Consider the following 55966-nt stretch of genomic DNA (forward strand, 5'->3'; position numbering starts at 1 on the left):
GGGTTCATGGGTCAGGTCCACGGGAGGTCGGCGCTGGTCTCCGGCGCGACCGTCGTGGGCGCGGTCGGATCGTCGCCCGCGAAGGCTGCGGCGGCCGCTGAGGCGACCGGGGCCGAGCGCGGCTTCGCGACTCTCGACGAACTGCTGGCGGCGGACGTCGACGTCGTTCACGTCTGTACGCCGAACAACACGCACCGCGAGGTGACGCTCAAGGCGCTCGAGGCGGGCAAGCACGTCGTCTGCGAGAAGCCGCTCGCCACCTCCGTGCAGGACGCCGGCGGACTGCAGGCCGCGGCGGCGGACGCGGGCCTCGTCGGCGCCGTGCCGTTCGTGTACCGGTACCACCCGATGGTCCGGGAGCTGCGCACGCGGATCGCCGCGGGCGAGGCGGGTGTGATCACCAGCCTGCACGGCTCGTACCTGCAGGACTGGCTGGCCGGCGCCGACGACCAGAACTGGCGTGTGGACGACACCACCGGCGGACCGTCGCGGACGTTCGCGGACATCGGCTCGCACTGGTGCGACCTGACCGAGTTCGTCACCGGCGACCGGATCGCCGCGATCAGCGCCCAGCTCCGGACGGTACGGGCGCAGCGCGGCGGCGTCGACGTACGCACCGAGGACCTCGCGACCGCGCAGTTCCGGACCGAGGCCGGTGTGGTCGGCACGATCGTGGTCAGCCAGGTCGCCGCCGGCCGGAAGAACCGCCTGTACCTGGAGGTGTCGGGCACCGAGTCGAGCTTCGGGTTCGACCAGGAGGACCCGGACCGGCTGTGGGTCGGCCACCGCGCCGGGTCGCAGCTGCTCACGCGCGACCCCGAGACGCTCGGCCCGGACGCGGCGCGGGTGAACCGGCTGCCGGCCGGGCACGCGCAGGGGTACCAGGACGCGTTCGACTCGTTCGTCGCCGACAGCTATGCCGCCGTCCTGGGGGAGACCCCGGACGGCCTGCCCGATTTCGCCGCCGGAGCGCGGTCCGCCCGCGTGGTGGACGCCGTACTGCGGTCCGCGGCCAACGACTCCAGCTGGATCACCGTCGACAACTCGTAGGAGCACAGATGCCTCGTCCGATCACCCTCTTCACCGGTCAGTGGGCCGACCTGCCGTTCGAGGAGGTCTGCCAGTTCGCGTCCGAGGCCGGGTACGACGGCGTCGAGATCGCCTGCTCCGGTGACCACTTCGACGTCCAGCAGGCCGTCGACGACGACTCGTACGTCCAGGGCCGCAAGGACATCCTGGAGAAGTACAACCTGCAGGTTTTCGCGATCTCCAACCACCTGGTGGGGCAGGCGGTCTGCGACAACCCGATCGACTTCCGGCACCAGGCGATCGTGCCGTCCCGGATCTGGGGCGACGGTGACGCCGAGGGCGTCCGGCAGCGGGCGGCCGAGGACCTGAAGAACACCGCCCGGGCGGCCAAGAAGCTCGGTGTGAAGACCGTCATCGGCTTCACCGGCTCGTCGATCTGGCAGTACGTCGCGATGTTCCCGCCGGTGCCGGCCGAGGCCATCGAGGCCGGGTACAAGGACTTCGCGGACCGCTGGAACCCGATCCTCGACGTCTTCGACGAGGAGGGTGTCCGGTTCGCGCACGAGGTGCACCCGTCGGAGATCGCGTACGACTACTGGACGACAACGTTCGCGCTGGAGGCGATCGGCCACCGGGAGGCGTTCGGGCTGAACTGGGACCCGTCGCACATGGTCTGGCAGGACATCGACCCGGTCGCGTTCCTGTGGGACTTCAAGGACCGGATCTACCACGTGGACTGCAAGGACACCAAGATGCGGGTCGGCGGCGGCCGCAACGGCCGGCTCGGCTCGCACCTGCCGTGGGCGGATCCGCGCCGCGGCTGGGACTTCTACTCCACCGGTCACGGCGACGTGAACTGGGAGGACTGCTTCCGGGTGCTGAACTCGATCGGCTACGACGGCCCGATCTCGGTCGAGTGGGAGGACGCCGGCATGGACCGCAAGCGCGGTGCGGCGGAGGCGGTCGACGTGATCCGCAACCTCGCCTTCGACAAGCCGCAGGCGGCCTTCGACGCAGCCTTCGCGACGGACAAGTAGCCGGACCGCCGGCACTCACCAACGTTGCGAAAACGCCGAGCGCAAGCGTGCGTGGGACCGCCGGCGACCGGTGGCCAGTGATTGGTGAGTGGTGGGGGTCCGGGACTCAGCGGTTGTCGCGACCCGCGACGAATCCCAGCGTGACCTGGGTGGCTGCGAGGACGGCGAACACGGTCAGCGTCGTCCTCCAGCCGCCGGTCACCTGGGTCAGGTAGCCGGCGACGACCGGACCGGCCGCGGCGAGCGTGTAGCCGACCGCCTGCGCCATCCCGGACAGCTGGGTGGTCTCGTGGTGCCCGCGCCCGCGCAGGCTGATCAGCGACAGTGCGGCGACCAGCCCGGCGCCTTGGCCGAGACCGCCGACGACGGCCCACACGATCGCCAGGTGCGGCGCGAACAGCAGACCGAGCAGGGCGAGGAAGATCGGCGTACTCGCCGTCATCAGGCCGGCCCGCTGGTTGGTCGGATGCTTCAGCAGGAACGGGATCGTGAGCCCGCCGATCAGCCCGAACACCTGGAACACGAACAGGTGTAAGCCGGTGGCGCGCTCGGAGACGCCGCCCGTCGAGATCTCGATCGTCGGCAGCCAGTTCACGAACAGGTAGAAGCTCGTCGACTGCAGCCCCATGAACCCGGTCACCAGCCATGCCATCGGCTGCCGCCATACGCTGACCGGCGGCGTCTCGTCGTCGGCGGTCGCCGCCGGCATCGGCTCCGGCGAGAGCGTCCGCGGCAGCCAGACGACCGCGACCATCAGGGCGAGCCCGCCCCAGACCGCCAGCGACAGCCGCCAGTCGACGGCATCGGCGATCGGTACGGCGAGGATCGACGCGATCGCGGCGCCGCCGGTGATGAACGCCGTGTAGATCCCGGTCGCCCGGGACACGTGCGCGGAGTAGTCGCGCTTGATGATCACCGGCACCAGGACGTTGCCGACGGCGATCGCGGCACCGACCACGGCGGTCCCGATCCACAGGCCGGTCTGGCCCGCGTACGGGCGGATCGCGCTGCTGGCGGCCAGCACCAGCAGCGAGACGAACACAGCCCGCTCCGTCCCGAACCGCCGCGACGCCAGGTGCACCAGGGGAGAGGCGACCGCGAACGCGAGCAGTGGCAGCGTGCCGAGCAGACCCTGCGCGGCCTCACCGAGGTGCAGCGCGTCGCCGATCCGCGGCAGCACCGGCCCGACCGCGGTCAGCGCCGGCCGCAGGCTCAGCGCGACCACGAAGGCGGTCGCCGTGATCAACGACGACCGCTCGCGGGCCATGGGTTCGGTCAGCACTGCCACGAAACACCTCTCCTCAGCTTCCGTGTAGATGTCCTACATTTATATACTGTACGCCATGGAGTCCTTGGTACGGCAGGTGCCGCTCGTCCTGCAGGTGTCGGAGCAGTTCCGGGCACGGATCGAGTCCGGCGAATGGGCGCGCGGTGCGCGGATCCCAGGGGAGCATCAGCTCGCGACCGAGTTCGGGGTCAGTCGCGGCACGGTGCGGGAGGCGCTGCGGTCGCTCAGCCTCACGGGTCTGCTGGAGCCGCGGGTCGGCGACGGGACGTACGTACGGGCGACCAACGAGATCAGCGGCGTACTCGTCCGGGACGAGCTGTCGGCCTCACTCACCGACGTGCTGGATGCGCGTGCCGGTATCGAGGCCGCGGCCGCGCGGCTGGCTGCGCGGCATGCGACGCCCGAGAGCCTGGCGGCGTTGGCGGAGGTGCTGGAGACGCGCGCCGCGACGCTCGAGTCGGGCGACATGGACGCGTTCGTGGCGGTCGACACCGACTTCCACCGGGGCGTGGTGGTCGCGAGCGGGAACCCGCTGCTGCTCCGGTTGTACGACGCGTTGGCTGAGGTGATGACCGCGTCGATCCACCAGACCGCGACGATCCCCGAGGATCACCGGCTCGGCGACGCGCACGTCGACGTACTGGACGCGATCCGGGCCGGGGATCCGGAGGCGGCGAGTCAGGCGTCGTACGCGTTGATCGAGACCGTCAAGCTGACCGGATCCGGCCAGTAGTAGCGGAAGCAGGCCGGGGTCCCGTTCAGCCGGCGGGGTTCGCCGCCGGGCGGTGGCACGTTCTTGCGCTCACCGCGGAGGCCGCCGCGGGCTTCGTAGAACGCCTGCGCGGCGGTGTTCTGCTCGAGCACCCAGAGGAACAGGCCGGTGGGTACGCCGGTGGCCGCGTGGGCGAGGAGTTTCGTGCCGATGCCCTGGCGCTTGAGCGGCGCGCGGACGTGCAGGTTGTCGACGAGGGCGCCGTACGCCGGGTCCGCGTCGAACACCACGTGCGCGAGCCCGATCAGCTGCCCGTCGTACTCCGCCACCGTGGTGCGGGTGCCCTCACGGTTCGCCAGCCGCTTCGCCCACATCTCGCCGAGGTACGCCGGCGACTCGTCGTCGAGGAACGCGTCCGCGTACGCGCCCCGGTAGTGCCGCCGCCAACTGTCACCGTGCAACTCGGCAACCGCCGCCGCATCCTCTGGCCCCGCGGTCCGGAATGACGTCATCGGAGGACTTCTCCAGCTTCTGTTCTGGTGGCGAGGACGCGGGCGAACACGGCCAGGCCGGCCGCGAGTGCGGTGACGACGATGAACGAGATGGTCAGGCTGCTGGCCTGGGCGATGCCGCCGATGATCGACGGGGCGACCAGGCCGGACGCGTAGGTGATCGTGGCGACGCCGGCGATCGCCTGGCTGGCGTTGGCGCCGGTGTGGCCCGCGGCGGCGAACGCGAGCGGTACGACGACCGCGATGCCGACGCCGATCAGCCCGAAGCCGATCATCGCGACGACCGCGTCCGGTGCCACGACCACGAGCAGCCCACCGAGGGTCGCGATCACGCCGCTGGCCCGCACCGTCCGGACCGCGCCGAACCGGTCGACGACCGCGTCGCCGGTGATCCGCGCGATCGCCATCGTCAACGCGAACCCGGTCGTCGCGCCGGCTGCGACCCCGGCCGAGCTGTCCAGGACGTCGCGCAGGTACACCGCCGACCAGTCCAGGCTCGCGCCCTCCGCGAACACCGCGCAGAACCCGACCGCGCCGATCAGCAACGCCGACTTCGGCGGCAGCGCGAACCGCGCCGGCGGCTCCTCGTCCTCCTCGGGGTGGATGTTCAGCACGAACTGGCAGACCACCGCGCCGACGACCGTGAGGACGACGGCCGCGATCGTGTGATGCACCTGGGCACTGAGATTCGCGTGCGCCGCGACCGTCCCGACCGCGGAGCCGAGCAGTGCGCCCGCGCTCCACATCCCGTGCAGGCCGGACATGATCGACTTCTTCAGCCGGTGCTCGACCTCGATCCCGAGCGCGTTCATCGCGACGTCGGCCATCCCCGACGTACCGCCGTAGATCAGCAGCGCCGCGCACAACGTGAGCAGCCCGGGCGCGAGCGACGGCAGGATCAGTGCGAGGGTCCAGAGCGCGAGCAGGCCGCGGAGTGCTGTCCGGGTGCCGAACCGGTGCGTGATGCGGGCGGCGAGCGGCATCATCAGGGCCGCTCCGATGGCCGGGAACGCGAGCGCCAGCCCGAGCTGCCCGGCCGACACCCCGGCGTGCTCCTGGATCCACGGCACCCGGGTCGCGAACGAGCCGGTCACCGATCCGTGGACGCAGAAGACCGCGGCGACGGCGTACCGGGAGCGCTTGACGAGCGTGGTGTCATCTGTCACAAGTGAACACGCTATCTGTTTGAACGATCAGGCGGATGGTAGTTTTTTGCGCATGAGAAGTGCGGAACGGCACCAAGTGATCGTAGAACGCCTGCGAGTCGTCGACCGAGTGTCGGTCCAGGAACTGGTCGAGGCCACCGAGGCGTCGGACATGACGGTCCGCCGCGACCTCGACTTCCTGGCCGCGCAGGGCGTGCTGAAACGCGTCCACGGCGGCGCGGTGTCGGCGATGCCGTCCGGTCTGGAGCCGCCGCACTCGCTGCGTTCGCAGGCCGCCGTGGCCGCCAAGCAGGCGATCGCCCGCGCCGCCGTCGAGCACCTCCGCGACGGCGAGACGATCGTTCTCGACAGCGGTACGACGGCACTCGAGACCGCCAAGCTGCTCCACGACCGCGCGCTGACGGTCATGCCGCTGTCGCTGCACGTCGCGCACGAGTTGGCGGACGCGCCGCGGATCCGGTTGCTGATGCCGGGCGGCGAGGCGCGCAAGGGCGAGCTCTCGCTGGTCGGCCCGCTGACCGTGGCCTCGTTGCGGGCGCTCCGGTTCGACGCCGCCGTACTGAGCCCGTGCGCGTTCAGCCTGGATGCCGGGCTGACCGCCTTCGACCTGGGCGACGCCGAGGTCAAGCAGGAGGCGATGAACGTCGCCACCCGCACGATCGTGCTGGCCGACGGCGCCAAGTGGGACCGTGCCGCCCTCGCCTACATCTGCCCGGCGGACCGCCCCGACCTGATCATCACCGACGACTCCGCACCCGAGGACCAACGAACAGTGCTCATCCAGCGCGGCGCCCTGGTAGAGGTCGCCTCTTGAACGCCGTCGACGTACAACTCCAGACCGCTCCACCCCGCGCCGCCCGGGTCGCCACCTGGTTGTACTTCGGGCTGAACGGGTTCGCCGTCGGAATGTGGGTGGTGCACATCCCGAGTATCGAGCAGGCGACCGGGATCACGCACAGCACGCTCGGGCTGCTCCTGCTGGTGCTCGGCGCCGCCGCGTTCACCGGCATGCAGGTCGCCGGTCCACTCGTCGACAAGATCGGCCAGCGCCGGCTCGTGCCCGCAGCCGGGATCCTGCTTGGGCTCGCGCTCGCCGGCCCCGGGCTGGCCACGAACTGGTGGACCCTCGGGATCGCGCTGATCTTCGTCGGCTTCGGCAACGGTTCGATCGACGTCGGGATGAACGCGCAGGCCGTGGTCGTCGAGCGTGGGTACCCGCGACCGATCATGGCGGCGTTCCACGCGATGTGGTCGATCGGCGGCGCGATCGCCGCGGTCGTCGGCGCCGCCACGCTGCGGGCCGGCGTACCGACCGAGGTCACGCTCGCGCTGGCCGGCGTGGTCTGCGTCGTACTGTCGCTGATCGCCAGCCGATTCTTGCTGGAGGCAACCGAACCTCACGAGGAGCACGACGAAGCGCCACGGCAGAAGCCGTCCGCCAAGCTGGTCTGGGCGCTCGGCGGGCTCGCGTTCGGGCTGATGCTGTCCGAGGGGGTCGCCAACGACTGGGCAGCGCTGCACTTCCGCGACATCCTCGGTACGTCGGTCAGCACCGCCGCGTACGCGTACGGCGCGTTCGCGGTCGCGATGACTGTCGGCCGCTTCCTCACCGACCGGGTCGCCGCCGTGGTCGGCCCGGCCGCGATCGTGCGCTGGGGTGCCGCGATGGCGGCGGTCGGCCTGACCCTGGTGATCGTGATCCCGTGGGTGCCGGTCGCACTCGTCGGCTGGGCGATCTTCGGCCTCGGCCTGGCCGGCGGCGTACCGCAGTTGTTCACCGCCGCCGGCAACCTCGACCCGCGGTCGTCGGGCGCGCTGATGGCCCGCGTGGTCGGCCTCGGGTACGTCGGCCTGCTGGCCGGCCCGGCGCTGATCGGCGGCCTCGCGCACTGGATGCCGCTGAACATCGCGTTCGTCCTGCCGGTCGTGCTGTGCGTGCTCACGTTCTTCGGCGGGCCGATCCTCAAGCGCTCGCCAGGCGCCTGAGGGCGGATCTGCAGCCCATCACAATCGCCCGCCGCGGGCCGCGTCAGGCTGGCGGCGCGGGTGCCGCGGCCGATTGTGATGGGCTGGGGATCCGGTCCAACGCCTGCTCGAGGTCGGCCCAGAGGTCGGCTGGGTGCTCGATGCCGACCGACAGCCGGATCAGGTCCTCCGGGATCGTCGGCACCTCGATCGGCCAGCGGCGGCGGCGTTCGAGCAGCGACTCGACCCCGCCGAGGCTGGTGGCGTGGACCCAGAGGTTCGTGCTCTCGCAGACCTTCTGCGCGTACTCCGCGTCGCCGCCGAGCTCGATCGCGAGGATCGCACCGAAGCCGGACATCTGCGCCGTGGCGCGGGCGTGACCGGGATCGTCGGGCAGCCCGGGGTACCGGACCCGGCTGACCCGCGGGTGCCGCAGCAGCCGCTCGGCCAGGTACGCCGCGTTCGACTGCGCGCGGTCCAGCCGGAGCGCGAGCGTCCGCAGGCCGCGGAGCGCGAGCCAGGCGTCCATCGATCCGGCGTTCGCGCCGAGGCTGCGGCGCCGCAGCTCGATCGCGGACCACAGGTCGTCGTCGGCGGTGACCACCGCGCCGAGGATCACGTCCGAGTGGCCCGCGATGAACTTGGTGGCCGAGTGCATCACCACGTCCGCGCCGAGCCGCAACGGCTGCTGCAGCAGCGGAGTGGCGAACGTGTTGTCGACGACCACGGTCGCGCCGGCGGCGTGCGCGGCCGCGGCGAGGGCCGGGATGTCGGCGACCTCCATCGCCGGGTTGGTCGGTGACTCGATCCACAGCAGATCCACACCGCCGCCCACACCGCCGCCCGCACCGCCGCCCGCACCGCCGCCCGGGCCGTCGGCACCGGCCTGCGCGGTGGCGAGCGCGTCGGCGACCGACTCGGTGTCCGCGATGTCGACTCGCTGAACGCTGAGCCGGCCGGTCCCGGCGTACTGGTCGAGGAGCGCGAGGACCCCGGAGTACGCGTGCTGCGGCGCGACCACGCGGCCGCCGACCGGGACGAGGTCGATCACCGCGGCGGCTGCCGCCATCCCGGAGGCGAAGCTCAGCGCGCGGCCGCCTTCGAGCTGACCGAGGGTGTCCTCGAGCGCGGACCAGGCGTCGTTGCCGAACCGCCCGTACCCGCGATCGCCGCCGGCGACGTACGTCGAGCTGAACACCGGCGATGGTCCGACGGGCGCGTTCGGCACCCGCTCCGGGCGGCCGGCGTGGACGACGACGGTGGACGGGTCGAGGTCAGAAGTCATAGCCGGATTGTCGCTGCCGAGCGCGCGCCGTCCCCCAGCGGGGCGGGCGGGACGGCGGAGCCGACCGCTGCGCTCGGGTGAGGGGGCGGCGGGGTGCTCAGCCCGAGCCGGGGGCGGGCGGGATGGCGGAGCCGACCGCTGCGCGGTGGGGGAAGGGGTGGCGGGGTGGTCAGTCCGAGCCGGGGAGGGGGAGGCGGCCGGTTTCCAGGAGTGCGATCGCCTGCCGAGCGAGCTGCCGGGCGTCGACCGGCCCCGGGTGGTCGACCCAGACGCGGACGACGTTCTCGATGACGTTCATCGTGATGCCGGCGGACAGCGCGGCGACGAACTCCGCGTGCGTCGGGTCGCCCGGCAGCCGCCGTACCAGCTGGGCGGCGAGGTCGTTGCGGAACCGCCAGATCAGCTCGTTGAGATGTGCGCTCACCGAGCTGTTCCGCTCGGCCAGGTCGAACACCGCGCGGACCCGGTCCGGGTTGGTCTCCAGCTGTTCGAGGACGCGCTCGATCACGGTGCGCAGCCCGTCGCTCAGGTCGAGCGCGGGCTGGTCGGCGAACCAGCTGACGGCGTCGGCGAGACAGTCGTCGACGAACTCGAGGACCAGCGTCTCCTTGGTCGGGAAGTACCGGTACAGCGTGCTGGGGCCGACCTCGGCCGCGGCCGCGATCTGCTCGACCGTGGTCCGGCCGAACCCGTGGTCGCAGAACAGCTCGAACGCCTTGTCCGCGATCAGCCGGCGGGTCCGCTCCCGCTTCACCTCGCGCAGTCCCATCAGCACCTCCGCGGGCAGACTACCGCCACCCTTCCCAGCTGGGAGTATCAGCCATATGGTAGTCACTACCAAATTCTCGACGAGAGGCACGCGATGACCGAGAGCTTCCCCGTCAACCGGCCGTCCGGCTGTCCGTTCGACCCTGCCCCCGAGTACGCCGGGTACCGCCGGACCGCGGCGCCCGCGAAGGTCTCCACGCCGGCCGGCGTCGACGCGTACGTGATCAGCCGGTACGACGACGTCCGCACGCTGCTGCGGGACACCCGGCTGAGCTCGCGGCTCGCGCCGTCCGACCACGTCGTACCGGACGCGGACCTGGACCGGGAGGTGGAGTCGGGCTCGATCCTGCAGGTCGACGGGGCGGCGCACAAACGGCTGCGCCGGATGCTCGCGACCGAGTTCGCGGTCAAGCGGATGGAGGCGCTGCGGCCCCGGGTCGCGGCAATGGTCGACGAGCGGATCGACGCGATGCTGGAGTCCGGCGGACCCGTCGACCTGGTGCAGGAGTTCGCGCTGCCGATCCCGTCGCTGGTGATCTGTGAGCTGCTCGGCGTCCCGTACGCGGACCGCGACGAGTTCCAGGAGCGCAGCGCCCAGCTCGTCCGGGTGGACGGATGGACCGAGGAGATCCAGCGGGCCAGCGACGACCTGAACCAGTACATCGTCGGCCTGGTGCTGGCGAAGCAGGCGCATCGCGAGGACGACATCCTGTCCCGGCTGATCACCCGCGGCGAGGAGCTCGGTACGCCGTTGACGATCGAGGAGCTGGTGACGGTCGGCGTCACGCTGCTGATCGCCGGCCACGAGACGACCGCGAACATGATCGCGCTCAGCACGCTCGCGCTGCTGCGGAATCCGGCGCAGCTCGACCTGCTGCGTTCCGATCCGGCGCGGGTCCCGGCCGCGGTGGAGGAACTGCTGCGCTACCTGTCGGTGGTGCATTTCGGCCTGTTCCGGGAGGTGACGGACGAGCTGACGGTCGGACCGGCGACGATCGACGCGGGGGAGTACTTGATCGCCGCGCTGTCCTCGGCGAACCGCGACGAGACCGTGTTCCCGGACCCGGACCGGCTGGACCTGGAGCGGGACGCGGCGGCGCATGTCGCGTTCGGTTTCGGGCCGCACCAGTGCATCGGGCAGCAGCTTGCGCGGCTCGAACTGCAGGAGGTGTTCACCCGGCTGTTCACCCGGATCCCGACGCTGCGGCTCGCCGTACCGTTCGAGGAAATTGACTACCGGGTGAACACGCTCGTATACGGAGTGACAGCGTTGCCAGTCGGCTGGGACGTGAGGATCTGAACACTTCTTAACCGAACCCCGGTCGGATCACGATCTCCGGACCGCTACAGTCGAGCCGGTGAGCGAGTACTCGGAAGACAAGCGCAAGCCCCGGGTCGCTGTCGTGTTCGGCGGCCGGTCGAGCGAGCACGCGATCTCCTGCGTGACCGCGGCGAACGTGCTGCAGGTGATCGACCGGGACCGGTACGACGTCGTACCGGTCGGGATCAGTACCAGCGGGCACTGGGTGCTGGAGAGCGGCGATCCCGAGCGGCTGTCGATCACCGACGGCAAGCTCCCCGAGGTCGACGTGACCGCGATGCCGGTGCTGTTCGGCGCGAACCGCGAGCTCGTGGTCAGCGAGCCCGGCCAGGTGCCGAGCACGCTTGGCGAGGTCGACGTGGTGTTCCCGCTGCTGCACGGCCCGTGGGGCGAGGACGGCACCATCCAGGGCCTGCTCGAGATGTCGGACATCCGGTACGTCGGGTCCGGCGTCCTGGCCAGCGCGGTCGGGATGGACAAGCACTACATGAAGGTCGTGTTCCAGGCCGCCGGTCTCGCCGTCACGCCGTACGTCGTGATCCGGGACCGGGACTGGCGGCAGGACCCGGCCGGCTGCCGGGAGGCCGTCGACGCGCTCGGCTACCCGGTCTTCGTGAAGCCGTGCCGCGGCGGGTCGAGCCTCGGGATCACCAAGGTGAACAGCCTGGACGAGCTCGACGACGCGATGGTCGAGGCCCGCGCGCACGACCCGAAGGTGATCGTCGAGGCGTCGGCGAAGAGCCCGCGGGAGATCGAGGTCGGCGTCCTCGGTGGACTCGACGGCACCAAGGCCGAGGTCAGCGTCTGCGGCGAGGTCGCGGTGTCCGGCGGCGGGCACGACTTCTACGACTTCGAGACCAAGTACCTGCCGGAAGGCGAGGAGTACCTGGCGCTCTCGGTCCCGGCCGACCTGCCCGCTGAGCTCGCGAACGAGATCCGGGCCAAGGCGCTGATCGCCTTCGACGCGATCGAGGGCGAGGGCCTGGCCCGCGTCGACTTCTTCGTCGACGAAGAGAACCGGGTGATCATCAACGAGATCAACACGATGCCCGGGTTCACCCCGACCAGCATGTTCCCGCGGCTGTGGGCGGCCTCCGGCAAGGACTACGCGAGCTTGGTCGAGCACCTGCTGCAGCTCGCGATGACCCGCCCGACCGGACTCCGCTGAGCCGTCGGCATGGCGCTCGCCGACACCCGGTACGGACCCGTCCTGGGCACCGACTCGCTCGTCTTCAAGGGCATCCCGTACGCCGCGCCGCCGGTCGGGCCGGACCGCTTCCGGCCACCGCGCCCGCCGCAGCCGTGGAGCGCGCCGTTGAAGGCGACGTCGTACGGGCCGACGGCGCCGCAGACCGGCGCCGACGGGCCGCTCGCGGAGCTCGTCCCACGGGCGATCGTCCCGGGTGACAACTACCTGAACCTGAACGTCTGGTCGCCGGACCTGGACGGGAACGCCCCGGTGATGGTGTTCGTCCACGGCGGATCGTTCACCAGCGGCGCCGGCGCGCTGTCGGTGTACGACGGCAGCCGGTTCGCACGGGGCGGCGTCGTACTGGTGACGATCAACTACCGGCTCGGCGCCGACGGGTTCCTGTGGTTCGGCGAGGGCTCGCCCAACCTCGGGCTGCTGGACCAGATCGCCGCGCTGACCTGGGTCCGCGACAACATCGCGGCGTTCGGCGGCGACCCCGGCAACGTGACGATCTTCGGCGAGTCGGCCGGTGCGATGAGCGTCTGCACGTTGCTCGCGATGCCGGCCGCCGCGGGCCTGTTCCACCGGGCGATCGCCGAGTCGGGCGCGGCGAACAACACGATCGACGCCGCCACCGCCCGGCTGGTCGGCGAACGGCTGGCCGCGATGCTCGGGACGGCGCCGACCCGCGAGGCGATCGCCCAGGTGCCGTTGCAGCGGCTGCTCGCAGCGCAGGACCAGCTCGGCCGGCAGGTGATGGGCAAGGCGCGGGCCAAGGTGTGGGGCGACGTCGCGCGCACGCTGCTGCCGTTCAGCCCGGTGGAGGACGGCACGCTGCTCCCGGCCGCGCCGCTCGACCTGATCCGGGCCGGAGCCGGCGCGGACGTCGACCTGATGGTCGGCACCAACAGCGAGGAAGCGCGGCTCTTCCTGATCCCGACCGGTGTCGCGGCCAAGCTCAGCACCCCGCTGCTGTACGCCGCCGCCCGGACGCGCTTCGGGCTGTCGCTGAACGGCGTACGGCGGTATCGCGCGAATCGTCCGCGACGCCCGGCGAGGTGCTGGCCGCGATCATGACCGACTCGTACTACCGGATCCCCGCGATCCGGCTGGCCGAGGCGCATCCCGGGACGTACCTGTACGAGTTCGGCTGGCGGTCGCCTGCCTGCCACGGGACGCTCGGCGCGTGCCACGCGATCGAGCTGGCCTTCGTGTTCGACAACCTGGACGACCCGTCCGTCGCGCCGATGCTCGGCGCCCGGCCGCCCCAGCGCCTGGCGGACCTCGTGCACACGGCCTGGATCGATTTCGCGCGGACCGGTGATCCGGGCTGGCCGGCGTACACCCGCCCCGAACGCCTCAGCCGCCACTTCGCCGGTGCCTCCGGCACCACCACCAACGACCGCCCCGACGAACGCGCCTGCTGGCACCACTAGCGGGACCGTGCACAGGTTCTCGTGGGAGTGCCCAGTGCATACCTTGTTCACGGTCCCCGCAACGCCGGCTAGGCCCCGTCAACCGGCCACGTCCGCTCGTGGTGGGCGGGGTCAGAGGTTGCTGGCGCGGCTGTTCAGGTAGCGCTGTTGCGGGAGACTCGTCGTCCGGCGAGCGGCCTCCTCGTACGCGGCTCGGGCGGCAGGCCTGTCGCCCGACATTTCCAGCAGGTGCGCCCGGACCGCGAACAGCCGGTGGTCCTTGGCGAGGTGGTCGTCGTGCTCGATCTTCCCGAGCAGACGCAGGCCTTCCGCCGGGCCGCGGGCCATCGCGACCGCGACCACGTGATTGAGGGCGACCATCGGGTTGTCGGTGAGCTGCAGCAGCACCTCGTACAGCGCGACGATCTGCGGCCAGTCGGTCTCGTCCGCGGACGGGGACTCGTCGTGGACCGCGGCGATCGCGGCCTGCAGCTGGTACGGGCCGACCGGGCCGCGGGGGAGTGTCGCGGTGATCAGGTCGACGCCCTCGCGGATCAGCTCCGGGATCCACCGCGACCGGTCCTGCTCCGCCATCGGGACGAGCTCGCCGAGGGGGCCGGTGCGCGCCGGGCGGCGGGCGTCGGTGAGCAGCAGCAACGCCAGCAGTCCGGCCACCTCGGCGTCGCCGGGCAGCATCCGGTACAGCATCCGGGCCAGCCGGATCCCCTCGGCTGCCAGCTCGACCCGCTGCAGGTGCGGGCCCGTCGTACTCGCGTAGCCCTCGTTGAAGATCAGGTACACGACCTGCAGCACCGCGCCCAGCCGCTCCTCCCGGTCAGCCGGCAGGGTGAACCGGGCGCCGCTGTCCTTGACGCTCGCCTTCGCCCGGGTGATCCGCCGGGTCATCGTTGCCTCGGGCACCAAGAACGCCCGGGCGATCTCGGCCGTCGTCAGACCGCCGACCGCCCGGAGCGTCAACGCGATCTGGGACGCCGGCGACAGCGACGGGTGGCAGCACAGGAACAGCAGCACCAGCGTGTCGTCGGCGTCGCCCACCGGATCACCCTGCGGCGCCCACCGCGCGACCCGGTCCTCCCGCCGCTGACGGGCCTGCTCCCGCCGGAGCAGATCCGTCAGCCGCCGCGAAGCCACCGTGATCAACCACCCACGCGGGCTCGCCGGTACGCCGTCCTCCGGCCACTGCTGCGCCGCCGCGAGCAACGCCTCCTGCACAGCGTCCTCCGCCGTGTCGAAGTGCCCGTACCGCCGCACCAACGCCCCGAGCACCTGCGGCGCCAGCTCCCGCAGCAGTTCGTCGATCACCATCCGGACTCACTCCACCAGTTCGTCGCGGCCCTCGACGATCGGGCGGACGTCGGCGTACGCCGTGGCCCGCACGAACTCCGGGCTCGGGGTGTCGGCCAGGCGGGACGCGATCTCGGTCGCGCGGTCGAAGGACTCGCATTCCACGATCCAGTACCCGGCGAGCACCTCCTGGGTCTCGGCGTACGGCCCGTCCGTGACCACCAGCTGCCCGTCCTTCGACCCCAGCCGCCGGGTCAGCACCGGCGCCGCCAGCCCCCGCGTCTCCACCAGCTCACCCGAGGCGGCCAACTCACCGTTGAACTTCTCCATGAACTCACCCATCGCCGCGAAGTCCGCCGCATCCCACGCCGGCTTCCCGCTCGCCTTCCCCGCCATCCCGTCGTAGTCCTGCTGCGACGCGTACGTCAGGATCATGTACTTCATCACCATCTCCATCCGTCCGAGCACCCACCACCGGGCACTTCCACCCGAGACGTCGCTCCCACCTGGCCGAACCGGACAAGTCTCGTGGAAGTCTGCGCGCAAGCCAATGAGAAGAAGTCTTCGCGAAGAACTCTTCTGGGTTACTCTGGGGGCCATGAGCGACGAGCTGCCGGCGGGCGACATCACCTTGGACGCGGCCACCCTGCGGGTGCTGGCGCATCCGATGCGGCTGACTCTGCTGGAGCACCTGCGGCAGCGCGGGCCTGCGACGGCACGGCAGCTTGCGGCGCACTACGAGATCGACTCGGGTGCGGCGAGCTACCACCTGCGGCGGCTGGCGGACGGGGGGCTGATCGAGGAGGACCTCGAGCGCGGTACTCGGCGCGACCGCTGGTGGCGGGCTCGGCATCGCTCGTCCGTGCATCAGCCCGCGGACAGTAGTCCCGACGAGCGACAGGACGGCCGGGCGTACCTGCATGCAGTGGTGCTTGCGTACAGTGAGCAACTCCGACGGCTTGCCTACACAGCTCCGCTACTGCCGGACGAGTGGTACGAGGCGTCCACGTTCAGCAACTACACGCTGCGACTGACGCCGGCTGAGCTCAACGAGGCGAAGGCCGAGCTAGCTGCGGTGGTCAAGAAGTACCGTGACCGCGAGAACAGTGCAGGCGTGCCGGTGGCCCTCCAACTGCACGCGTTTCCACTGGTAGAGCCGGACGACGATGCTTAGGGGCGCGACGCCGAGCGTCGCCTACCGGGACGGCAACGTCCTGCGTTGGAGTGCTGCCTACGCCGCATCCGTCACCGGCGACGTCGCCTTCTTTCTCACCCTGTCCTGGGCGGTGACCCAAACGGCCGGGGCCACGCAGGTCGGCGCGGTGCTTGCGGTCGGAGCCGTTCCACGGGCGGTGCTGATGCTGGCCGGCGGGGTGATCGCTGACAGGTACGGACCGCGCCGAGTGGTGATCGGCAGCGATCTCGCTCGCTGCCTGATCGTGTTCTGCGCTGCCGCGCTGCTGCAGTTCTCACCTGCCGGGCTGTTGATGCTGTTCGCCGTTGCGCTGGTCTTCGGCGTGATCGACGCACTGTTCATGCCGGCGGTCGGGGCACTGGCCGGCCGGCTTACCGATCCGGACCAACTAGGCCAGGTTCAGGGGCTGCGAATGCTGGCGGTCCGTCTCGGCAACGCGGCTGGTCCCATGATCGCTGCGATCGTGCTGACTGCCACCGGAGTCGCGGGCGGGTTCGGTCTGGCCGGCTTGCTGTTCAGCCTGTCGGTCGGTCTCCTGCTTGCGGTCCGCTTGAACCGGATACAGCCGGGCGGGCGGTCCGCAGGCTCAGCGTTCGCCGACCTCAAGGACGGGCTGCGGCACCTGCGGCAGAACCGGCAACTGGCCCGGCTGGTTGTGGTGGTTGGGCTGGGCGACCTGTGTTTCAGCGGTCCGGTCGGCGTCGGTCTGGTCCTGCTGACCGCCGAACGCCACTGGACCGCGGCCGTTCTCGGGTGGACGCTCACGGCATTCAGCGTTGGAGGTGCCGTCGCCGGGATTCTGCTCACGGCGCTGACCCACGTCCCGCGGGCAGGCGTCGTACTCGCGTGTTCCCTGCTGGCGACCGCCGTACTCGTCGGTGCCTTGGGGCAGGTGAGTACGGCCGAGATGCTGATCGCCGGTTCGGGTGTGCTCGGAATGATCAGCGGTGTCGCGTCGGCGCTGGGCAATGCCCTGCTTCAACGCAAGACCGATCCTCGCTACCTCGGCAGAGTCGGTTCGGTGACGTCCCTCTCCACCGTCGGCCTCAGTCCACTCCTGTATCCGGTGACCGGCGTGGTGACTGCTGTTTGGGGACCTGGCGTCTTCTTCGCCGGATGCGCCGTGATCTGCTTGCTCGCGGCGGTGATCGCCGTGACGACGGCCGAGTTCAGATGCAGGGGGTGACGAGTTTGTCGTACTTGTGGACGGCGTCCGCGACGTCGGTGAGGGCGTTGGCTTCGGGGGCGTACTTGTCGGGGACGGCTACCTCAAAGTAGATGGTGCGGCCGATGGTGGTGAAGATGTAGCCGTTCTGGACCTGTTTGGCGAACCAGCCGACGCCGTTGACCTCGAAGCACTGGGACTGGGCCTCGGCCATGCCGGCGGGGGCGGCGACGCCGCAGGTCACCTCGATGGGCGTGTCGCCGTACGCGGTGGTGAGGGGGCTCTCCGGGGTGGTCTTGCGGCGCTTGGCGTCGAGGACCTTGTCGGGGAGTGCCTTGACCAGGTTCGTGCAGGCGGCAGCGACCTCGGGCGCGGGCGAGGGCACCGGGACCGGCGCGGCCCCGGGGCTGCACGCGGCGATGAGGAGTACGGCGAGTGCCGCGCCCGCGCTCCGGGCCACGCGGGAGAGGACCTTGGGCATGCTGGAGTCCGGTGGGTTCCCCGTACGGCCTTCAGATGTGGACGACGGGGCAGGTCAGCGTGCGGGTGATGCCGGGGACGTTCTGGACCCGGGCAACCACCAGCTTGCCCAGCTCGTCGACGTTGCGGGCTTCCGCGCGGACGATCACGTCGTACGGACCGGTGACGTCCTCGGCCAGGGTGACGCCCTGGACCTCGGCGATCTGCGCCGCCACGTCGGCCGCCCGGCCGACCTCGGTCTGGATCAGGATGTAGGCCTGGACCACCACGTCGTTCTCCACTCAGTCGTCCTCAGCTGGGCTCCGGCCACAGTACTGCCAGGTGGCCGGGCGTACTCGTTGCTCCGTCACGGTACCGCCTAGACTCCGGCTAGCGATATGGGAGGTCTGCTGACGTGACAGAGACGTTGGGGAGCACGGGTGAGTTCGGCCTGATCGCGGCCGTCACCAAGAGGCTGCCCCAGAGTGAGGACGTCCTGGTAGGTCCCGGCGACGACGCGGCCGTGCTGGCGGTGCCGGACGGCCGGATGGTGATCACCACCGACCTGCTGGTGGAGGGCCGGCACTTCCGCCGGGACTGGTCGTCGGCGTACGACGTGGGCCGCAAGGCCGCCGCCCAGAACCTGGCCGACGTGGTCGCGATGGGCGCCCGCCCGACCGCATTGGTGGTCGGGTTCGGCGGCCCGGCCGACCTGCCGACCGCCTGGGCGCTGGAGCTGAACCAGGGCCTGATCGACGAGTGCGAACTGGTCGGCGCGAGCATCGTCGGCGGTGACACCGTGCAGTCGGACAAGATCGTCGTGTCGGTGACCGCGTTCGGCTCGCTGGACGGCCGCGCACCCGTACTGCGTTCCGGCGCGCGCCCGGGCGACGAGGTCGCGTACATCGGCCGGCTCGGCTGGGCGGAGGCGGGCTGGGCGGTGCTGGCCCGCGGGTTCCGTTCGCCGCGGGCCGTCGTCGAGGCGCACCGGCGCCCGCAGCCGCCGTACGCCGATGGTCCGAAGGCGGCGCTCCGCGGGGCGTCCTCGATGTGTGACGTGAGCGACGGGCTGCTGTCCGATCTCGGCCACATCGCGGTGGCCAGCCAGGTGATCATCGACATCCACACCAAGGCGCTGACCGTGCCGGAACCGCTGCAGGCGGTGGCCGCCGCGACGGGTGCGGACGCGCTCAAGTTCGTGCTGACCGGCGGCGAGGACCATGCCCTGGTCGGCACCTTCGAGCCGGCCGACGTACCCGAGGGCTGGACCGTCATCGGCTCGGTTGCCGAGGGCAACGAGGAACGCCCGCCCGGGACCGTCACGGTGGACGGCGCGCCGTATGCTGCAGAGACCGGACACGCACATTTCAGGAGTTGAGATGCCGCCCCCCAGAGTGCTGACGATCGCCGGTTCCGACTCCGGTGGCGGGGCCGGGATCCAGGCGGACCTGAAGGCGATGCTCGCCAACGGCGTGCACGGCATGAGCGTGCTGACCGCGATCACCGCGCAGAACAGCCGCGGCGTCCAGGGCGCCTGGGAACTGCCCGAGGAACAGGTCCGCGCGCAGTTCCGCAGCGTCGTCGACGACATCGGCGTCGACGCGGTGAAGACCGGCATGCTGGCGTCCGAGTCGATGGTCCGCGTGGTGGCTTCGCTGCTGCGCACGCTGCCCGACGGCGTACCGGTCGTGGTCGACCCGGTGTCGGTGTCCAAGCACGGCGACCCGCTGCTCGCGGCGGACGCGATGGACGCCGTACGGTCGGAGATCGTCCCACTGGCCACCGTGCTGACGCCCAACCTCACGGAGCTCGGCCCGGTGTCCGGTGTCGAGCTGGAGACCGTGGAGGACCGGGACCTCGCCGCGAAGGTGCTGCTGGACGCGGGTGCGACCTGGGTGCTCGTGAAGGGCGGCCATGACGTCGGTACGGCGGCTGTCGACATCCTGCACGGTCCTGGGGTACGCCGTGCGTACAGTGCGCCCCGTGCCGACAACAGGCACACACACGGGACCGGTTGCACGCTGGCGAGCACCATAGCGGCGTACCTTGCCCGTGGGCACGACGTACCGGACGCGGTTGGCGCTGCGAAGGAGTACGTGACCGGTGCGATCGCGGCCGGGTTCGCCCTGGGCGACGGGATCGGTCCGGTCGACCACGCATGGAGATTTCGAGGGAGTGGCAGTTGAGCAAGCAGCAGCCCCCGGTCGACGGGTACTGCGAGCAGTGCGGATTCAGCTACGACACGGGTGACCTGCAGGGCACCGTGACGCTGCTGATCCGGCAGGCCGCGGACTGTGCGATGGCCTTGACCAAGGCGGCCGCCGGTCCGGACGCGAACGTGGTGCGGCTGCGGCCGGAGCCCGAGGTGTGGTCGGCGATCGAGTACGCGTGCCACGTGCGCGACGTACTCGAGGTGCAGCGGCTGCGGATCGCGCAGTGCCTGGCGGAGGACCGGCCGGTGTACGCGCCGATGGACCGGACCGGGCGGGTGAAGCAGCAGAAGTACGAGGACCAGGACCCGATGGAGGTCGCGGCCGCGCTGATGCGGTTCGCGCGCGAGTTCGGCGCCGCGGCGCGGGTGCTGCAGCCGCAGCAGCTGGGGAAGCTCGGGCTGTACAACTACCCGGTGCGGGCGCCGCGGACGCTGGGCTGGATCATCCGGCACACCGCCCACGAGATCCAGCACCACCGGCACGACATCACCGAGATCCTGGCGAAGGTCGAGCCGCCGATCGTCCCCAAGCCGCGGCCGGTGGAAGAGGAAGTGGCCGACTAGCGTTGGGCAGCCCAGGCGGCGACTGCCGGCTCGCTGGTCAGCTGGTCGAGCGCTAACGCCGCCGCCCCACGCAGCGGGCCGTCCGCTTGGTGCCTGGCCGGCAGCACTGGTGGTGGCGAACCGCGGTGGAAGGTCATCAGGCCGCTCTTGTAGGCCTCTTGGAACGTGTCCTCAGCAGCAGCGCGTAGGGGGATCGCCAGCCCACCGATGGTGACAACGTCCGGGTCGTGCGCGTTGACGAGCCCTGCGATGCCGGAGCCGAGTGCGGTCACAACCCTGGCCACGGCTGTGCGTGCGGGACGGTCTTGGCGTAGCAGTGCCTCCTCTGCGTATGCCACGGGGTCGTCAGGGGCCGGCTGCTTCAAGTGGCGCGCCAGGGCACGTCCGTCGATCTCCAGGTCCCAGCAGCCGCGCGCACCGCACGGACAGGTGCGAGAGCGGTCGCCGAACGGCACGTGCCCGTACTCACCACCCGCACCGGAGGCGCCCTGAGCCGGTACGCCGTCGATCAGCAACGTCCCGCCGATACCCACCTCGATGATCAGGTGCACCGCCGTACCAGCGCCCGCGGCCGCGCCGGTCCGTGCCTCGGCCACACCACTGAGCGTTGCGTCGTTGCCCGCCAGCAGCGGTACGTCGACGTCGGCTGTGACTTGTGCGAGGTCCAGCTCGGCCCACTCGAGCGTGGGTGCCTGCATGAGCTGGTTGTCGCGGACAGTGCCCGGTACGGCGAGGCTCACAAGCTGCAGGCGGTCGCCGTACTGCTCGTGCGTCTGCTCTACGGTCTGCCGGAGGTTCTTGAGCACCACCTGGGCGCGGCGGCTCCGGTGGCGTTGGTGCTGCTGGTCCTGGAGGGTGCCATCCAGCGCTACGACCGCACTGCGCCAGTTGCTCTGCCGTAGGTCGAGTGCCAGCACCACAGGGCCTTCCGGGTGTGCCTGCAGCACGGTCGTCGGGCGGCCGCGTCCCTGGCTGGGAGCAGGGGCCTCGGTCAGCAGGTGTACGTCGCGTAGCCGGGCCGTCACCTCCGTGGCCGAGCCCGTGCTCAGCCGGAGCGTGCGGGCGACCGCGGCGCGGGTGATCCCCGGCTGTCGGGCGACCTGGTTGAGGACGTCCGCGGCCGTCTGCCATTGTCCCCGGCGTACTGGAGTCATCGCGGCCTTTCCGTTTATGCTCGGAGGACGAGTTTAATGGGAGGGTTGATGGAGATCCAGGACATCCGCGCCGTGCTGTTCGACATGGACGGGACGTTGGTGGATTCGGACGCGGTCGTGGACCGGAGCTGGAGCCGCTGGGCGGTCGAGTGCGGGCTGGACCCGGCCGCGGTGCTCGCGGTCGCGCACGGGAACCCGGCCGCCGCGACGGTCGCGCAGTTCCTGCCGGACGCGTCGGCGGACGAGCTGACCGCGGCGTGGGCGCGGGTGTACGACCTCGAGGTGAACGACGTCGACGGCGTGGTGGCGAAGCCGGGCGCGGTCGAGCTGATCGCGACCCTCGAGCGGATCGGTACGCCGTGGGCGGTCTACACCAGTGCGCCGCCACAGCTGGCCAAGGTACGGCTGGCCGCGGGCGGGATCGCGCCGTCGGTGCTCGTGACGATCGACGACGTCAGCCGCGGGAAGCCGGATCCGGAAGGGTACCTGCGGGCGGCGGAGCTGCTCGGCGTACCGGTGACGGAGTGTCTGGTGGTCGAGGACACCGTCGTCGGGCTGACCGCCGGGAAGGCGTCCGGGGCGTTGACGGCCGGGTTGAAGGGGGTGCCGGCGGACATCGAGCTCCCGGACCTGCATCGGCTCGACGCGCTGTTCCAAGGTCTGGAATGACCGCGCAGGCCCCGGCCGAAGCCGGGAGCCGCAGCGACGAGCTCCGGATCGGGACCGCGCTGTCGGCGATGGGCTTCGTGCTGGCCGGGCTCGGGGCGTGCGTGGCGATCCTGGCCCGGGACCTGCGGGAGCCGACGAGCCGGCTGGCGTTGCTGTCGTCCGGGTTTGCTGTTGGGCTGATGCTGGTCGCGGTGGTGGGTCCGCGGATGCTGCGGCGGTGGGCGATGCCTACCGTGCTGGCGCTGGGGTCGGTTGTGTGTGCTGTGGGGGCGGTGCTGATCGCCGTGGCGTCTTCGTACGTCGTGGCGATCACGGGCGGGCTGTTTGTTGGCCTGGGTGGGGCGCTGCTCGTGCTTGTCGCTCCGCTGATGCTGAACGGACCAGCTGCCGCGTCTCGCCTCAGTCGAGTCAACGCGGTCGCCAGCGGCACAGGAATCCTCGCCCCGCTGGCCATCGGCACGCTGGACTCCCTAGGCCCCACGGGCCGGCTAGCCATGCTCGCCGCAGCCCCACCGCTCCTACTCCTCGCGCTTCTCACCCGCAAACGCTCCACCGCGCTCCGCGCGGCGGAGCGGGGAGAAAACCGGGAGCAGGCCGCGGGCGCGGCGCGGGCTGCGGCGGCGTCCGGCGCGGAGGTGGCTGCCGGGGCGCCCGGCGCGGAGCGGGCTGTGAGGGCTGCGGGAGTGTCCGGCGAGGTGCGGGCGGAGGGGGTGGCCGACGCGGAATGGGCTGCGGGGGCGGAGCCGTCTGCAGGGGCGTCCCGCGCGGTGTGGGCTGCGGAGGCGTCTGGCGCGGTCAGTGCGGAGGAGGCGGTACGGGCTGTGGGGGCGGTCAGTGCGGCGGGGGCTGTGGGGGCGGGCGATGGGGTGGCTGTGTTGATTGACTCGGCGCCTGCTGTTGGGTTGGTGGGGAAGTGGCGGCAGGTGGGGCGGCGGGTTGTGGTGGAGGTGGGGGTGGGGTGGTTGCGGGTGGTGTTGGCGGTGGCTGTTGAGTTTTGTTTTGTGGTTTGGGCGGTGGCTCGGTTGGTGGCGAGTGGGTTACCTACGGCGACCGCGGCGCTGCTGGGGAGTGCTTTTCCGATTGGTATGGCGGTTGGGCGGGCGATCGGGCCGATCCGGTTCAAGGGGTGGTCGCCGGTGGTTCCGTCCAGTCTGCTTGCGGTGGCAGGCACGTTGCTGGTGAGCCTGTTCGACGTACCGGTGGTAGTGGCGGCCGGGCTGGTCGTGGCGGGGCTCGGTGTCGCGCCGCTCTATCCGGTCACGCTCGCCGCCCTGGTCGCTACCCCGGGGATCAGCTCGGCCCGCCTCGCCGCGGTGGGCGCGCTGGCCTCCGGTACGGCGATCCTCGTCGCCCCGGCGCTGCTCGCCGTACTCGCGCGGGTCCTCGACCTGCGGACGGCGTACCTGATCACGCTTCCGCTGCTCGGCGTACTTCTGCTGCTCAGCCGTCGATCAGGCCGTGCCTCGTTCGTGTAGTGGGTGAAAGCACCCCCGAACGAGGAAGGCAGCACACCATGAAGCTCCTGATCGACGGCCTGGCGATGCCCGAGTCCGGCCGCTCGCACGACGGCCGGCTCTGGTTCTGCAACTGGACCCAACAGCAGGTCGTCGCGATCGACGCGGACGGCAAGCCTGAGTTCCGCGACGTACCGGTCGAGCACCTGATGGGCTGGTCGATCGACTGGACCCCCGACGGCCGGCTGCTGACCACCGGCGACAAGCTCCGCCGGTACGAACCCGACGGCTCGGTCACCGTCCTCGCGGACCAGCACGCGAACGAGCTGGTGGTCGATGCCCATGGCAACATCTACCTGGACGGCGCGGACTTCGACTTCTCCGGGGGAGAGGCACCGAAGCCCGGCTGGATCAAGCTGGTCACACCGGACGGCGCGATCCGCGAGGTGGCGGACGGGATCGAGTTCCCGAACGGCATGGTGCTCACCCCGGACGGCCGCACGCTGGTGGTCGCGGAGTCGTTCGCCGGCCGGTTGACGGCGTTCGACGTACAGCCGGACGGCGGCCTCACGAACCGCCGGGTGTACGCCGAGAGCCTCGGCCCGGACGGGATCTGCCTGGACGCCGAGGGCGCGATCTGGTCGCAGACCGGCAGTGAGGGCGTGGTCCGGGTCGCCGACGGCGGCGAGATCCTGCAGCGCATCGACCTCCCGGAGAACCGCGCGCCCTTCGCGCTCACCCTGGTCGACTTCGACGGCCCGACGCTGTGCATCCTCACCTCCGAGTGGCACATGCAGGACACCATCGCCAACAACCTCGCCCGCCTCCGCGGCCCGGCCCGCACCGGTCAGATCCACACGGTCCCGGTCGCCGTACCACCGGCCGGGTAGCGACCTACACCGGCAGGTCGTGCCGGCGGAGCAGCTCCACCAGGGCTGGTACGCCGGCCGACAGGTCGTACAGCTCCGCCCGGATGCCGACGCTGCGAGCACCGTCCACGTTGGCCGCGTTGTCGTCGATGAACAGCACCTCGGACGCCGGTACGTCGATCACGCGCAGGATCTCCCGGAAGTACGCCGGATCCGGCTTCGCGAGGCCGAGGTCGCAGGAGTAGAACGTCCGGTCGAACCAGGCGCCGTACCCGCGTTCGTCCTGCATGATCCGCCGCCGGTACGCCTGCTGGTTGGTGGCTAGGTGGCACTCGATCCCGGCCGCCCGGAGCTTCTGGATCAGCTCGACCACCTCGGGCTCGGCCACGAACCAGCGCCACGGCTCGATCGCCTCCGCGACCGACGCGGTCGACTTCCAGCGCCGCAGTACGTCGCCGAGCGCCTCCCGGAAATCGATCTTCCCGACCAGTGCGGGCCGTTCTGCGGCCATCAGGTCCCGGACGAAGGCCTCCTTGTCGGTGGGGACGAGCGCGCCCAGCCGGGCCCACCAGTCGAAGGTGGGCCGCTGGATCACTCCGTCGGCATCGAACAGGACGGCGCGTGAGGTCATGGCGTCATCTTGTCATCGGAGCCCTTGACCGGTTAAGGCGGTATGCGCTTACCTATGGCTACGTAAACATGAGTGGACACCTTCCGGCGAAAACCAACAGAAAGCGCCAGGTGAGGCTATGACACTGAGTAGAAGGAAATTCCTGGCGGCCGGCACCGCCGCGGCCGCCGCCGGACTCACCGGCTGCGGCTCCGTCGGCTCGCTGGGTGGAAAGAACGAGCTCAGCATGTGGACCTGGGTCGGGTCCGTGAACGACGACCTGATCGGCCAGGCCGAGAAGGCGATCCCCGGGTACGACGGCATGAAGCTGGCGATGACCCGGATCGGCAGCAACTACAAGACCAAGGTGCTGACCGCGCTGGCCGGGAAGTCCCTGGTGCCGGACATCGTCGCGATCAACGACGACGTCGCGACGTACTTCCCGAACGCGGACCAGTTCCACGACCTGAACGAGCTCGGCGCGAAGGAGCTCGCGAAGGACTTCCTGCCCTGGAAGTGGGACTGGGGAGTGACGCCGCAGGGCAAGATGATGGCCTACCCGATGGACACCGGCCCGACCGCGCTGTTCTACCGCACGGACATCTTCACCAAGGCCGGTATCGACATCGACCCGGCGGCCGTCGCCGGTCTCGCTCCGGACTGGGACGCGTTCATCACCCTCGGCAAGAAGGTGAAGCAGGCCGTTCCGGGCTCGTCGATCACCGACAACATCACCAGCATCTACGGCTACCGGATGGCGCAGCTGCCGAAGAAGTACATGACCCGGGACGGGCAGTACATCGGCGACCAGGACCACGTACGGCAGTCGTTCGACCTCGCCGTACGCGTGGTCAAGGAAGGACTGTCGGCGAACGCGCAGAACTCCAGCGACAAGAACGCGGTCGTCACCAACGGCAAGCTGGTCGCCTACAACGGCGCCGTCTGGTGGGCGCAGCTCGGGCCGAAGAACGCGGCCCCGAAGACCAAGGGACTCTGGCGGGTGACGGCGGCTCCTGGTGGCGCCGGCAACAAGGGCGGGTCCTTCCTCGGCATCACGAAGTACTGCAAGAACCCGCAGGCGGCGTTCGCGTTCATCAGCTGGCTCGAGTCGGCGAAGAACCAGGCCCAGGCGTTCCTGGACCCGGTGCTGTTCCCGTCCACGCCGGCCAGCTACACGGACTCGCGGCTGTCGGCGCCGGACCCGTTCTTCGGCGGCCAGAAGATCGTCGACGTGTTCGCGGACTCGGCGAAGAAGTACCCGGGCGCGTACTTCTCGCCGTACGACAGCATCATCGACACCCCGATCAGCTCCGAGTTGGTGAATGTCGAGGCGTCCGGGAAGAACCCCGACCAGGCCTGGGCGGACGCCCAGCACCAGATCCAGCGCGAGCTGAGCCGAGCGGGGGCGATCTGACATGGCAGTCACGAGCAAGGCGGTCCCGGCTGCAGCGGTATCGGCCGCCGCGACGGAGAAGCCGCCGAACAAGTACCGGCAGGCGCTCCCGCAGTACACCGCGGTGGCGCCGTTCTTCATCCTCTTCGCGATCTTCGGCGCGTTCCCGGTGCTGTTCTCGATCTGGATCTCGTTCCACTCCTGGGACGGCATCGGGCAGATGAAGTGGGTCGGGCTGGAGCAGTACCACTACCTGCTCACCGACGCGACGTTCTGGAAGACGATCGGCAACACGCTGATCATCTGGGTACTGTCCACGGCCCCGATGCTGCTGCTCGCGCTCGTGATCGCGAACGCGCTGCACAACGCGACCCGGCTGCGCACCTTCTACCGGATCGCGTACTTCGTCCCGAACGTCACCTCGGTGGTCGCGATCACGCTGGTGTTCGGGTCGATCTTCAGCAACAACTTCGGCCTGCTGAACGCGTTCCTGCAGTCGATCGGGCTCGGCCAGGTCGAGTGGCTGACGTCGCCGTGGGGGATCAAGATCGCGATCGCCACCATCGTCACCTGGCGCTGGGTCGGCTACAACGCGATCATCTACCTGGCCGGCCTGCAGGCGATCTCGGCCGACGTGTACGAGGCCGCCAAGGTGGACGGCGCCTCGCCGCGGCAGACGTTCTGGCGGATCACGGTGCCGATGCTGCGGCCGGTGATCCTGTTCACCGCGGTCACCTCGACGATCGGCGGCCTGCAGATCTTCACCGAGTCCCGGGTGCTGTTCGGCGACACCAGCAACATCGGCGGCCCGGGCGACGCCGGCCTGACGATCGTCTCGTACCTGTACCAGAGCGCGTTCATCAAGAACCAGTTCGGGTACGGGGCCGCGGTCGGGTGGGCGCTGTTCGTGCTGATCGTGCTGTTCAGCATCATCAACTGGCGGCTGATCGGCGGCAACGACGAGGAACGACTGACCCGACGCGCCGCTCGGCGGGTGGAACGCAGGATCGCAGCCCAGAATGCCAAGAGGGAGGCCGCAGATGTCCATTGAGCGCGTGCGCACCGCCGTCGGCCACATCGTGCTGATGTTCGGCGTGCTGGTCTCGCTGTTCCCGTTCTACTGGATGGTGGTGATGGCCTCCAACACCACCCCGGACATCTTCAGCTACCCGCCGAAGCTGCTGATCGGCTCGCACCTGTTCGAGAACATGGGCAAGGTGCTGGACAACATCGACTTCTTCGGCTCGATGCTGCTCACGCTGATCGCGTCGCTGGCCGTCACGGTCCTGGTGCTGTTCTTCGACTCGCTCGCGGCGTTCGCGTTCGCGAAGTACCAGTTCCCGGGCCGGAACGTGCTGTTCGGCATCCTGCTCGCGACGTTCATGATCCCGACCCAGCTGTCGCTGGTGCCGCAGTTCGTGGTGCTCGCGCAGCTCGGCTGGATCGGCTCGCTGAAGGCACTGATCATCCCGGGCGCGGCGAACGCGTTCGGGATCTTCTGGATGCGCCAGTACGCCAAGGGCGCGATCCCCGACGAACTGATCTCGGCCGCCAAGGTCGACGGCGCCGGCTTCTTCCGGCAGTACCTGACCGTCGGCCTGCCGGTGCTCCGGCCCGGTCTGGCCTTCCTCGGCATCTTCACGTTCATCAACGTCTGGAACGACTACCTCTGGCCGCTGATCGTGATGACCGACCCGAACCGCCTCACCCTGCAGGTCGCCCTCGACCAGCTGAACGGCGTCTACGGCACCGACTACTCGATGGTGATGGCCGGTGCGTTGATGAGCGTCATCCCCCTGATCGGCGTCTTCCTGATCGGCGCGCGCAGCTTCATCGCCGATCTCGCGGCGGGCGCCATGAAATTCTGACCTTCACCTACAACCACGGGATTCCCTTTGACTGACCACAAGCTCCGCTGGGGCATCATCGGCACCGGCAACATCGCGTCCCGGTTCGCCGGCCAGGTGCCGACGTCGAAGACCAACGAGGTCGTCGCCGTCGGCAGCCGGTCCCTCGACTCGGCGAACGCGTTCGCCGACAAGTGGGACATCGCCGGCCGGCACGCGTCGTACGAGGACCTGCTCGCCGACGAGAACGTCGAGGCGGTGTACATCGCGACCCCGCACCCGATGCACGTCGAGTGGGCGATCAAGGCGGCCGAGGCCGGCAAGCACGTGCTGTGCGAGAAGCCGCTGGCGATCAACCGGGCGTGGGCCGAGGCGATGATCGAGGCCGCGGTACGCAACGACGTCTTCCTGATGGAGGCGTACATGTACCGCTGCCTGCCGCAGACCAAGCTGATCACCCAGCTGGTCCGCGACGGCGAGCTCGGCACCGTGCACTCGATCCAGGCCACCTTCGCGTTCAACGCGTCGTTCAACCCGACCAGCCGGATCTATGCCGACGAGCTGGCCGGCGGCGGCATCCTCGACGTCGGCGGCTACCCGGTGTCGATGGCCCGGCTGATCGCGGGCGCGGCGACCGGGCAGCCGTTCGCCGACCCGGCCGCGGTGAACGCGGTCGGCACCGTCGGCGAGACCGGCGCCGACGAGTGGACGGCGGCGACGCTGTTCTTCGACGGCGGGATCACCGCGCAGATCACGACCGGCGTACGGCTGGCCGACCAGAACCAAGTACGGATCTACGGGAGCAAGGGCTACCTGCAGATCGACGACCCGTGGTTCGGCGGCGACGGCAAGCCCGCGCACGTCACGCTGTACCGCGTCGGGGAGGAGCCGCGGGAGCTGTCCGCGGAGCCGGCGCTGATCTACACGGCCGAGGCCGAGGCCGTGCAGGCCGCGATCGCCTCCGGTGCGAAGGAGGCACCGGAGATGAGCTGGGCGGACACGCTCGGCAACCTCACCGTGCAGGACCTGTGGCGGGCCGCGATCGGGCAGCAGTACGCGAGCGAGCGGGACGACGCGACCGTCCCGACCGCGACCGGACGCCCGCTGGCCAAGCGCGCCGACGCCCCGATGACGTACGGGCACGTGCCGGGCGTCGACAAGCAGGTGTCCCGCCTGGTGATGGGCGTGGACAATCAGCAGACGCTGCCGCACGCCGCGGTGGTGTTCGACGACTTCGTCGAGCGCGGCGGTACGACGTTCGACACGGCGTACATCTACGGCGGCGGGCGCGGCGAGAAGCTGCTCGGGCAGTGGATGACGTCGCGCGGCAACCGGGACGACGTGGTGGTGATCGGGAAGGGCGCGCACACGCCGCACTGCGACCCGGAGTCGATCACCCGGCAGCTGCACGAGAGCCTCGAGCGGCTGCAGACCGACCACGTCGACCTGTACTTCATGCACCGGGACAACGAGGACATCCCGGTCTCGGAGTTCGTCGACGTCCTGGACGAGCACTTCAAGGCCGGCCGGATCAAGGCGTTCGGTGGATCGAACTGGACCACCGCGCGGTTCGACGAGGCCAACGCGTACGCCGAGGCGAACAGCAAGCAGCCGTTCACGCTGCTCAGCAACCACCTCAGCCTCGCGCGGGCGTACGACGTACCGTGGGCCGGCTGCCGGCACGTGGCCGACGACGAGTCGCAGGCGTGGCTGCGGGAGCGGCAGGTCGCGCTGTTCCCGTGGTCGAGCCAGGCGCGCGGGTTCTTCACCGGGCGGGCCAAGCCGGAGGACACGTCGGACCAGGAGCTGGTGCGCTGCTTCTACTCCGACGAGAACTTCCGCCGCCTGGACCGGGCGCGGGAGCTGGCGGCGGCGAAGGGCGTGGAGCCGACGGCGATCGCTCTGGCCTGGCTGCTGCACCAGCCGTACCCTGTGTTCCCGTTGATCGGGCCGCGGCACGTGAGCGAGACCCGGACGTCGACGCCGGGGCTGTTGGTGACCCTGTCCGACGACGAAGTGGCCTACCTCACTGCCTGACAGTCGAATTGGTGGGTGGCTGACACCCATGTAACATGATCTGTCGGAGTCACGACCCTGAACACGGAGAATCATGTCTAAGAAGTGCGATGTCTGCGGCAAGCAGCCGACGTTCGGCAACAGCGTTGCCCGCCTGGGTAAGGGTGCGATGATCCGGCGGGTCAAGGCGCGTACGCCGCGCCGTTTCAACCCGAACATCCAGCCGGTCCGCGCGATCATCAAGGGCACGCCCACCAAGATGAAGGTGTGCACCTCCTGCATCAAGGCCGGGAAGGTTCAGCGCGTCGTCGGCTGACCCCAGCAAAGCTTCCGTGTAGGGCCTTCGACCAGGCGCCCGGGGATCACCCCGGGCGCCTAGTCGTGTTTACGGGCGACGACCGTGATCTCGTTGCGGTTGTGGTGCAGCTGGCGGGCGTGGAGTACGTCGTACCGCTCGCCGAGGACCTGGAGGCCGCGACGGGCGCCGTCCAGGGGGTTCTTGCCGCCGCCCTTGAGTGTGACGATCGCGAGACCGTCGCGACGCAGGTGGGCGGCCGCGTCGAGCATCATCCGGGCGCTGGTCACCTGGTCCATCCGCATGTCGTTCACCACGACGTCGAAGCGGACCCGGTTGTTCGCGAAGAACCGGCCGGCCGTGGTCGCCTCGTGGTGGATCCGCCGGTCGCCGCGCAGCCGCGGGTCCAGCGTGCCCGGGTCCACCGACCACACCTCCTGCCCGTGCTGCCGCAGGATCCGCGTCCAGCCGCCCGGCGACGCCCCGAGATCCACGGCCTTCCCGCCGCGCGGCAGTTCCAGCCCGAAGGTCGCGATCGCCTCCTCGAGCTTGAACTCCGACCGCGACACCCGCTCCTCGCCGCGGGCCAGCCGCATCCGCCCGCCCGGCCAGTCCGACAGGCTGTCCGCGAGCCGGTTCAGGCCGAGCAGGACCGCCTTCCGGCCGCCGAAGCACGAGACGACGTACTCCTGCCCCGAGCGCGTGACAGCCACGCCGCGACCGGCCAGCGCCGCCTCGATCCGGTGGTAGAACGACCCGCCGCCGAGGCCGTCGGTCCAGGCCTGGACCGCCAGCGCCTTCGGGTACTCCGGCAGCTCGGCGAGCACCAGCTCCGCCAGCTCGTAGTCCGGCGGCAGCTCCTCGAAGCTCCCGATCTCGACCGTCAGATGCCGCACGAACATGATCCGCCCGGCGTCGCAGGCCACGGCCAGCTCGCCCACCGGCACCCCGTCCACCCGCCCGAGCTCCGCGCCGACCCGCTCGATCCGCAGGTCCCGCCCGAACTCGCCGCGCAGCTCCCGCACCGCCAGCTCGTAGTCGCCGGAGAACAACACACTCACGGGGGAACCGTACCGAACGACGGGACGTAGTCGGGTACGTATACGCCGCCGCCCGCCTGGCGACTCCGCGGAACTCGCCCCGGGCGGGACCACTACCCGTCCTTCGGTACGCGTTAGCCTTCCGGGCGTGGAGCAACTGACGGTTGAGGTGCTGCGGGCGTGGGCCCGGACCGCGTTGGCCGAGCTGGCCCGGGCGCGGGCCGAGATCGACGAGCTGAACGTGTACCCGGTGCCGGACGGCGACACCGGGACGAACCTCTACCTGACCTGGGAAGCCGCCTGCGACGCGCTGCCCAAGGGCGAGCTGACCTTCACCGAGGCGATCCAGGCGTTCGGCCGCAGCGCCCTGCTCGGCGCCCGCGGGAACTCCGGCGTGATCACCTCCCAGCTGATCCGCGCCTGCGGCCTCCGCCTGACCGAGAACCTGCCGGGGCACCGCGACGCCGCTGCCGACGGCGCCGACCGGCCCGGCGATCCGCCCGGGGTTCTCGCCGACCCGCCGATGAGCGAGGCCGCCGCCTTCGCCGACGCGCTCCGGTTCGCCGCGGACGCCGCGTACGGCGCGGTCGCCCAGCCGGTCGAGGGGACGATGCTGACGGTCGCCCGCGCGGCCGCGTCCGGCGCGATGACCGCCGCGAACGCCGGCAAGTCCCTCGCCGACGTCTGCCTCGCCGCGGTCGCGTCCGCCCGCCAGGCGCTGACCCGGACCACCGAGCAGCTCGACGTACTGCGGCGCGCGGGCGTCGTGGACGCCGGGGGAGCCGGGCTGGTGGTGATCCTCGGCGCGATGGAGTCGGTCCTCACCGGCCGGCACGTCCGCGTCGACGTACCGGCCCGGGTCGAACCGCGGGGCGAGAGCAGTGCGAGCGTCGACGGTCCGGCGTACGAGGTGATGTACCTGCTGGACGCGGCCGATGACCAGGTCGACGGCTTCCGGCAGCGGCTCGCGGCGCTCGGCGACTCGGTCGTCGTGGTCGGCGGCGACGGGCTCTGGAACGTCCACGTGCACACCGACGACGTCGGCGCCGCGATCGAGCGCGGCATCGAGATCGGCCGCCCGCACCGGATCCGGGTCACGCACTTCGAAGACCAGGCGCACCACCATGAGCCGGTCCCGGGCCGGGCCGTGATCGCGGTCGTCGCCGGGGACGGACTGGGCGAGCTGTTCACCGAGGCCGGCGCCCGGATCATCCGCGGCGGCCCCGGTCGGCGCTGCTCGACCGGCGAGCTGCTGCGGGCGATCGAGGAGTCGAAGGCACCCGAGATCGTGATCCTGCCGAACGACCAGGACTCGCTCGCGGTCGCCGAGGCCGCCGCCACCGCCGCCCGCCAGGACGGGATCCGGGTCGCGGTCATCCCGACCCGCGCCCAGGTCCAGGGCCTGGCCGCGATCGCCGTCCACGACCCGCAGCGGAGCTTCGACGACGACGTCGTACAGCTCTCGGCCGCCGCCGGGCAGACCCGGCACGGCGCGGTCACGGTCGCGGTCAAGGACGCCTGGACGATGGCCGGCATGTGCCGGGTCGGCGACGCGCTCGGAGTGGTCGACGGCGACTTCGCGCTGATCACCGACGACCTGGAGCAGGCGGCGTACGGCGTGGTCGACCGGCTGCTGGGTGGCGGCGGCGAACTGCTGACGATCGTCACCGGACGGGACGCGGACCCGGGTCTGGCGGCGGCCGTCGAGCGGCATGTCCGGCGGGCACGCAAAGATGTCGATGTGATGGTGTACGACGGTGGGCAGGACAGGTACCCGTTGCTGATCGGGGTCGAATGAAGACTGACATGGACCGGAAGCTCCGGGACTTCCTCGGGGCGAAGACGGCCAAGACGTTCGCCGAGGTGCTCGGGATCGAGACCGTCGGCGAGCTGCTGCGGCACTACCCGCGGCGGTACCTGAAGAAGGGCGAGCTGACGCCGTTCGACGAGCTCGAGGTTGGCGACCAGGCGACCGTGAACGGCCGGGTCAAGAAGGTCACCGCCCGCGCGCTGGACACCAAGCTCGAGATCAAGCCCGAGGACGCCCACAAGTTCCGGAAGCGGCGCACGATCACCAAGGTCGTGGTGACCGACGGCCGCAACGACCTGGAGGCGGCGTTCTTCAACCAGCCCTGGCTGCTGACGAAGCTGACGCCCGGCACGTCCGCCCTGTTCTGGGGCGAGGTGACGATGTTCCGCACCACCATGCAGCTGAAGAACCCGGGCACCGAGGTCCTCGACGAGGAGGACCTGACCGAGGCCGAGATCGAGCGCCGGGCCAGGCCGTTCCGGCCGCTCTACCCGGCGACCTCGAAGTTGCCGACCGCAACGATCGAGCGGTCGGTGAAGATCGTGCTGGACAGTCTGGACGAGCGGATCGACGACCCGGTGCCGGACCTGATCCTGCGCAACGAGAAGCTGCTCGGGCTCCGGGACGCCTTGCAGCTGGTGCATCTGCCGGACACCGAGAAGGACATCGACAGGGCCCAGCAACGGTTCCGGTTCGAGGAAGCGCTGGTGATGCAGACGATCCTCGCCCAGCGGCGGGCCGTCACGGACGCGCTGAACGCCGTACCGCGGCCGCGGGTCCAGGGGCGGCTGCTCGACGACTTCGACAAGCGGCTGCCGTTCGAGCTGACGGACGGTCAGGCCGAGGTGGGGGAGGAGGTCTTCGCGGACCTCGCCCGTCCGCACCCGATGCACCGGCTGCTGCAGGGTGAGGTCGGCTCCGGGAAGACTGTGGTCGCGCTGCGGGCGATGCTGTCCGTGGTGGACAACGGCGGCCAGGCCGCGCTGCTGGCGCCGACCGAGGTGCTCGCGGTCCAGCACCACAAGACGCTGACGAAGATGCTCGGCGAGCTGGCCGAGCAGGGCATGCTCGGCGGCGCGGAGCACGCCACCAGGATCGGGCTGCTGACCGGTTCGCTGAACGCGGCGGCCCGGCGTACGGCGATGCTCGACGCGGCCAGTGGCGCCGCCGGGATCGTGGTCGGGACGCACGCGCTGCTGGAGGACAAGGTCCAGTTCGCGGATCTCGGGCTGGTGGTGGTCGACGAGCAGCACCGGTTCGGGGTCGAGCAGCGCGCCGCGCTGAGCGCGAAGTCCGGCGACAACACCCCGCACGTGCTGGTGATGACCGCGACGCCGATCCCGCGGACGGTGGCGATGACGGTGTTCGGCGACCTCGCGGTGTCGACGCTCACCCAGCTGCCGGCCGGGCGGTCGCCGATCCAGTCGTCCGTCGTACCGGCGAAGGAACGGCCGGACTGGCTGCAGCGCGCCTGGGCCCGGGTCCGCGAGGAGGTCGGCAAGGGGCATCAGGTGTATGTCGTGTGCCCGCGGATCGGGGACGACGTCAAGAACGCTTCCGATGAGGAAGGCGAACTCCTCGAGACCGATGAGGGCGGCAAGAAGCAGGCCCAGAAATCAGCATTGCCGCCGATCTCGGTAACCCAGGTGGCCGAGGCGCTCGGCGAGATCCTGCACGACCTGCGGGTGGAGATCCTGCACGGGCGGCTGCCGGCCGACGAGAAGGACGCGGTGATGTCGCGGTTCGCGGCCGGGGACGTCGACGTACTGATCGCGACCACGGTGATCGAGGTCGGGGTCGACGTACCGAACGCGTCGACGATGGTGATCATGGACGCCGACCGGTTCGGGATCTCGCAGCTGCACCAGCTGCGCGGCCGGGTCGGGCGGGGCAAGGTGCCGGGGCTGTGCCTGCTGGTCACGGACCTGTGGGCCGGGTCGAAGTCGTACGGGCGGCTGGAGGCCGTCGCGTCGACGACGGACGGGTTCGAGCTGTCCCGGATCGACCTGGAGACCCGGCGCGAGGGCGACGTACTGGGGGTCGCGCAGTCGGGTCGGCGGTCGAGCCTGAAGCTGCTGAGCGTGCTCCGCGACGAGGACGTCATCCTCGCGGCCCGGCACGTGGCGAACTCGATCGTCTCGGTGGACGCCGAGCTGGCCGAGTACCCGGCGCTGCGAAGCGTCATCCGGGAGGCCTTGGAGTCCGAGACCACCGAGTATCTGGAGAAGACGTGACGCGGATCGTCGGGGGAGCGGCGGGCGGGCGGCGGATCGGCGTACCGCCCGGGAGTGGGACGCGGCCGACGGCGGATCGGGTGCGGGAGGCGTTGTTCTCGTCGCTGGAGTCCGAGTTCGGCAGCTTCGACGGGCTCGCGGTGCTCGACCTGTACGCCGGGTCCGGCGCGATCGGGCTCGAGGCGCTGTCCCGGGGCGCGGCGCGGGCCGTGCTGGTCGAGTCGGACCGGCGGGCAGCCGAGGTGATCGCGGCGAACATCGCCGTGGTCGGGCTGTCCGGCGCGACGCTGCTCGCCCGGCCGGTGGAGAAGATCACAGCGAGTGATGCTCCGGCTGTGTTCGACCTGGTATTCGCGGATCCGCCGTACAAGCTCGAGACGGCCGAGCTGCAGGACGTGCTGACCGATCTGGCGGCGCACGGCTGGCTGGCGGACGACGCCGTACTGGTCGTCGAGCGCGGGAAGCGGGAGCCGTGGGAGTGGCCGGAGGGGTTCGCCGCGCTGCGGGACCGCAAGTACGGCGAGGCCCGCCTTTGGTACGGTCACCGCCATGGCTAAGGCGGTCTTTCCCGGCACTTTCGACCCGCCCACGGTCGGGCATCTCGACATCGTCACCCGGGCGGCCGCCGCCTTCGACGAGCTGGTCGTCGCGACCGGGGTGAACCAGTCGAAGAACCGGCTGTTCGACCCGCGGGAGCGGATCGAGATGCTCACCGAGCTGGTCGAGCCGTTCCCGAACGTCCGGGTCGGCACCTTCGACGGCCTGCTGGTCGACTACTGCCGGGCCGAGGGCGCGGGCGTGATCGTGAAGGGCCTGCGGTCGGCCGCGGACTACGACTACGAGCTGCAGATGGCGCAGCTGAACCGGCGGATGACCGGGGTCGACACGCTGTTCTTCCCGACCGCGCCGGAGAACGGGTTCGTCTCCTCCAGCTGGGTCAAGGAGATCGCCAGGCTGGGCGGCGACGTCAGCTCGTTCGTGACGCCTGCTGTTCACGCACGGTTACTGGACAAGCTCTAGTGTGCCCCGGATTGGGCGGTACGCCGCGGAGTTGGTAGTCTTGACAACCGGTCTCGACGAGACCGAGATCTTGCCTGCCCACGCCTGAGAGGTTTGTCCTGAGCGTCCTGGACCCGCGGTCCCCACTCGTGATCGACACGCACGAGCTGACACGCCGCGCCGGGTCCCAACGCGAAGTCACCTTCACGGCGCCGGCGCCGGCAGATCTCGGAATCGACGTGATCGGCGTCCCCGAAGGCGATCCGATCCAGTTCGATCTACGGCTGGAATCGGTGGTCGAAGGGGTGCTCGTCACCGGAACGGCCCGTGGCCGCCTGGTCGGGGAGTGCGCGCGGTGCCTGGTCGATATCGAGGACGAGTTCCTCGCTGACGTCCAGGAGCTGTACGTCTACCCGGAGAGCGAAGCCGAGCCGGACGAGGCCAGCCGGATGGAGGGCGATCTGATCGACCTCGAGCCGGTGCTGAGGGACCAGGTGGTGCTCGCACTGCCGTTCCAGCCGTTGTGTACGGACGACTGTCCGGGACTGTGCCCCGACTGCGGGGTGCGCCTGGCGGACGAGCCCGGCCACAAGCACGAGGAACGCACCGACCCGCGCTGGGCCGCCCTGGGCGGACTCGTTCAGCAGGACGAACAGAACCACAACTAGAGATGCCAGCCGTCTGGGGGCCGACCGTCCCCAGTGAATCAAGGAGTTCATGACCGTGGCCGTTCCGAAGCGGAAGATGTCGCGCAGCAACACCCGTAGCCGCCGGGCGCAGTGGAAGACGACTGCCCCGTCGCTGGTGACCTGCGTGAACCCCGCCTGCCGCGCGAAGCACCTGCAGCACACCGTCTGCCCGAACTGCGGCCAGTACGGCGCCAAGGGCGAGCGCCGCCAGGTCGTCGAGAGCTAAACGGCACCAGTCACAGTGAATTCTTCGGTCAACGAAACGGGGCTCTACGCCGAGCTGAATCAGCGGCTCGGCGTATCGCTGGCTGACAATTTGCTGGAGCACGCCTTCACCCACCGTTCGTTCGCGTACGAGAACGGTGGGCTGCCGACGAACGAGCGGCTGGAGTTCCTCGGGGACTCCGTGCTCGGCGTCATCGTCACGGAGTCGTTGTTCCGGAACCACCCGGACCTGAGCGAGGGCCGACTGGCCAAGCTCCGGGCCGCGGTGGTCAACATGCGTGCGCTCGCGGGTGTCGCCCGCGAGCTCAAGCTGGGCAAGTACCTGCGGCTCGGCCGCGGGGAAGAGGCCACCGGTGGTCGGGACAAGTCCTCGATCCTCGCCGACTGTGTCGAGGCGCTGATCGGCGCCGTCTACCTGGACCGCGGCTTCGAGGTCGCGGGCGGGGTGGTGCACCGGCTGTTCGACGACCTGATGGAGTCCTCGGCCCGGCTCGGTGCCGGCCTGGACTGGAAGACCTCGCTGCAGGAGCTGGTCGCCCAGCTCGGCGTCGGTGTCCCGGAGTACGTGATCGCGGAGTCCGGGCCGGACCACGCGAAGACGTTCGAGGCCCGGGTCCGGATCGGTGCCGACACGTACGGCCACGGCATCGGCCGGAGCAAGAAGGAAGCCGAGCAGCAGGCCGCCGAGACCGCCTGGAAGGCCCTGCGCGCCGCGCACCCGGACAGCGTGGACCCCTCGCAGCAGCCCTGAGGTGCCTGAGCTTCCCGAGGTAGAAGTCGTTCGGCGGGGGCTGGTGGAGTTTCTCACCGGCCGGACCGTCGAGTCCGTCGAGGTGCTGCACCCGCGCCCGGTACGGCGTCATGCCGCCGGGCCGGAGGACTTCGTGTCCCGGCTCAAGGGCCAGGTGTTCGCCGAGCCGGCCCGGCGCGGGAAGTACCTGTGGCTGCCGCTGACCTCCGGCGACGCGGTCCTCACCCACCTCGGGATGAGCGGCCAGTTCCGGGTCCAGCCGGCCGGCGCGCCGGACGAACCGCACCTCCGGGTCCGGTTCCGGTTCGCCGACGGCGGCGGAGAGGTCCGGTTTGTGGACCAGCGGATGTTCGGTGGTCTGTCGTACTCCGAGGGCGGCGCGGAGCTGCCCGCCGAGATCGCGCACATCGCCCGGGACCCGTTCGATCCGCTGTTCGACCCGGACGAGGTGGTCGCCAGGCTCCGGCGCCGCAAGACCGGTCTCAAGCGGGCGTTGCTGGACCAGACCGCGGTCAGCGGGATCGGCAACATCTACGCCGACGAGACGTTGTGGCGGGCCAAGCTGCACTACGCCCGGGCGACAGAAACGCTGAAACCCTTACAAATAAGGGGTGTTCTCGGTCACGCGCACGACGTGATGGCGGCGGCGCTGACCGTTGGTGGCACCAGCTTCGACGCGCTGTACGTCAACGTGAACGGGGAATCGGGGTACTTCGAGCGCGGCCTGAACGTCTACGGGCAGGAGGGGGCGCCGTGTCCGCGGGACGGCCGGCCGATCCGTCGCGAACCGTTCATGAACCGTTCGTCGTACCGGTGCCCGAAATGTCAGCCCGTTCCACGGCATGTCCGCTGGTGAACGAGGTATCGTTAACAAATGTGGCCCAGGTTGACCCGTCGCCCCCGCCGGTGTCACCCTGAAAGACGGCACACCTTTTTCGGCGCTCCCGCATGACCTGGACTGAGGAGCGCGACCGGCCAGAACCCTTCCGGAGGACAGCACAATGGCCAAGGCTCTTCTAGGGCATCTTGGAGGCACTGACCCGCGCATGCTCGAGCAGGTTCGTCTGCTCAACCGGCGTGTCGCTGATCTGGAGGCGCACGTGATGCGGCTCCAGGCGGAGAACGATCATCTGGTGGCCCAGATCCACGAGGGTCGGCTGCTCACCGTCGACGAGGCTCTGCGCGCCCCCGCTTCGGTCTGACGCTTCAAGAGAAGAACTTCTCGACCGTCCGCACTACGCTACGAACGGCGGTGGCCCCCGTCCGGGCCCCCGCCGGTTGTCTTTCGCCGGCCACCTCTGAACGGCTCGGCCTCCGCCGGATTACGCGAATCTCTTTGTAGACTGCGAAGCGGAACACCTTCCCCCGGGTAGCGGCAGCGTGACGAACAGCTACGGCGGTTCCTTAGGTACCGTCTGTCCTTTCACGGGTTGGAGACCTTCGCCTTGTACCTGAAGAGCATGACGCTCCGGGGTTTCAAGTCGTTCGCGTCCGCGACGACGATGAACTTCGAACCAGGCATCACCTGCATCGTCGGGCCGAACGGCTCCGGCAAGTCCAACGTCGTCGACGCACTGGCCTGGGTGATGGGTGAACAGGGCGCGAAGTCGCTGCGCGGCGGCAAGATGGAGGACGTCATCTTCGCCGGCACCTCCGGCCGTTCGCCGCTGGGCCGGGCCGAGGTCGTCCTGACCATCGACAACACCGACGGCGCGCTGCCGATCGAGTACGCCGAGGTGACGATCAGCCGGACGATGTTCCGCAACGGCGGCTCCGACTACCAGATCAACGGCCAGAACTGCCGGCTGCTCGACGTCCAGGAACTGCTCAGCGACTCCGGTATCGGCCGCGAGATGCACGTCATCGTCGGCCAGGGCCAGCTCGACTCGATCCTGCGCGCCACGCCGGAAGGCCGCCGCGGGTTCGTCGAGGAGGCCGCGGGGGTCCTGAAGCACCGCAAGCGCAAGGAAAAGGCGATCCGGAAGCTGGAGGCCACCGAGGGCAACCTGAACCGGCTCGGCGACCTGATCACCGAGATCCGCCGCCAGCTGAAGCCGCTCGGGCGCCAGGCGGAGGTGGCGCGCCGGGCGGTGACGATCCAGGCGGAGGTCCGGGACGGCCGGGCCCGGCTGCTGGCCGACGACATCGTCCAGGCCCAGTCCGCACTGGAGGCCGAGCTGCGCGACGAGGCCCGGCTGACCGAACGCCGTACCGAGGTCGAGGCGAAGCTCCGGGAGGCCCGGGAGCTGGAGGCCGAGCTCGAGGACGCGCTCCGCGAGGACGCCCCGGCGCTGCAGGCCGCGCAGGACACCTGGTACCAGCTGTCCGGCTTCGGCGAGAAGATCAAGGGTACGGCGCGGATCGCCGCGGACCGGATCCGTTCGCTGAACGACGAGGCCGAGGAACCGCGGCCGGGGCGTGACCCCGAGGAGCTGGAGCTGGAGGCGGCCCGGGTCCGCGAGACCGAGGCGCAGATCGAGGCCGAGGTCGAGGCGCACTCCGAGCTGCTCGCCGAGTCCGTCGAGCGCCGCCAGCAGCTGGAGTCCCAGGAGGCCGAGGAGGAGCGCCGGATCTCGGCGCTGATCCGGGCCGCCGCCGACCGCCGCGAGGGCCTGGCCCGGCTGACCGGCCAGGTGAACGCGCTGAAGAGCCGCGCGGCCGCCGCCGAGTCCGAGATCGGCCGGCTCGCGAACAACCGCCGCGAGGCCGAGGAACGGGCCGCGAAGGCGCAGCACGACTTCACCGCGCTGGAGACCCAGGTCGCCGGGCTGGACGCCGGCGAGAAGGGCCTCGACGAGGAGTACGAGGGCGCGCAGGCGGTTCTCGACGAGCTGGACGAGCGGCTGGCGAAGCTGCGGGCCGAGGAGCGCGACGCCGAGCGCGAGCGCACCGGCCTGGCGGCCCGGAAGGAGGCCCTCGAGCTCGGTCTGAACCGCAAGGACGGCGCCGGCGCGTTGCTGGCCGCGTCCGAGCAGATCAACGGCCTGATGGGGTCGGTCGCCGCGCTGCTGAGCGTCCGGCCCGGGTACGAGACCGCGATCGCCGCGGCGCTCGGCGAGGCCGCGGACGCGGTCGCCGTCACGCACACGGACGCCGCGCTGCACGCCGTCGGCCACCTCAAGGAGCACGACCTCGGCCGCGCCGGGATGCTGCTCGGCGACGCTCCGGCCGACGACTACTCGGTGTGGCCGGTGCTGCCGTACGGCGCGTCGTACGCCGTGGATGTCGTCGAGTGCCCCGAGACGCTGCGGCCCGCGCTGCGGCGGCTGCTGCGCAAGGTCGCGGTCGTGGACGACGTCGACGCGGCGCGGTCCCTGCTCCGGAACCTGCCCGACGTCACCTGCACGACGCGCGCGGGCGACGTACTCGGGGCGCATTTCGTGTACGGCGGGTCCGACGCGGCGCCGAGCCTGATCGAGGTGCAGTCCGCGGTCGACGAGGCGGCGGAGAAGCTGGTCGAGGCGACGGCGCGCAGCGAGCGGCTGCGGTTCGAGCTGCAGGCGCTGGAGCAGGAGCGCGCCCGGCAGAAGGAGTCCGTCGAGATCACGCTGGCCCGGCTGCACGAGTCGGACGCGTCGATGGCCGCCGTTGCCGAGCAGTTGGGGCACTTCGGATCGCTGGCCAAGGCGTCCCGCGGTGAGGCCGAGCGGATGGCCGAGGCGATCGCGGCGGCCGAGGAGGAGCGCGACCGGAACCTCTCCGGCCTGGCCGAGCTGGAAGAGCGGCTGATGGACGCCGAGGCGTTCGACGAGGAGGGCGACGAGCCCGACACGTCGGAGCGGGACCGGCTGGCCGACGCCGCCAAGGCGGGGCGTGCCGCCGAGATGGAGGCCCGGCTGGCGCTGCGGACCACCGAGGAGCGGGCGCGGGCGCTGTCCGGCCGCGCGGACTCGCTGGAGCGGGCGGCGCGGCAGGAGCGCGAGGCCCGGGCGCGGTCGATCGCGCGGGCGGCCCGGCGGGCGCGGCAGGCCGAGGCGGCGAACGCCGTACACCTGGCGGCCGGTCACGTGCTGGCGCGGCTGGAGTCGTCGCTGCAGCTGGCCGCGGCCGAGCGGGCGGAGATCCAGGCGCAGCGGGCCGACCGGGAGCAGGCGCTCGCGCAGGCCCGGTCGCAGACCCGGAACCTCAGCTCCGAGCTGGAGCAGCTGACGAACACCGTGCACCGGGACGCGCTGGCGCGGGCCGAGCAGAAGATGCGGCTCGAGGCGCTGTACGAGAAGGCGCTCGGCGAGCTGGGGGTCGAGGTCGACGCGCTGGTCACGGAGTACGGGCCGGACCAGCCGGTGCCGCCGGTGGCTTCGCCGGACCAGGAAGAGCAGCCCGAGGGCGAGCCGTTCAACCGGACCAAGGTGGAGAAGCGGCTCAAACAGGCCGAGCGGGCGCTGAACCAGCTCGGCAAGATCAACCCGCTCGCGCTGGAGGAGTTCGAGGCGATGGAGGAGCGGCACCGCTTCCTCTCCGAGCAGCTCGACGACCTGAAGAAGTCCCGCCGCGACCTGATGGACATCGTCAAGGAGGTCGACGAGCGGGTCGAGCAGGTGTTCACCGAGGCGTACCGGGACGTGGAGATCGCGTTCGAGCACGTCTTCAGCCGGCTGTTCCCGGGCGGTGAGGGACGGCTGGTGCTGACCGACCCGTCCGACATGCTCGCCACCGGCATCGACGTCGAGGCCCGGCCACCCGGCAAGAAGGTCAAGCGCCTGTCCCTGCTGTCCGGTGGTGAGCGCTCACTGGTCGCGGTCGCCTTCCTGGTCGCCCTGTTCAAGGCCCGCCCGTCGCCGTTCTACATCCTCGACGAGGTGGAAGCCGCCCTGGACGACACCAACCTCGGCCGCCTCCTGGAGATCTACGAGGAACTCCGCGAGAACAGCCAGCTCCTGGTCATCACCCACCAGAAACGCACCATGGAGGTCGCCGACGCCCTCTACGGCGTCACCATGCGCGGCGACGGCGTCTCCGCCGTCATCTCCCAACGCATCCGCGAACCCGAGCCCGTCTAGGCCGTGATGGTCATCGAGGCGAGCTGGTCGGCGCGGACCTCGAAGGTGAAGTGGGAGGGGCCGTTGAAGCCGTTGCCGCCGACCTGGGTGCGGATGGTGAGCGGGTTGCCCGGGGTGCTGACCTCGGTGGCGGCGAAGGTGGCCTGCTTGCCGATCAGTTCGTTGTCGCTCCAGGCGCGGATCTGGTCGGGGCCGCGGAACTCGCGGCCCCAGTCGTTCACGTAGCCGTCGGGCGCGAAGGCCGCGACGAACGCGTCGTTGTCGAGGGCGTCGATCGCGTCCAGTGCGCGCTGGACCGGTGCGGGAATCTCCTGGCTCATGGTCCCGACCATAGTTGAACCGATCGGGCGTTCCGTACGTGTGCGGGGTGATGTCGCTCGACCGAGGAGGCTGTGATGAAGCGTGTGGCCACTGTGACGGGTGTGGTGGTGCTCGGCCTCGCCGGGCTGGTCGCGTGCGGCGGGAACGGCTACGGCTCCGGGTCGAGCACGAGCACCAGCTCGGCGCCGCCGTCGACCCCGGCCGGGGGTACGGCGAAGCTCGCGACGGCGACCGTCGGCTCGCTCGGCAAGGTGGTTGTCGACGGCAACGGGCGGACGGTGTACGTGTACGACAAGGACACCAAGGGCAAGTCGAACTGCGAAGGCGGCTGCCTGGCCCTGTGGCCCGCGGTGGCGGCCGGGTCCGGCGCCCCGCAGCTGACCGGCATCGACGCCTCGCTGGTCAGCACGATCACGAGGTCGGACGGCAGCAAGCAGTTGGCCATCAACGGTATGCCGCTGTACCTCTACACGCAGGACACCCAGGCCGGCCAGGCCAACGGTCAGGCGTTCGGCGGACTGTGGTGGGCGGTCTCCGCGAGCGGGCAGAAAGTCACCACCCGGTCGGGTGGCTCGGGTAATGGCAACGGCTACTGATCCGACCGGCGCCGGTCTGGTGTGGACGGCCGCGGCTCCCGGTATCGTGCGGTCGGTGGGTAACACCCCAGCGCCGCAGGACGCGGAGACGCTGATTCGCACGCTGTACGCCGAGCACGGGCGCAGCCTGCTCGCGTACGCGACCCGGCTGACCGGAGACCGGGCCGCCGCGGAGGACGTCGTACAGGAGACGCTGTTGCGGGCGTGGCGGCATGCGGACGACCTGGCCGCCGGCAAGGGGTCCGTACGCGGGTGGCTGCTGACCGTGGCGCGGAACCTGGTCACGGACCGCGCCCGCGCCCGCGCGGCCCGTCCGGCCGAGGTGGCGGACGTGGTGGACCGGCCGCCCATCGAGGGGGACCACTCCGAGTCCGTGGTGAACACCATGGTGGTGATGGAGGCCCTCGACAAGGTGTCGCCCGAGCACCGTGAAGTACTCGTGCAGCTGTACTACCGCGGCCGGTCCGTGGCGGAGGCTGCGAAAGAGCTGGGCGTTCCGCCCGGTACGGTCAAATCACGTACGTACTACGCCCTCCGAGCTCTGCGCGCGGTGCTGGCAGAGAAGAACGCGGAGGTGTCCTATGAGTGAGCACGACCGTACGCAGCTGGGCGCCTACGCGCTCGGTGCGCTGGAACCGGCCGAGGCTGCCGAGGTAGAGGCACACCTGGCCACCTGTGCCGAGTGCCGCACGGAGCTGGCCGAGCTGAGCGAGCTGACGGACTTCCTGGGCGAGGTGCCGCCGGAGGCGTTCCTGGACGGTCCGCCGGAGGGCGGCGACCTGCTGCTGCAGCGGACGCTGCGGGAGGCACGTTCGCCTGAGGAGACAGTGGTGGCGGTGGCTCCGGTGAAGCGCCGGTCGCGCTGGCTGCTCGTTGCTGCGGCGCTGGTGCTTGTTGCTGGTGTGCTGGGCGGCGGTGTGGCGATAGGACGGGCGACTGTGCCGGCCAACGACCAGCCTGTCGCCGGGTCCAAGCAAGTGACCACGGTGGACACCACCACAGGCGCGCACATGACCGCCGCCGTCGAGCCACGGCCGGGCTGGAGCTGGGTACAGGTTCAGCTGACGGGCCTGAAGGCCGGTGACCAGTGCGAGATGATCGTCACGGACAAGGCCGGCTACAGCTGGACCGCAGGCAGCTGGCTGGTGTCGGAGAAGGCTGCCAAGAACGGGAGCACGTTCGGCGGCGGCGTACTCGTCCCACTGGACCAGGTGCACTCGGTGGAGATCCGGACTGTTCAGGGAAAGCATGTGGTGACAGCCACGCTATAGGGGAGGATGGAGCCGTGGCTACTACCTCCGAGGACCTGCGGGAGCGCCGGAAGAACGCGGCGAACAACTGTGAGCGCTGGCTGTCGAACCGGCGGGTGCCGGCAGCCGAGCGACTGCGGGAGCTCGCGGAGGTGGTCACCGACGACCAAGTCGATGTCTACGGCAACGGTGGCGAGGTGGAGGCGCTGGAGCAGGAGGTGGCCGAGCTGCTGGGCAAGCCGGCCGCGGTGTTCCTCCCGACCGGCATCATGGCGCAGCAGGCAGTACTGCGGGTGTACGCCGACCGCGCAGGCACGAGCCGGGTGGCCGTGCACGGGCTGTCCCACCTGTTGCTGCACGAGCTGAACGCACTGGAAGAGGTCCACCACCTGCGGATCGAGCGGATGACGTCCGACCCGCGTCAGCCGCGGCCGGACGAGCTGGCCGCGATCCCTGGCGCGCTGGCCGCCGTAACGCTGGAGCTGCCGCTGCGTGACGGCGGGTTCGTGCTGCCGACCTGGGACGAGCTGGTGATGTTCTCCGAGGCCTGCGCTCAGCGCGGTGTACCGCTGCACCTGGACGGCGCCCGCCTGTGGGAGAGCACGCCGTACCTGGGTCACAGCCTCGCGGAGGTCGGTGCGCTGGCGTCGACCGTGTACGTGTCGTTCTACAAGATCCTCGGTGCGGTCAGCGGTGCGGCACTGGCCGGGCCAGAGGACGTGATCGCCGAGGTACGTCGCTGGCAGCGCCGGCTCGGCGGCAACCTCTACTCGCTGTTCCCGTACGCCGTGTCCGCGCGCGAGGGTCTACGGACCGTGCTCCCGCTGATGGACGACCTGCACCAGCGGGCCGTCGAGGTCGCAATGGCCTTGCAGAGCGAGGGTTTCCGGGTGTTTCCCGAGCCACCGCACAGCAACTCGTTCCGGGTGTACGCGCCGCGGGCCGCCGAGTCGATGGAGCACGCGGCCGTCGAGCGGATGGAGCGGACGCGGGAGTCGCTGGGCGGTCCGTGGAGCGCGGCCGACGTACCGGGATGGTCGTGGACCGAGCTGGTGATGACGCCGTTGACGCTGGAGTGGCAGGTCGACGAAATCGCCAAGGCGTTCGGGGAACTTCTGACGCGTTAGGTACGTCAGGGAGTGTGTTGGGTGTGGGGATCCGGGGAGAGAAGTGCTGACATTCGTCGTCACCATGGTTGTTCTGTTGGTTCTGTCGGGGCTCGTGCTGCTGGCCGTGGCGCGAGGTGAGGGGAAGCGTTTCGGCTAGCTGAGCGCGTCCACGATCGCTTTGACGATCGGGGCGGCGATGGTGATCGTCGGCAGTACGAGTAGCGCGACCGCGCCGGTGTAGGTGATCGCGGACAGCCGGCGTTCGGTGGCCGCAGGCCCGGCCAGTCGCTCGACCCGCAGTACGGTGGCGGACTTGGCCGCGGCCAGTGCCGCTTCGGGTGCGGGGGATCCGGCCAGTGCTACCAGTGCGCGGGCCAGCGGCCGCGGGCCGTTGCGGCGCCGGGCGTCGTCGTCGGCGAGTAGTTCGACCAGTGTGCGCGCCTGCTCGAGTGCTACGTCGCTACGTACCCAACGGGGGAAGGCGTGGTGCAGTGCGGTGAACTCCTCGAGCACGAGGTCGTGCCGCGCGCGTAGGTGCGCCTGCTCGTGGGCAAGTACTGCCTTGAGCTCACTGTCGTCCAGCCGGTCCAGTGCGCCGACGGAGACGACAACGCGCGCACCACGCAGCGCGGGCAGGCAGTACGCCAGTGGTGTCTCCTCGGCCAGCACCCGTAGCCCAGGGATCAGGCCGTCGGGTGTCGCCAGTACGTCGACCAGGTCGCGGTGCCGCTTCCGCCTGGCGCGCGTACCGACAGCCACCCGCCCGACCGCCCAGAAGAGCCGTACGACGACCAGGGCGACCATGGCGAGGATCAACGCAGCCACCAGGTCCCGTGGCGACGCAGGGTCGAACCGGGGCTGCCCAGGCCGTCCCGCGATCCAGTAGGACAGGGCAATACCGGCACCAAGAGCAGCCAGTACGGCGGCCAGCGCGATCGACTGCCAGAGGATGACCGCCGCCCGGGGAACCCGGTACGGCCACTCGGAACGAGCCAGCAGAGCCGGAGCCGGGCCGGTGAGTACCAGCGCCAGGACGGCCAGCAGGACCGGGGTGGTCACCCCTGGTTGTCCAACCTGGACAAGGCGTCACGCAGCAGCGCGGCCTCTTCGTCGGAGACCTGGCCGACAAAACGGACCAGGGCCTCCCGGCGGTCGCCGGCACGGTCCAGGGCGTCCCGCATGAGGTCGGCGGCCAGCTCCTCACGGGGCGCGGCGGCGCGGTAGCGCCAGGCCTTGCCGTCCCGCTCGCGCTCGGTCAGCTTCTTCTTCGCAAGCCGGTCCAGAACGGTCATCACAGTGGTGTAAGCGAGCTCACGGGTCTGGGACAGCCGCTCGTGCACCTCGCGCACGGTCAGCGCGGCCGGAGCGGCCCAGAGTTGCTCCATCACCAGGCGTTCCAGCTCGCCCAGAGGGCGCGGTCCTTTGTCCTCACTCGCCACGTGGCAAGTATAACTACACGTCGTAGTAGATCTGCGCTAGCATCTACTACGTAACGTCGTAGATGGGCTGGGGAGGCCTTCCGATGGACACCCTGGATCTGGCACGGTGGCAGTTCGCGATCACCACCGTGTACCACTTCTTCTTCGTACCGGTGACGATCTCGCTGGTCGCGATCACCGCCGGCCTGCAGACCGCCTGGTACCGGACCGGGAAGGAGAAGTACCTCCGGCTGACCAAGTTCTACGGGAAGCTGTTCCTGATCAACATCGCGATGGGCGTGGTCACCGGGCTGGTGCAGGAGTTCCAGTTCGGGATGAACTGGAGCGACTACTCGCGGTTCGTCGGGGACGTGTTCGGCGCCCCGCTGGCGCTCGAGGGCCTGCTCGCGTTCTTCCTCGAGTCGACCTTCATCGGGTTGTGGATTTTCGGCTGGGAGCGGCTGCCGAAGCTGGTCCACCTGGGCTGCATCTGGATGGTGGTGCTCGGCACGCAGCTGTCGGCGTACTTCATCCTGGCCGCCAACTCGTGGATGCAGCACCCGGTCGGCTTCCGCTACAACGCCGCCCGCGGCCGCGCGGAGCTGACCGATCTGTGGGCGGTGCTGACCAACAAGGTCGTGCTGGTCACGTATCCGCACACGATCTTCGCGGCGTTCATGGTCGGCGGCGCGTTCGTCGCGGGTGTCGCGCTGTGGCATCTGCTCCGGCGGCCGTCCGTCGACCGGGACGTCTTCCGGAGCGCGCTGAAGATCGGTGCGTCCGTCGTACTGGTCGCCAGCGTCGGCGTCGCGATCAGCGGCGACCTGCAGGGCAAGGTGATGACCGAGGTGCAGCCGATGAAGATGGCGGCGGCCGAGGCGTTGTACGAGACCGAGAAGCCGGCGTCGTTCTCGGTGTTCACGGTCGGCACGCTGGACGGGTCGAAGGAGATCTTCTCGATCAAGGTGCCGTACCTGCTGTCGTTCCTGGCCACCGGGCACTTCGGCGGCGAGGTGAAGGGCATCAACTCGCTGCAGGACGCGTACGAACAGCTCTACGGTCCGGGGTCGTACAAGCCGAACATCCCGCTGACCTACTGGACGTTCCGGCTGATGATCGGGGTCGGGATGCTGTCCGCGGCGATCGCGCTCTGGCTGCTGTGGACCACCCGCCGCGGCCGCGCGCCGGCTCGCTGGCTGATCTGGGCGGTGGCCCCGCTGCCGCTGCTGCCGCTGCTCGCGAACACCTTCGGCTGGGTCTTCACCGAGACCGGGCGGCAGCCCTGGCTGGTGTTCGGGCTGTTGCCGACGGCATCGGGTGTCTCACCCGGCACGACGAGCGGCGAGGTGATCACGTCGCTGGTCGGCTTCACGCTGCTGTACGGCGCCCTCGCGGTGGTCGAGACCAAGCTGATGCTGCGCACGATCCGCGGCGGTCTCGCCGGGACCGACGCGCCCGCCGACACCGGCTCGGACGAGCCTGACAAACCGCTGTCGTTCGCGTACTGAGGAGCTCTTCGAGATGGAACTGTCGACTGTGTGGTTCATCGCGATCGCGATGCTCTGGACCGGGTACTTCATCCTCGAGGGGTTCGACTTCGGCGTCGGCATGCTGTACCGCGTGCTCGGCCGGAACGAACCCGAACGGCGGGCCGCGATCGAGACCATCGGGCCGGTCTGGGACGGCAACGAGGTGTGGCTGATCATGGCCGGCGCGGCGACCTTCGCGGCCTTCCCGGAGTGGTACGCGACGCTGTTCAGCGGGTTCTACCTGCCGCTGTTCTTCATCCTGGTCGGGCTGATCGTCCGCGGCGTCGCGCTGGAGTATCGCGGCAAACGGGACGATCAGGCCTGGCGGTCCCGGATGGACGTCATGATCGTGGTCGGGTCGGTGCTGCCCGCGCTGCTCTGGGGCGTTGCCTTCGGCAACATCGTGCGCGGCGTACCGCTGGACGCGAAGCACGAGTACGTCGGGAGCTTCGGGACGCTGCTCAACCCGTTCGCGCTGCTCGGCGGGCTGACGTTCGTGGCGGTGTTCGTGACGCACGGCGCGATCTTCCTGGCGCTGCGGACCACCGACGACCTGCGGGTCCGCGCCAACCGGCTCGCGACCCGGGCCGGCGTGGTCGCGGCGGTGCTGACGATCGCCTTCCTGGTCTGGGCGCAGGTGCTGCGCGGTGACACGGCGTCGGTGGTGCTCACGATCGCCGCGATCGTCGCCTTCGCCGGTGGCTGGGTCGCGAACGTGCTGCGCCGCGAGGGCTGGGCCTTCGTCGGTACGACGCTGGCGATCGGGCTGGCCGTGGTGTCGCTGTTCGTCGCACTGTTCCCGGACGTGATGCCGTCGACGCTGCCAGGTACCACGCTCACCGCCGTGGACGCCGCCTCCTCGTCGTACACGCTGAAGGCGATGACGATCATCACGGCGATCTTCCTGCCGCTGGTGCTGCTCTACCAGGGCTGGACGTACTGGGTGTTCCGCAAGCGGGTCGTGGCCGCATGAAGCCGCTCGACCCGCGGTTGCTGCGGCGCGCACGGGGCGCACGGGTGTTCCTGGCGGCGTCGGTGGTGATCGGTGTGCTCAGCGGCGTACTGATCATCGTGCAGGCGGTCCTGCTCGCGCATGGCATCGCAGGTGTCGTACTGCGGGGCAGTGGGGTCGGTGTGGTCGCCTGGGGGCTCGCTGCTGTGGTAGCTGGGCGGGCGCTGCTGGTGTGGGCGCAGGAGGTCGTGGCGCAACGTGCTGCGGCCGCGGTGAAGTCAACGCTGCGACGGCAGGTGCTGGAGCACTCGTTGAAGCTGGGGCCGGTGTGGTTGAGCGGTGAACGCAGCAGTGCGCTCACAACGCTGCTGACAAAGGGCCTGGACGACTTGGACCCGTACTTCGCTAGGTACCTGCCGCAGCTCGTGCTGGCGGCGACCGTGCCGGCGGGGGTGATCGGGTGGATGGCTACGGGCGATCTGATCGCCGCGGGGACCGTGCTGATCACCCTGCCCTTGATCCCGATCTTCATGGCGCTTATCGGGTGGGTGACGCAGGCGCGGAGCCGGCGGCGGCAGCACGCCTTGGCGGTGTTGGCGCATCACTTCGCCGATGTTGTCGGCGGGCTGACCACCTTGAAGCTGTTCGGGCGGGCCAAGGCGCAGGAGTCCGCCGTACGGCGGGTGACCGATCAGCACCGGGCCGCGTCGATGGGGAGCCTGCGGGTCGCGTTCCTGTCGTCGTTCGCGCTGGAGCTGCTGGCGAGTCTGTCGGTCGCGTTGGTCGCTGTGGGCGTCGGGCTTCGGCTGGTGGACGGGAAGCTCGGGCTGGAGACGGCGCTGATGGTGCTGATCCTGGCGCCCGAGGCGTACCTGCCGCTGCGGCAGGTCGGCCTGCAGTTCCACGCGAGCGCGGACGGGGTGGCCGCGAGCGAGGAGATGTTCCGGGTGTTGGAGACGCCGCTGCCGGAGCGGGGCGAGCGGGTCGACGTACCGGATCTGCGGGTGACGCCGCTGCAGCTGTACGACGTGACCGTCACGTATCCGGGGCGGGAGGAGCCGGCGCTGGACGGGTTCGACCTGGAGGTGCGGCCGGGGGAGGTGGTCGCGCTGACCGGTCCGAGCGGCGCGGGGAAGTCGACCGTACTGGCTGTGCTGCTCGGCTTCGTCGTACCGGATCGCGGCGTGGTGGTTGCGGGTGGGAGCGCGGCTGATGAGTTCGTACCGGCCGAGTGGCGGCGGCAGTTCGCGTGGGTTCCGCAGAACCCCGGTCTCCGCTTGGGCACGGTCGCCGACAACGTCCGCCTGGCCCGTCCTGAGGCCACCGACGCCGAGGTCCGCGCCGCGTTGTCCGCTGCTGGCGCTGCCGACCTCTCGCTGGACAAGCCTGTCGGCGAACAAGGCCGACAACTGTCCGGCGGCCAGCAACGCCGAGTAGCCCTGGCCCGTGCACTCCTCACCGACGCCCCCGTCCTCCTCCTGGACGAACCCACCGCCGGCCTGGACCCCGACACAGAGGCCCAGGTCATCACCTCGCTCCGCACCGCCGGCCGCACGATCGTCCTGGTGGCCCACCGCCCAGCCTTGATCGCAGCCTCCGACCGCACCGTCTCCGTCGGCACCCGAGAGCTGGTGAACGCATGAAGGGTCGACTGGTCCTGGCGCTTGTGCTGGGTGTTGCCGCATCTGGTTCCGCAGTGGCTCTGCTGGCTACGTCTGCATGGCTGATCACAGCCGCGTCCGCTCAGCCGCCCGTGCTGCTGTTGATGGTGCCGATCGTGGCCGTACGGGCATTCGGCGTCGGACGAGGCGTCTTCCGGTACGTCGAGCGGCTGGTCGGGCACGACGCGGCGTACCGAATGCTGGGGGAGACCCGCGCTCGGGTAACCGGTCAGCTGGAGAAGCTGGCTCCGCTCAAGGGCCAGCGGCAGGGCGACCTGCTGGCGCGACTCGTGCTGGACGTAGACGCGGTGCTGGACCTCTGGCTGCGCGTACTGCTGCCAGTAGCGGTCGCAGCGGTAACAGCCACCGCCACGGTCGCCCTCCTAGTCGTACTGCTCCCAACAGCAGGCGCAGCCGTTGCCCTGGCGGTTCTTATCGCCTGCACCGTCGTACCGTGGCTGACCGCCCGTACCGCGGACCACGCCGAGCGCAGCATCGCCGGCGCCCGCGGTGACGTAGCGGCCAACACGACCGAGACCCTGCTCACCGCGGCCGACGTACTCGCCTACAACGCCGTAGACACCGTCCTGGACGACTTCACCCGCCACGACGCCCGGCTGGCGGCAGCCGAACGCCGATCCGCCTGGAGCACAGGCCTTGGCAGCGCCCTGCTCGTCCTGTGTGTCGGCGGCGCCAGCGTTGCCGCCCTGGTCCTCGGCAGTACGGCGCACATCACCGGCGCAGTCTTCGCCGTACTGGTCCTCACACCGCTAGCGCTGGCCGACGTACTGGGAGGCATCCCCGCCGCCGCCCAACTGGCCATTCGCGTACGGGCGTCCCTCGCAAGAGTCCAGGAACTCGTCGACAGCCCCCCACCGGTCACCGACCCGCTGAGCCCTCTCCCGCTACCGCCAGGCCGGGACCTGCAGGTGAAACTCCTCCGCGTTGGGTACGACGAGACCGACGTACTGGACGGCCTGACCGTCGACATGCCCGCCGGGAGCCGCGTCGTGATCACCGGACCGAGCGGATCCGGCAAGAGCACGCTCGCAGCCGTCCTGCTCCGCTTTCTCGAGCCACGCGGCGGGGAGGTCCTCCTGGACGGCGTAGACCTTGCCAGCCTCGAAGGCGACCAAGTGCGCACAGTCGTCGGCCTGCTGACCCAGGAGAGCCACGTCTTCGACACGAGCATCCGGGAGAACCTGCTGCTCGCAAAGCCCGGCGTGAGCGACCTCCAGCTCTGGAGAGCGCTCTACCGCGCCCGCCTGGGCGTCTTCGTCGAGAACTTGCCGGACGGCTTGGACACGATGGTCGGCGAGCACGGTGCCCGCCTTTCCGGCGGTGAGCGTCAGCGGCTCGCCTTCGCTCGGCTCCTGCTCGCCGACCGCGACGTACTGGTCCTGGACGAGCCCACCGAGCACCTGGACGAGGAGACCGGCCGGGCGTTGCTGGCCGACCTGTTCGCCGCGGCCGGCGACCGTACCGTGGTGCTGCTCACCCATCGTCCCGAACTGGTTCCTCCTCACGTTCCGCGACAACTGGTTTGCCTGACGTGACGAATGCGTGCGGCGGGCCGGGCGTCTGTCAAGATGGGGAACCGTGTTGACCCCACAGCTCGTCTCGCTGCTCACCGACCAGGCGCTGATCACGATCGTGGTCGTGATCGCGGTCGTCCTGGTCGTCGGTACCACCGGTCTGGTCGTCGCCCGGCGGCGCCGCGGAGAGTTGCCCTCGGCCACCAAGCCGGCCGTCGAGGCGCCCGAGACCACCCCCGGGACCACGCCGGAGACCACGGCCGAGCCACAGGTCGGCGACGACGCCGAGGCGCCGCGCGACACCGCGACCCGGACCCTCGAGGACACCGAGCTCCCGGAGACCACCCTCGAGAAGCCGGAGTCCGCACAGGGCCGCCTGGTCCGGCTCCGCGCCCGGCTGGCCCGATCCCAGGGCTCGCTCGGGAAGGGCCTGCTGGCGCTGCTGTCCCGGGACAAGCTCGACGAGGAGGCGTGGGAGGACATCGAGACCACGCTGATCACCGCCGACGTCGGGGTCGCGCCGACCCAGGAGCTGGTCGAGAAGCTGCGGACCCGGATGCGGGTCGAGGGCGTCGGTGCCGACCAGGCCCGGCAGATCCTCCGCGAGGAGCTGGTGGACCTGGTCGACCCGTCGATGGACCGGTCGATCAAGGCGAGCCGCAGGGACGGTCAGCCCGCCGTCATCCTGATGGTCGGCGTGAACGGCACCGGCAAGACCACGACCGTCGGCCGGCTGGCCCGGGTGCTGATCGCCGAGGACAAGCACGTCGTCCTCGGCGCCGCCGACACCTTCCGGGCGGCCGCGGCCGACCAGCTGCAGACCTGGGGCGAGCGGGTCGGCGCCCGCACCGTCCGGGGTCCCGAGGGCGGCGACCCGGCCAGCATCGCGTTCGACTCGGTCAAGGAGGGCATCGCGGAGGAGGCGGACGTCGTCCTGATCGACACCGCCGGCCGTCTGCACACCAAGACCGGCCTGATGGACGAGCTCGGCAAGGTGAAGCGGGTGATCGAGAAGTCCGCCGAGGTCGACGAGGTGCTGCTGGTCATCGACGCCACCACCGGCCAGAACGGGCTCACCCAGGCCCGGGTGTTCGCCGAGGTCATCGACGTCACCGGTCTGGTCCTGACCAAGCTTGACGGTACGGCGAAGGGCGGCATCGTGATCGCCGTCCAGCGCGAGCTCGGCGTACCGGTCAAGCTGGTCGGCCTTGGCGAAGGTGCGGACGACCTGGCACCGTTCGACCCGGAGCAGTTCGTCGACGCACTGCTGGACTGAACGAAGGGGGAACCGGGATGACCAAGTTCATGCTGCTGATGAACATGGACGGCGGGAACTGCGACACTCCGATGCTGGAGTGGGACAAGGCCGACATGGACGCGCACATGAAGTACCTGGGCGACCACGTGGAGCGGCTGCGGCAGAGCGGCGAGCTGGTCGAGGTGAACGCGCTGACCTGGCCCAAGCACGCCAAGGTGGTCCGGGCGACCGGCGTGAGCGCTCCGGTGCTGACCGATGGCCCGTACGCCGAGTCCAAGGAGGTCCTGGCCGGCTACACGCTGATCGACGTCGAGTCGGAGGAGCGGGCGCTCGCGATCGCCGCGGAGCAGTCGAGCGCTCCCGGGCCTGGCGGCGTACCGCTGGAGCAGCCGATCGAGGTCCGCCGGCTGATGGACGCGGATGGCGACCTCGAGGACTTCTGAGCAGGGCTTCGAGGACCTGCTGCGTGAGCTGACGCCGCAGGTCCTCGGCGCGGTCGTGCGCTGGTCCGGGGACTTCGCGGCGGCCGAGGACGCCGTACAGGAGGCCCTGGTCGCGGCTGCGACCACCTGGCCGCGGGACGGCCGGCCGGACAACCCGAAGGCCTGGCTGATCCAGGCGGCCTCGCGGCGGTTCATCGACGAGGTACGCCAGCAGCAGGCCCGCCGGCGCCGCGAGGAGCGTGCAGCGCT

Annotated in this window: 57 protein-coding genes and 1 pseudogene (2 of these 58 only partly in view); 43 read left to right on the top strand and 15 right to left on the bottom strand. The window is 70.3% G+C overall.

What is annotated here, in order from left to right:
- Positions 1-1050: the 3' portion of a Gfo/Idh/MocA family protein gene (locus ACQHIV_RS02075; protein WP_427891098.1), read on the top strand. 45 nt of this gene lie to the left of the window's left edge; only the last 1050 of its 1095 coding nucleotides appear in the window; its start codon lies off the left edge, out of view; it ends in the stop codon at positions 1048-1050.
- Between the two features lie 8 nt (positions 1051-1058).
- A complete protein-coding gene (locus ACQHIV_RS02080) occupies positions 1059-2066 on the top strand; it encodes a sugar phosphate isomerase/epimerase family protein (protein WP_427891100.1) in 1008 nt (335 codons plus the stop codon).
- A gap of 106 nt (positions 2067-2172) precedes the next feature.
- On the opposite strand, the gene ACQHIV_RS02085 is transcribed toward ACQHIV_RS02080, so the two are convergent.
- Positions 2173-3354, bottom strand: a complete 1182-nt coding sequence (locus tag ACQHIV_RS02085) for a CynX/NimT family MFS transporter (RefSeq protein WP_427891102.1) — start codon at positions 3352-3354, stop codon at positions 2173-2175.
- A 55-nt stretch (positions 3355-3409) separates the two neighbouring features.
- Here ACQHIV_RS02085 and ACQHIV_RS02090 point away from each other — a divergent pair, with 55 nt between their 5' ends.
- Entirely contained in the window at positions 3410-4087 is a 678-nt protein-coding gene (locus tag ACQHIV_RS02090) for a FadR/GntR family transcriptional regulator (RefSeq protein WP_427891104.1), read from the top strand.
- Here the strand turns inward: ACQHIV_RS02090 and ACQHIV_RS02095 are convergent.
- The gene (locus ACQHIV_RS02095; protein ID WP_427891106.1) at positions 4033-4578 is read right to left on the bottom strand and encodes an N-acetyltransferase family protein; all 546 of its coding nucleotides are present in this window, start codon (positions 4576-4578) and stop codon (positions 4033-4035) included. The two genes, ACQHIV_RS02090 and ACQHIV_RS02095, sit on opposite strands and share 55 nt — an antisense overlap.
- Complete coding sequence (locus tag ACQHIV_RS02100; RefSeq protein WP_427891107.1) at positions 4575-5744, bottom strand: MFS transporter; 1170 nt, start codon at positions 5742-5744, stop codon at positions 4575-4577. Before ACQHIV_RS02100 ends, ACQHIV_RS02095 begins: the two co-directional genes overlap by 4 nt.
- 52 nt (positions 5745-5796) lie before the next feature.
- On the opposite strand from ACQHIV_RS02100, the gene ACQHIV_RS02105 reads away from it, so the two are divergent.
- Positions 5797-6558 (top strand): DeoR/GlpR family DNA-binding transcription regulator, encoded by a 762-nt coding sequence (locus tag ACQHIV_RS02105; RefSeq protein ID WP_427891109.1) that lies wholly within the window; start codon positions 5797-5799, stop codon positions 6556-6558.
- On the top strand, positions 6555-7730 hold the full coding sequence (locus ACQHIV_RS02110) for an MFS transporter (RefSeq protein ID WP_427891111.1): 1176 nt from the start codon (positions 6555-6557) through the stop codon (positions 7728-7730). The genes ACQHIV_RS02105 and ACQHIV_RS02110 overlap by 4 nt, the downstream gene beginning before the upstream one ends.
- Before the next feature lie 43 nt (positions 7731-7773).
- Here ACQHIV_RS02110 and ACQHIV_RS02115 read toward each other — a convergent pair whose 3' ends face one another.
- Both ACQHIV_RS02115 and ACQHIV_RS02120 read right to left on the bottom strand, forming a co-directional pair.
- Positions 7774-8994, bottom strand: a complete 1221-nt coding sequence (locus tag ACQHIV_RS02115; protein WP_427891113.1) for a trans-sulfuration enzyme family protein — start codon at positions 8992-8994, stop codon at positions 7774-7776.
- A gap of 169 nt (positions 8995-9163) precedes the next feature.
- Positions 9164-9763 carry a TetR/AcrR family transcriptional regulator gene (locus tag ACQHIV_RS02120; RefSeq protein ID WP_427891115.1) on the bottom strand — a complete coding sequence of 200 codons (600 nt, stop codon included), beginning with the start codon at positions 9761-9763 and terminating at the stop codon, positions 9164-9166.
- A 93-nt stretch (positions 9764-9856) separates the two neighbouring features.
- Here ACQHIV_RS02120 and ACQHIV_RS02125 point away from each other — a divergent pair, with 93 nt between their 5' ends.
- From ACQHIV_RS02125 to ACQHIV_RS02140, 4 genes and pseudogenes are all read left to right on the top strand, one after another.
- Positions 9857-11062 carry a cytochrome P450 gene (locus ACQHIV_RS02125; protein WP_427891117.1) on the top strand — a complete coding sequence of 402 codons (1206 nt, stop codon included), beginning with the start codon at positions 9857-9859 and terminating at the stop codon, positions 11060-11062.
- A gap of 58 nt (positions 11063-11120) precedes the next feature.
- A complete protein-coding gene (locus tag ACQHIV_RS02130) occupies positions 11121-12251 on the top strand; it encodes a D-alanine--D-alanine ligase family protein (RefSeq protein WP_427891119.1) in 1131 nt (376 codons plus the stop codon).
- 9 nt (positions 12252-12260) lie between these two features.
- Positions 12261-13352 carry a carboxylesterase/lipase family protein gene (locus tag ACQHIV_RS02135; RefSeq protein WP_427891121.1) on the top strand — a complete coding sequence of 364 codons (1092 nt, stop codon included), beginning with the start codon at positions 12261-12263 and terminating at the stop codon, positions 13350-13352.
- A pseudogene (locus tag ACQHIV_RS02140) lies at positions 13316-13711 on the top strand (carboxylesterase family protein); the annotation flags it as partial. The gene ACQHIV_RS02135 and the pseudogene ACQHIV_RS02140, both read left to right, overlap by 37 nt.
- 111 nt (positions 13712-13822) lie before the next feature.
- Here ACQHIV_RS02140 and ACQHIV_RS02145 read toward each other — a convergent pair.
- Together ACQHIV_RS02145 and ACQHIV_RS02150 are read right to left on the bottom strand one after the other, a co-directional pair.
- A complete protein-coding gene (locus ACQHIV_RS02145) occupies positions 13823-15016 on the bottom strand; it encodes an RNA polymerase sigma factor (RefSeq protein WP_427891122.1) in 1194 nt (397 codons plus the stop codon).
- 6 nt (positions 15017-15022) lie between these two features.
- Positions 15023-15439 (bottom strand): YciI family protein, encoded by a 417-nt coding sequence (locus tag ACQHIV_RS02150; RefSeq protein WP_427891124.1) that lies wholly within the window; start codon positions 15437-15439, stop codon positions 15023-15025.
- 154 nt (positions 15440-15593) lie between these two features.
- Between ACQHIV_RS02150 and ACQHIV_RS02155 the strand changes: the two genes are divergently transcribed.
- Positions 15594-16169 carry a helix-turn-helix domain-containing protein gene (locus ACQHIV_RS02155; protein ID WP_427891126.1) on the top strand — a complete coding sequence of 192 codons (576 nt, stop codon included), beginning with the start codon at positions 15594-15596 and terminating at the stop codon, positions 16167-16169.
- Positions 16162-17376, top strand: coding sequence for an MFS transporter (locus ACQHIV_RS02160; protein WP_427891127.1), 1215 nt, complete (start codon positions 16162-16164; stop codon positions 17374-17376). Before ACQHIV_RS02155 ends, ACQHIV_RS02160 begins: the two co-directional genes overlap by 8 nt.
- Here the strand turns inward: ACQHIV_RS02160 and ACQHIV_RS02165 are convergent.
- On the bottom strand, positions 17360-17836 hold the full coding sequence (locus ACQHIV_RS02165) for a DUF3515 domain-containing protein (RefSeq protein ID WP_427891129.1): 477 nt from the start codon (positions 17834-17836) through the stop codon (positions 17360-17362). The genes ACQHIV_RS02160 and ACQHIV_RS02165 overlap by 17 nt on opposite strands.
- A gap of 31 nt (positions 17837-17867) precedes the next feature.
- Positions 17868-18104: an Lrp/AsnC family transcriptional regulator gene (locus ACQHIV_RS02170; protein ID WP_170990044.1), complete on the bottom strand. Its 237-nt coding sequence runs from the start codon at positions 18102-18104 to the stop codon at positions 17868-17870.
- Between the two features lie 125 nt (positions 18105-18229).
- On the opposite strand from ACQHIV_RS02170, the gene ACQHIV_RS02175 reads away from it, so the two are divergent.
- Genes ACQHIV_RS02175 through ACQHIV_RS02185 form a run of 3 tightly spaced genes read left to right on the top strand, consistent with a single transcriptional unit; the run spans position 18230 to position 20590 of the window.
- Entirely contained in the window at positions 18230-19192 is a 963-nt protein-coding gene (locus ACQHIV_RS02175; RefSeq protein WP_427891131.1) for a thiamine-phosphate kinase, read from the top strand.
- Between the two features lies 1 nt (position 19193).
- A complete protein-coding gene (thiD, locus tag ACQHIV_RS02180; protein WP_427891132.1) occupies positions 19194-20000 on the top strand; it encodes a bifunctional hydroxymethylpyrimidine kinase/phosphomethylpyrimidine kinase in 807 nt (268 codons plus the stop codon).
- Positions 19997-20590: a DinB family protein gene (locus tag ACQHIV_RS02185; protein ID WP_427891133.1), complete on the top strand. Its 594-nt coding sequence runs from the start codon at positions 19997-19999 to the stop codon at positions 20588-20590. The genes thiD and ACQHIV_RS02185 overlap by 4 nt, the downstream gene beginning before the upstream one ends.
- Here the strand turns inward: ACQHIV_RS02185 and ACQHIV_RS02190 are convergent.
- Entirely contained in the window at positions 20587-21744 is a 1158-nt protein-coding gene (locus ACQHIV_RS02190) for an ROK family transcriptional regulator (RefSeq protein ID WP_427891134.1), read from the bottom strand. The genes ACQHIV_RS02185 and ACQHIV_RS02190 overlap by 4 nt on opposite strands.
- 48 nt (positions 21745-21792) lie before the next feature.
- Between ACQHIV_RS02190 and ACQHIV_RS02195 the strand changes: the two genes are divergently transcribed.
- The 3 genes from ACQHIV_RS02195 to ACQHIV_RS02205 are packed head-to-tail and all read left to right on the top strand — an operon-like array spanning position 21793 to position 24757.
- On the top strand, positions 21793-22413 hold the full coding sequence (locus ACQHIV_RS02195; RefSeq protein ID WP_427891136.1) for an HAD-IA family hydrolase: 621 nt from the start codon (positions 21793-21795) through the stop codon (positions 22411-22413).
- Complete coding sequence (locus ACQHIV_RS02200; protein WP_427891138.1) at positions 22410-23888, top strand: hypothetical protein; 1479 nt, start codon at positions 22410-22412, stop codon at positions 23886-23888. The genes ACQHIV_RS02195 and ACQHIV_RS02200 overlap by 4 nt, the downstream gene beginning before the upstream one ends.
- A 38-nt stretch (positions 23889-23926) precedes the next feature.
- Complete coding sequence (locus tag ACQHIV_RS02205) at positions 23927-24757, top strand: SMP-30/gluconolactonase/LRE family protein (RefSeq protein ID WP_427891140.1); 831 nt, start codon at positions 23927-23929, stop codon at positions 24755-24757.
- A gap of 4 nt (positions 24758-24761) precedes the next feature.
- Here ACQHIV_RS02205 and ACQHIV_RS02210 read toward each other — a convergent pair whose 3' ends face one another.
- Positions 24762-25367 carry an HAD family hydrolase gene (locus ACQHIV_RS02210; RefSeq protein ID WP_427891142.1) on the bottom strand — a complete coding sequence of 202 codons (606 nt, stop codon included), beginning with the start codon at positions 25365-25367 and terminating at the stop codon, positions 24762-24764.
- A gap of 118 nt (positions 25368-25485) precedes the next feature.
- Here ACQHIV_RS02210 and ACQHIV_RS02215 point away from each other — a divergent pair, with 118 nt between their 5' ends.
- From ACQHIV_RS02215 to rpmB, 5 genes are all read left to right on the top strand, one after another.
- On the top strand, positions 25486-26760 hold the full coding sequence (locus tag ACQHIV_RS02215) for an ABC transporter substrate-binding protein (RefSeq protein WP_427891144.1): 1275 nt from the start codon (positions 25486-25488) through the stop codon (positions 26758-26760).
- Position 26761: 1 nt separating this feature from the next.
- Entirely contained in the window at positions 26762-27790 is a 1029-nt protein-coding gene (locus ACQHIV_RS02220; protein ID WP_427891146.1) for a carbohydrate ABC transporter permease, read from the top strand.
- Positions 27780-28607, top strand: coding sequence for a carbohydrate ABC transporter permease (locus ACQHIV_RS02225; protein ID WP_427891148.1), 828 nt, complete (start codon positions 27780-27782; stop codon positions 28605-28607). Before ACQHIV_RS02220 ends, ACQHIV_RS02225 begins: the two co-directional genes overlap by 11 nt.
- 27 nt (positions 28608-28634) lie before the next feature.
- Entirely contained in the window at positions 28635-30623 is a 1989-nt protein-coding gene (locus ACQHIV_RS02230; protein WP_427891150.1) for an aldo/keto reductase, read from the top strand.
- A 73-nt stretch (positions 30624-30696) separates the two neighbouring features.
- Positions 30697-30918: a 50S ribosomal protein L28 gene (rpmB, locus tag ACQHIV_RS02235; RefSeq protein ID WP_130387610.1), complete on the top strand. Its 222-nt coding sequence runs from the start codon at positions 30697-30699 to the stop codon at positions 30916-30918.
- Positions 30919-30977: 59 nt separating this feature from the next.
- Here rpmB and ACQHIV_RS02240 read toward each other — a convergent pair whose 3' ends face one another.
- Complete coding sequence (locus ACQHIV_RS02240) at positions 30978-31958, bottom strand: SAM-dependent methyltransferase (RefSeq protein WP_427891152.1); 981 nt, start codon at positions 31956-31958, stop codon at positions 30978-30980.
- A gap of 127 nt (positions 31959-32085) precedes the next feature.
- Between ACQHIV_RS02240 and ACQHIV_RS02245 the strand changes: the two genes are divergently transcribed.
- The 10 genes from ACQHIV_RS02245 to smc all read left to right on the top strand — a co-directional run bounded on the left by ACQHIV_RS02245 (position 32086) and on the right by smc (position 43645).
- Positions 32086-33735 (top strand): DAK2 domain-containing protein, encoded by a 1650-nt coding sequence (locus ACQHIV_RS02245; protein ID WP_427891154.1) that lies wholly within the window; start codon positions 32086-32088, stop codon positions 33733-33735.
- Positions 33732-35981: an ATP-dependent DNA helicase RecG gene (recG, locus tag ACQHIV_RS02250; protein WP_427891156.1), complete on the top strand. Its 2250-nt coding sequence runs from the start codon at positions 33732-33734 to the stop codon at positions 35979-35981. The genes ACQHIV_RS02245 and recG overlap by 4 nt, the downstream gene beginning before the upstream one ends.
- Positions 35978-36538 (top strand): 16S rRNA (guanine(966)-N(2))-methyltransferase RsmD, encoded by a 561-nt coding sequence (rsmD, locus tag ACQHIV_RS02255; RefSeq protein WP_427891158.1) that lies wholly within the window; start codon positions 35978-35980, stop codon positions 36536-36538. Before recG ends, rsmD begins: the two co-directional genes overlap by 4 nt.
- Positions 36531-37001 (top strand): pantetheine-phosphate adenylyltransferase, encoded by a 471-nt coding sequence (coaD, locus tag ACQHIV_RS02260; RefSeq protein WP_427891160.1) that lies wholly within the window; start codon positions 36531-36533, stop codon positions 36999-37001. The genes rsmD and coaD overlap by 8 nt, the downstream gene beginning before the upstream one ends.
- Before the next feature lie 128 nt (positions 37002-37129).
- A complete protein-coding gene (locus ACQHIV_RS02265) occupies positions 37130-37648 on the top strand; it encodes a YceD family protein (RefSeq protein ID WP_427891162.1) in 519 nt (172 codons plus the stop codon).
- A 55-nt stretch (positions 37649-37703) separates the two neighbouring features.
- Entirely contained in the window at positions 37704-37895 is a 192-nt protein-coding gene (gene rpmF, locus ACQHIV_RS02270) for a 50S ribosomal protein L32 (protein WP_130387616.1), read from the top strand.
- Between the two features lie 15 nt (positions 37896-37910).
- Positions 37911-38645: a ribonuclease III gene (rnc, locus tag ACQHIV_RS02275; RefSeq protein WP_325037793.1), complete on the top strand. Its 735-nt coding sequence runs from the start codon at positions 37911-37913 to the stop codon at positions 38643-38645.
- Between the two features lies 1 nt (position 38646).
- On the top strand, positions 38647-39501 hold the full coding sequence (mutM, locus tag ACQHIV_RS02280) for a bifunctional DNA-formamidopyrimidine glycosylase/DNA-(apurinic or apyrimidinic site) lyase (RefSeq protein ID WP_427891164.1): 855 nt from the start codon (positions 38647-38649) through the stop codon (positions 39499-39501).
- 190 nt (positions 39502-39691) lie between these two features.
- On the top strand, positions 39692-39847 hold the full coding sequence (locus ACQHIV_RS02285; protein ID WP_233715190.1) for a hypothetical protein: 156 nt from the start codon (positions 39692-39694) through the stop codon (positions 39845-39847).
- 243 nt (positions 39848-40090) lie between these two features.
- Positions 40091-43645, top strand: a complete 3555-nt coding sequence (gene smc / locus ACQHIV_RS02290) for a chromosome segregation protein SMC (protein WP_427896392.1) — start codon at positions 40091-40093, stop codon at positions 43643-43645.
- On the opposite strand, the gene ACQHIV_RS02295 is transcribed toward smc, so the two are convergent.
- Positions 43642-43965 (bottom strand): nuclear transport factor 2 family protein, encoded by a 324-nt coding sequence (locus ACQHIV_RS02295; RefSeq protein WP_427891166.1) that lies wholly within the window; start codon positions 43963-43965, stop codon positions 43642-43644. The genes smc and ACQHIV_RS02295 overlap by 4 nt on opposite strands.
- Positions 43966-44040: 75 nt before the next feature.
- Here ACQHIV_RS02295 and ACQHIV_RS02300 point away from each other — a divergent pair, with 75 nt between their 5' ends.
- Genes ACQHIV_RS02300 through ACQHIV_RS02315 form a run of 4 tightly spaced genes read left to right on the top strand, consistent with a single transcriptional unit; the run spans position 44041 to position 46939 of the window.
- Positions 44041-44562 carry a COG4315 family predicted lipoprotein gene (locus ACQHIV_RS02300; protein WP_427891168.1) on the top strand — a complete coding sequence of 174 codons (522 nt, stop codon included), beginning with the start codon at positions 44041-44043 and terminating at the stop codon, positions 44560-44562.
- 55 nt (positions 44563-44617) lie between these two features.
- Positions 44618-45151: a sigma-70 family RNA polymerase sigma factor gene (locus ACQHIV_RS02305; protein ID WP_427891170.1), complete on the top strand. Its 534-nt coding sequence runs from the start codon at positions 44618-44620 to the stop codon at positions 45149-45151.
- On the top strand, positions 45144-45833 hold the full coding sequence (locus tag ACQHIV_RS02310; protein ID WP_427891171.1) for a zf-HC2 domain-containing protein: 690 nt from the start codon (positions 45144-45146) through the stop codon (positions 45831-45833). The genes ACQHIV_RS02305 and ACQHIV_RS02310 overlap by 8 nt, the downstream gene beginning before the upstream one ends.
- 14 nt (positions 45834-45847) lie before the next feature.
- On the top strand, positions 45848-46939 hold the full coding sequence (locus ACQHIV_RS02315; RefSeq protein WP_427891173.1) for a threonine aldolase family protein: 1092 nt from the start codon (positions 45848-45850) through the stop codon (positions 46937-46939).
- A gap of 135 nt (positions 46940-47074) precedes the next feature.
- Here ACQHIV_RS02315 and ACQHIV_RS02320 read toward each other — a convergent pair whose 3' ends face one another.
- Together ACQHIV_RS02320 and ACQHIV_RS02325 are read right to left on the bottom strand one after the other, a co-directional pair.
- Positions 47075-47980, bottom strand: a complete 906-nt coding sequence (locus ACQHIV_RS02320; protein ID WP_427891175.1) for a M56 family metallopeptidase — start codon at positions 47978-47980, stop codon at positions 47075-47077.
- On the bottom strand, positions 47977-48360 hold the full coding sequence (locus ACQHIV_RS02325; RefSeq protein WP_427891177.1) for a BlaI/MecI/CopY family transcriptional regulator: 384 nt from the start codon (positions 48358-48360) through the stop codon (positions 47977-47979). The genes ACQHIV_RS02320 and ACQHIV_RS02325 overlap by 4 nt, the downstream gene beginning before the upstream one ends.
- An 83-nt stretch (positions 48361-48443) precedes the next feature.
- Between ACQHIV_RS02325 and ACQHIV_RS02330 the strand changes: the two genes are divergently transcribed.
- The 7 genes in view from ACQHIV_RS02330 to ACQHIV_RS02360 are tightly spaced (at most 43 nt apart) and all read left to right on the top strand, a layout consistent with a single transcriptional unit that may run on beyond the window.
- Positions 48444-49847, top strand: a complete 1404-nt coding sequence (locus tag ACQHIV_RS02330; protein ID WP_427891178.1) for a cytochrome ubiquinol oxidase subunit I — start codon at positions 48444-48446, stop codon at positions 49845-49847.
- A gap of 13 nt (positions 49848-49860) precedes the next feature.
- Positions 49861-50841: a cytochrome d ubiquinol oxidase subunit II gene (cydB, locus tag ACQHIV_RS02335; protein ID WP_427891180.1), complete on the top strand. Its 981-nt coding sequence runs from the start codon at positions 49861-49863 to the stop codon at positions 50839-50841.
- Entirely contained in the window at positions 50838-52463 is a 1626-nt protein-coding gene (gene cydD / locus ACQHIV_RS02340) for a thiol reductant ABC exporter subunit CydD (protein WP_427891182.1), read from the top strand. Before cydB ends, cydD begins: the two co-directional genes overlap by 4 nt.
- Entirely contained in the window at positions 52460-54037 is a 1578-nt protein-coding gene (gene cydC / locus ACQHIV_RS02345; RefSeq protein WP_427891184.1) for a thiol reductant ABC exporter subunit CydC, read from the top strand. The genes cydD and cydC overlap by 4 nt, the downstream gene beginning before the upstream one ends.
- A 43-nt stretch (positions 54038-54080) precedes the next feature.
- Complete coding sequence (ftsY, locus tag ACQHIV_RS02350; RefSeq protein WP_427891186.1) at positions 54081-55292, top strand: signal recognition particle-docking protein FtsY; 1212 nt, start codon at positions 54081-54083, stop codon at positions 55290-55292.
- 17 nt (positions 55293-55309) lie between these two features.
- Entirely contained in the window at positions 55310-55717 is a 408-nt protein-coding gene (locus ACQHIV_RS02355; protein WP_427891188.1) for a YciI family protein, read from the top strand.
- Positions 55695-55966, top strand: the 5' portion of a protein-coding gene (locus tag ACQHIV_RS02360) for an RNA polymerase sigma factor (protein WP_427891190.1). 940 nt of this gene lie beyond the right edge of the window; only the first 272 of its 1212 coding nucleotides appear in the window; it begins with the start codon at positions 55695-55697; the stop codon falls past the right edge of the window. Before ACQHIV_RS02355 ends, ACQHIV_RS02360 begins: the two co-directional genes overlap by 23 nt.

The sequence above is a fragment of the Kribbella polygonati genome (assembly GCF_050320105.1).
Lineage (GTDB): Bacteria > Actinomycetota > Actinomycetes > Propionibacteriales > Kribbellaceae > Kribbella.

What these genes read in the sequence shown, in the direction of transcription:
- ACQHIV_RS02080 (WP_427891100.1), top strand. Translation starts at nt 1,059, where the DNA reads ATGCCTCGTCCGATCACCCTCTTCACCGGTCAGTGGGCCGACCTGCCG.
- ACQHIV_RS02090 (WP_427891104.1), top strand. Translation starts at nt 3,410, where the DNA reads ATGGAGTCCTTGGTACGGCAGGTGCCGCTCGTCCTGCAGGTGTCGGAG.
- ACQHIV_RS02095 (WP_427891106.1), bottom strand. Translation starts at nt 4,578, where the DNA reads ATGACGTCATTCCGGACCGCGGGGCCAGAGGATGCGGCGGCGGTTGCC.
- ACQHIV_RS02105 (WP_427891109.1), top strand. Translation starts at nt 5,797, where the DNA reads ATGAGAAGTGCGGAACGGCACCAAGTGATCGTAGAACGCCTGCGAGTC.
- ACQHIV_RS02115 (WP_427891113.1), bottom strand. Translation starts at nt 8,994, where the DNA reads ATGACTTCTGACCTCGACCCGTCCACCGTCGTCGTCCACGCCGGCCGC.
- ACQHIV_RS02120 (WP_427891115.1), bottom strand. Translation starts at nt 9,763, where the DNA reads ATGGGACTGCGCGAGGTGAAGCGGGAGCGGACCCGCCGGCTGATCGCG.
- ACQHIV_RS02125 (WP_427891117.1), top strand. Translation starts at nt 9,857, where the DNA reads ATGACCGAGAGCTTCCCCGTCAACCGGCCGTCCGGCTGTCCGTTCGAC.
- ACQHIV_RS02135 (WP_427891121.1), top strand. Translation starts at nt 12,261, where the DNA reads ATGGCGCTCGCCGACACCCGGTACGGACCCGTCCTGGGCACCGACTCG.
- ACQHIV_RS02145 (WP_427891122.1), bottom strand. Translation starts at nt 15,016, where the DNA reads ATGGTGATCGACGAACTGCTGCGGGAGCTGGCGCCGCAGGTGCTCGGG.
- ACQHIV_RS02150 (WP_427891124.1), bottom strand. Translation starts at nt 15,439, where the DNA reads ATGAAGTACATGATCCTGACGTACGCGTCGCAGCAGGACTACGACGGG.
- ACQHIV_RS02155 (WP_427891126.1), top strand. Translation starts at nt 15,594, where the DNA reads ATGAGCGACGAGCTGCCGGCGGGCGACATCACCTTGGACGCGGCCACC.
- ACQHIV_RS02160 (WP_427891127.1), top strand. Translation starts at nt 16,162, where the DNA reads ATGCTTAGGGGCGCGACGCCGAGCGTCGCCTACCGGGACGGCAACGTC.
- ACQHIV_RS02165 (WP_427891129.1), bottom strand. Translation starts at nt 17,836, where the DNA reads ATGCCCAAGGTCCTCTCCCGCGTGGCCCGGAGCGCGGGCGCGGCACTC.
- thiD (WP_427891132.1), top strand. Translation starts at nt 19,194, where the DNA reads ATGCCGCCCCCCAGAGTGCTGACGATCGCCGGTTCCGACTCCGGTGGC.
- ACQHIV_RS02190 (WP_427891134.1), bottom strand. Translation starts at nt 21,744, where the DNA reads ATGACTCCAGTACGCCGGGGACAATGGCAGACGGCCGCGGACGTCCTC.
- ACQHIV_RS02195 (WP_427891136.1), top strand. Translation starts at nt 21,793, where the DNA reads ATGGAGATCCAGGACATCCGCGCCGTGCTGTTCGACATGGACGGGACG.
- ACQHIV_RS02200 (WP_427891138.1), top strand. Translation starts at nt 22,410, where the DNA reads ATGACCGCGCAGGCCCCGGCCGAAGCCGGGAGCCGCAGCGACGAGCTC.
- ACQHIV_RS02205 (WP_427891140.1), top strand. Translation starts at nt 23,927, where the DNA reads ATGAAGCTCCTGATCGACGGCCTGGCGATGCCCGAGTCCGGCCGCTCG.
- ACQHIV_RS02210 (WP_427891142.1), bottom strand. Translation starts at nt 25,367, where the DNA reads ATGACCTCACGCGCCGTCCTGTTCGATGCCGACGGAGTGATCCAGCGG.
- ACQHIV_RS02215 (WP_427891144.1), top strand. Translation starts at nt 25,486, where the DNA reads ATGACACTGAGTAGAAGGAAATTCCTGGCGGCCGGCACCGCCGCGGCC.
- ACQHIV_RS02220 (WP_427891146.1), top strand. Translation starts at nt 26,762, where the DNA reads ATGGCAGTCACGAGCAAGGCGGTCCCGGCTGCAGCGGTATCGGCCGCC.
- ACQHIV_RS02225 (WP_427891148.1), top strand. Translation starts at nt 27,780, where the DNA reads ATGTCCATTGAGCGCGTGCGCACCGCCGTCGGCCACATCGTGCTGATG.
- rpmB (WP_130387610.1), top strand. Translation starts at nt 30,697, where the DNA reads ATGTCTAAGAAGTGCGATGTCTGCGGCAAGCAGCCGACGTTCGGCAAC.
- recG (WP_427891156.1), top strand. Translation starts at nt 33,732, where the DNA reads ATGAAGACTGACATGGACCGGAAGCTCCGGGACTTCCTCGGGGCGAAG.
- coaD (WP_427891160.1), top strand. Translation starts at nt 36,531, where the DNA reads ATGGCTAAGGCGGTCTTTCCCGGCACTTTCGACCCGCCCACGGTCGGG.
- ACQHIV_RS02285 (WP_233715190.1), top strand. Translation starts at nt 39,692, where the DNA reads ATGCTCGAGCAGGTTCGTCTGCTCAACCGGCGTGTCGCTGATCTGGAG.
- ACQHIV_RS02295 (WP_427891166.1), bottom strand. Translation starts at nt 43,965, where the DNA reads ATGAGCCAGGAGATTCCCGCACCGGTCCAGCGCGCACTGGACGCGATC.
- ACQHIV_RS02300 (WP_427891168.1), top strand. Translation starts at nt 44,041, where the DNA reads ATGAAGCGTGTGGCCACTGTGACGGGTGTGGTGGTGCTCGGCCTCGCC.
- ACQHIV_RS02310 (WP_427891171.1), top strand. Translation starts at nt 45,144, where the DNA reads ATGAGTGAGCACGACCGTACGCAGCTGGGCGCCTACGCGCTCGGTGCG.
- ACQHIV_RS02330 (WP_427891178.1), top strand. Translation starts at nt 48,444, where the DNA reads ATGGACACCCTGGATCTGGCACGGTGGCAGTTCGCGATCACCACCGTG.
- cydB (WP_427891180.1), top strand. Translation starts at nt 49,861, where the DNA reads ATGGAACTGTCGACTGTGTGGTTCATCGCGATCGCGATGCTCTGGACC.
- cydD (WP_427891182.1), top strand. Translation starts at nt 50,838, where the DNA reads ATGAAGCCGCTCGACCCGCGGTTGCTGCGGCGCGCACGGGGCGCACGG.
- cydC (WP_427891184.1), top strand. Translation starts at nt 52,460, where the DNA reads ATGAAGGGTCGACTGGTCCTGGCGCTTGTGCTGGGTGTTGCCGCATCT.
- ACQHIV_RS02355 (WP_427891188.1), top strand. Translation starts at nt 55,310, where the DNA reads ATGACCAAGTTCATGCTGCTGATGAACATGGACGGCGGGAACTGCGAC.